The organism is Halovenus rubra (assembly GCF_026586665.1).
GTDB lineage: Archaea > Halobacteriota > Halobacteria > Halobacteriales > Haloarculaceae > Halovenus > Halovenus rubra.
Map to the genome: position 1 here is coordinate 1 of NZ_JAODIY010000008.1, position 56,519 is coordinate 56,519.

Genomic DNA, 56,519 nt, shown 5'->3' on the forward strand with positions numbered 1-56,519 from the left:
ACTCCATTTGGCCTTGCCATATCTAATATACCCAAGTCAGATAACTCTTGTGACGTGAGGTATTCAGCAGGGAGAAACCAAGTGGTTCGTTGCACAGAGCTTACGGGATTCTCTCGCTGAATCAAGATAGCAGGTTGGTCAACGGTATGGACCGACACAGCAAAGTCACCGGCGCATGATAATCGACCCGTATGGTCAAGATAGTCGACTTTCTCCATCGGAAAGATGGATACAGCCACGATGAGTTCGTCGAACGCTGGCGGGGCGAACACGGCGAGCTCGCTCAAGAACTGCCGGGGCTGCAGTATTACAGCACGTCAGTCCCGACGGACCCAGAAAAGGCCGCGTACGACGGCGTGCTCGAACTCGGTTTCGAAGATATGGAAGCGCTGGGTGCAGCGTTTGAGTCCGAAGTTGGGCAGGAGGTCCAAGCCGATGCAGCGGAGTTCATCGATGTCGATGCCGGACCTCGCATGATTGTCGAAGAACACGTTCACGTGGATAAAGAATGACCTCAACAGCAGCCTCACTCGTCGCGACCCTCGAAGAGCTAGATGTCGAGTACGTCTTTGGCTACCCCGGTGGCCGAGTTATCGAGTTGCTAGAATACCTGCCGGAGTCTGATGTTGACGTAATTCGACCACGTGACGAGCGAGAAGCCAGTGTGATGGCTGAGATGTATGGCCGTCTGACCGGCAAGCCCGGTGTACTGACCGGTCAGGGACCGTGGATTGGGAGCCTCGGTATGATGGGGCAGATGGAGGCACGGCTCGCTTCCTCACCACTGGTTGCACTGACAGAGGCTTCAGAACGCGGCGAGTACTCGACGCTTGCCCCGTACCAACAGGCACGAGGCGACTACGGTGGGTTCAGTCTGCCGAGTATTCTCGACGGTGTCTCCAAAGAGTGGTGGTTCCCTCGGACGCCGACCGAAACACTCCGTTCGACGCAGCTGGCGTTTAAACACGCTGTGTCGGGCCGACCCGGCCCCACAGCAGTCATCCTTGATGGCGACGCAATCAACGAAGAGATGCCCGAAGAATCCGTCCCGACAACGTGGGACTCTGTCGAGCAGACACGGACGTGGGACTCGGCACCGACGACGCCGGATGTCGAAGCGGCCGTCGATGCACTGGAGACGGCGGAGCGACCGGTCATCATCGCCGGCAACGGCGTTCACGCAGCCCAAGCGTACGACGAGCTGGCTGCCGTCGCCGATGCTTACGACTGTGCTGTTGCCACCTCGTATCTCGGGAAATCAACATACCCCGAGACTGACGAGCGTGCACTCGGTGTCATTGGCTCATTCGCTCATGAGGGCGCAAACCAGACTGTCAGCGAAGCTGACACACTTCTGGTGGTCGGCTGTCGCATGAATCCGATGGACGTGAACTGGCAGGCCCCGGAGTTTATCCGGCCTGACGAGCAGACAATCGTCCATGCCGATATCGACACGCGCAACGCCGGCTGGGTCTACCCTGCCGATGTCGGCCTTATCGGTGATGCAAAGGAAAGTCTGTCAGCGCTTGCTGGGGCTGGCAGCAGCGAGAACAGCTGGGCACTCGACCGGGCAGCGACGGCCCGGGAATGGTTTGAGTCGCCCAAATGTGATTCGGATTCTACACCGGTCAAACCACAGCGTGCGATCAAGGAGATTGAGGCAGTTGTTGACGAGGATACTATCGTAACAGCAGACTCCGGAAACAACCGGTTCTGGCTGCTATACTACCTCCAGACGCCTGCCGTCAGAACTTACTTCGGAAGTGGCGGCGTCGGCGGGATGGGTTGGTCTGTTCCCGCCGGCGTTTCGGCTGCATTGACGACAGAGAAAGATGTTATCTCCGTCGCCGGGGACGGTGGCTTTGCCATGACGATGAACAGCGTCGAGACAGCCGTTGAGTACGGGGTTGCACCGACGTTCGTCATTCTGAACGACACCAGCCTCGGGATGGTTCGCCAGATGCAAGACGACGACCACTCGATTGCAGGCGTCGAGTTCCACGACACCGACTTTATGAAAGTCGCCGAGGCCTTCGGCGCAGTCGGGACCCGCACGACAACGGCAGACGAGTTCGCTACTGCGCTTGAGAACGGGAAATCCGCAGACAAGCCCCACGTCGTTGAGGTCCGTATCGACCGCGAGGAGGACATGGCCGAGACGCTGTCATCCTCGTTCTACGACTCGGTTGGTGGCCTTCACGAGTAACCACCCTTTGTTTTTCTACGCGAACGCGACCATACCTTTCACTATCCCCGCGTTCTCACGGAGAGATATGGTAGTCGAATCGGTGTCGCGCGTCGGGGTTGTGGTCATGGTTCTCGTCGCCATCGGGTATCTTCTCTCGCTTGTGGGCCACCGGACGCTCTGGAACGTCCTCACGGACCGGTTCGCCTATGGGGTTCCGTGGGGAAGTCTGCTCGTCATTGGTGGTGTCTTCGCGTTCTATCTGTTTGCCCAGAGTGGTCTCCATCACTGGAACGACCCGGTAACGCTCGCGTTTCGGAACTGGGCATACCCCTACGCAGTTGGAATGCTCACCTCCGGATTCGCTCACGCATCGCCTTCACACTTGCTTGGTAACATGCTTGCGACGGTCGTTCTCGCACCACTGGCGGAGTTTATCTGGGGACACTATCCACACGATAACAGACAGACGGGGATGACGGAATTAGTACAGCAAGCAGAGATAACAGCCCCAGCAACGCCAGCGCCAACTGAGTTCGACACGGGACTCAGCGACAGCATTCCGTCGGATGGCACACGCAGTGAAACCGCCACAGACACCCCGGTGTCGGATGCCTCTAAACAGGAGGCCACACCAGCCAACCAGCAGTCGACGCGGCTCCGCGACCACCCTGCTGTGCGTGCGCTTGTCATTTTCCCGGGAGCGATAATCGCGGTCAGTCTGCTTACCTCGCTGTATGCCTTTGGCTGGTCACTTGGCTTCTCAGGGACAGTTTTTGCCTTCCTTGGGTTCGTCCTGCTGCGATATCCGATAGCAACGGCGGTTGGGATGCTTGTGATAAGCCTCCTGAGCACACTGTTGGATGCGCTTTTTACGCCAGTACTCAGAGTGACAGCAGCGAATGGTCTATCGGAGCCGCCAGCGTGGGCCGGGGTCAACGTGCAGGCGCATATGCTTGGCTTTCTTAGTGGCGTCTTGCTTGCATTGGCGCTGCTCTGGGCACGAGATGAGATTCCAGACCCACGGCGGTTATTCGTCGCGACAGTGCTTGTAACAACTGTCCGGGGACTATGGCAACTGTCGACGGCCAATGACGGTGTGTTCGTTCGGTATCAGGGTATCGGTGTTATCTTCATTCTCTTGTTAGCAGTGTTGATTTCTTACATTGCAGTGTGTGATGATACCGCCCTCACAGGGTACACGCCGATAGTGATTCGGGGTATCGGTGCTCTCTGGGTGCTTGGAGCGCTTGGCGTCGGTATCGGAGCCATCCTCATCAATGGGACAGCAACGATGACCGTGCTTGCGGTTGCAGCACTAACGGCTCTTGTGGTGCTTCCAGGTACGGTACTCGTCGTCCCAGACAGTGTGTTCAACTGGTCGATTACCCCCCGTCGACTGCTGTTTGCCTCGCTGTTGCTCATCACAGTCGTGATTGCTCTCCCCAGTGTGGGGGGGAATTCACTTGGGATGGATAGCGATGCCGTTCCTGAAGGTGCGCTCAGTATCGATGGATATCATGTTAGTTACGCAGAAAATATACAACACGGACGGACTAATTCGACCGATAGCGGGCTTGTCGTCTCAAACGACCAGCGGTACGTCTGGAGTGTCGCTGTCGATTCGGACACACTCGCACACGACAAGACAACTACCGTTCCAGTCGGCGGTATCGGCTGGCGTGAAACAGTCACGGCAGAGCGAACCGGGTGGAACGTCGTCGGAAACGATTCAGTGTACATCGTTGATCTCAACGCCGGTGAGAAAAGTATTCAATCTTTTACATCTAACTCATCGCAGGCGACAGTTAAGCTGGACGGGAGTCGGTTCACAGTTGTCCCTGCCGACAACAGCTTCCGGCTCAACATCACCCGGGGAAGCAAACACGTTGGCTCGACGCTACTCCCGGACACAAGCGAAAGTGTGACCCTCGATAAGTTCACTATCTCAGCACTGGAACAAGGCGGGACAACAACGCTGTTCGTCTCGACTGATAACTCACAGGTGATTCTTGCTCAAAAGGAGTGAACAGCAAAACAAGTACCCGAGAACGAACAGTGATACTATATTGATATCATGATTTAATCGAACATTTTACGTTGGATACCGTATAACACACAGTATCAATGGTCGACCGCTACCGTCTGGGACTGTTGGTGTTGGTTGTGGCCCTCGGGGTCGCCCTCATCGCCAACGCTGGAACGACGACTGGTGAGCCGGATCCGGAGGTGTTGGTAGAGAAGGCGGTCGACTCAATGGAAAATCAATCAATCGATGCTATTCACACGCAGCGAATCACTCGTCCGGGTGGCGAGATTACGCAAACTGTACACGTCCAGCAACACAGGTCGGCTGGGCAGTATATCGAAGTTGTCGGCGAGAGTGGAGAAATACAACAGCAACTTGCGTTCAACGACTCCGTTATACTACAGCGCAATAGTAACGGAGAGTTAGTCCAGTATGCGGGACCCGGTGAGTATCTATTCGACGAGTTCAGCACTCTCGGAGCAGCACCCGAAGAGGTACTTGAGAACTATGACGGGGATTTTGAGGGGACAGCAACAGTCAGCGGTCGTGAGTCATACGTCGTTTCACTTAGCCCACCAAAAGAGACGACAGCAGCAGTCACACTAGGGATTCATGCAGGCAATGTCAACTACGAACTGCCCCTCCACGAAGCAAAAAAGACGGAGTGGTATCTCTCAGAGGAGACATGGTGGATCGATAAAGAGACATTCTATCCGATTAAGCAAACGGTCACGTGGACCGATAAAGACGAGAAGACAATCGCAACAGCAACCCGTGAGTACGAAAAGCTTGAGGTTGGATTTGGAACACGTGACCTACCGTTTACCGCAAGGTTGCCAAGCGAGACGGAGTTGGATTCGTCGGCCAAAGACACAGTCACAGGCCGGAATGCAGACAGCAATAAGACAAACACACCACCAGAGACAGAGTCGGACAACACGACCAAGTCAGCAGACACAGAACCGGACGACACGACCGGGTCGGCAAACAGCAAAGAGACAGATTCTTCTCAGAGAGCAGTCTACGAACCGACTGTATTTGAAACACGCGCTGGGGTAAACGTCTCTGTCCCGTTTCAGCTACCGACGCTCACCATGCCGTCGATCTATACCTTCAACCGCGGCATCGTGCAGTCCCACGCCAGAAACCACAGCGTCATGCTGCTGTACTCGAAAAACGGCACCGACGAGACACTCGCCGTCGAAATCGTCAACAGCGAGCGTTCGCTGTTTCAGTATAGCCTCGTTATTCACTCCGAGAGTGTGTCTGGGTTCGATGGAGAAGTTGTCATTACCAATAGCGGCACCGAAGTTGTTCGAGAGTGCAATGGACGCACGTACCGGGTCCGGGGACCACCGGACGCTGAGACACTTATCCAAGTAACAGAGTCAATGCAGTGTTGAGTTCCCACTCGAAGCAAACATGGGAAGACAGTGTTTAGTGTGCTGGCTGTCAACATGCATGTCGACTCGCGATAATGGTCCGCCTACACGAAGATGTCGACGGCTGTAGCTGCCTCCGCTGCCAGAATATCGATGTCGATGTTCTCCAACGGTCGCTCACAGATATTGCCTACTGGAGTGGGAAGCTTCCGTTCAGACATCCCACCATCTGGCTCGTTCTCGGTGTTGTTGGTCTTATTCAGCTTGCTGTCCTTGTAACACCGACAACAGTATCGCTGCTGCTTATCGGTGTAAGTATTCTTGGAGCGTTTATCGGCCGAGGATATATTGGCGTTGTCGGCCTAGCGGAGGTCGGACACAGCAAGCAGCCTCCCAGGTGCGCTGTTCGTACTGTTTTCCGTCGACTTCCCTTATTTTTGGGAGCAGTCATCACGGTCGTGTTGTTAGTGGTCCTATCAATAGCCGTCACAGTACGTGTCCTCTCGCCAAGTGGTCAGTGGGTTGCGACAGTCGCTGGAGTCGACCCAGATATCGCCGGCGTTGGAGTTGTTATGTTGCTCTCTGGCTCTATTGTCTATATTCTCCTCAAATCCGTGTTCGTTCCAGAGGCCTGTTTCATTGGTGGTTACGGGCCACTGTCGGCTGTTAGGGTGAGCTGGCAAATTACGAGTTTCCACCGTCGTAAAGTAGTTGGCATCTTGCTTGGTTTCATCGGACTGGCCGTTCTGGGAGCCGTTCTCGATACCCAAGTGGCGGGTACGGGTGCGCCCGTGGCACTCTCGTTTGAGTTGGCTGATACGACAGTCGTGTTGCGGTCGTTTGGTCTTTCGCTGTCCGGGTTGTTCCGATTCGTGTTCGACCTACTCGTAACTGGGTTCTATTCGGGGATGTTCGTCCATCAGTACGTCGAGAGCACTGTCAGCGCTCGATAAGTGGGCGAATGAACTGAGAAAGTGAACTCCAAGCCGCAAGCGCAACTGCAGGAATCCCAACTGTACCCGCAAGTGCGGTGAACGCACGACGAATCTTCCCCGGATTGTCTTCCGTTCCGAGAATCAATACTTTCGGCTCGCTCGTGACCGCATAGATTTCCATCTCGCGGCCCTTCTCGGAATAACACGTGTCGATAACCTCGATAAGCTCTGCCTCTTGGAGGTTCTCCAAGTGGTAGCTGGCATTTTGTACGGAGAGGTCGAGTCGGTCTGCGATCTCGGAAGCAGTCAGTGCCTCGTCGTTTAGCATCCGGAAAATGGTTAACGCCGTCTCGCCGGACAGCGTCGAAATCATCTCTGCGGTCCGGTCGTCGTCGACGTACAGGACGGAGGGATCACGTTCTCGCTCCACGGAAGAATCCGTTCGCGAGGGAAGTAGTCGTGCCATAGTTCGAAACGGGCCGCTACCAATGTACTGTGTCCGGCACACATAAAATACTACGGATAGCTCAAAACCGGTTTTGGGTTACCGGTGAGGTCGTTATAATACTGTTTGAGTTACCGCGTCTGTGGTGATTGCTATTTACAGCACTGTCCCGTGTTTCTTGTCCGGCAAGTCTTTGTCGACAGTCTCGTAGAACTCGAATCGTGCTTTGAGTTCTTTCCGAAGGGTGCTCGGCGGGACAATCTCATCGATAACCACTTCGCTGGCCATCCGGTGAACGTCAATATCCTCGCGGTACTCCTCACGGAGTTCTTGCTCACGTTGTTTGCGCTCTTCGGGGTCGTCGATTTCGGCGAGTTTTCGGGCATAAACGGCGTTGATTGCGGCCTCTGGCCCCATGATGGCTATTTCGCCGGACGGAAGCGCGATTGTCGACTCCGGTTCGTAAGCTGGCCCAGACATCGCGTAAATACCTGCACCGTACGCTTTCCGGGCCACGACACACTGTTTTGGGACGGTTGCCGAAGAGGTCGCGTAAATCATTTTCTTGCCTTTTTCGAGAATGGCATCTTTTTCGACCTGTGAGCCGGCCATAAAGCCCGGTGTATCACAGAGATACAACAGTGGGACGTTGAATGCATCGCATTTCCAGATGAACTCGGCTGCCTTCTGTGCAGCGTCAGGGAAGATAGCACCGGCGCGCTGTGCAGGCTGATTGGCGACGATACCGACGGGACGGCCGTCGATGCGTGCAAACCCGGTAAGCATCTCCGGGCCAAACTCAGGCTGGAGTTCAAACCACGACCCAGCGTCGACCACGCTGTTAATAAGATCTGTCATGTCGTAGCCGCGGTTTGGGTCCTGTGGAATGATGCTATCGATGTCTTTTGGCGACGTTGCCGGAGGGCGGCCGTCAGTCTGTGGCGGTTGTTTGTCGCTGTTATCAGGGAGGTAGCCGACAAGTTGTGCAACCAACTCGCGGGCGTGTTCCTCGTCATCGGCGACCAAGTCGGCGCTCCCAGAGTCCTGTGAGTGAACGTCGGGACCGCCTAGGTCATCCATCGAAATTTCTTCGCCTGTCACCATCTCTACCATCCGTGGACTGGCAATTGCCATTGCAGACATGTCCCGGACCATGATGGTGAAATCCGCGAAAACTGGCGTGTATGCGGCGCCAGCAATACATGGCCCGTAGAGAACACATATCTGTGGAACGCGACCGGAGAGCATCGAATGATTATAGTAGTACTTGCCGATACCCTCCCGGTTGGCAAAGAAGCCAGTCTGCTGGTCGATACGACCGCCCGAAGAGTCCATCAGGTAGAGCACTGGGCGAGCAGTCTTCAGAGCGCGCTGTTGCATCCGGAGGAACTTCTCGACACCCTTGCCAGCCATACTGCCGCGCTTGACTGTGTAATCGTTGGCCATGAAGTGGATGTCACGGCCCTCGAACTCAGCCCCACCAGTGATGAGGCCGTCGGCCGGAAGTTTGTCGTCAGCATCGAACTCAGCGAACCGACCATCCTCAAAAAGAAAGCCGTCCTCGAACCATAGGTCGATTCGGTCTCTAACAAACTCTTTGCCTTGGTCAGGGAGCTGTTCTTTGTACTTTTTGGGGCCGCCCTCATTGATTTCGGCAATCTCTTTCCAGAGCTCCTCTTCGCGCTCGGTCGGGCCCATCTCCGGTTCGGGCCCCGGAACGTGTCCGGGCCCATAGTACGGAACCTCAACGAGTTCCTCACCACCGGTAGTCACCACCGTGACGTTATCATAATACTGCGAGGCGAGTGCCTCACCGATAATCTCGGCCTGTTCTTCGGTCGTGCCCTCGGAGACGTGTACTTTCATGTTATCACTCCAAAACGATTAGGGAGTCACCCATATCAACGGCGTCACCCGCCTCAACCTCAACGCCTTCGACAGTTCCTCCCTGTGGCGCGGCTACATCGTTTTCCATCTTCATCGCCTCTAACACGCAGATGATATCACCCTTTGCAACCTCGTCACCTTCGGCTACCTCGATCGAAAGGATTGTCCCCTGCATGTCGGCCGTGATAACACCGTCGGTGACTGATGCGGCTTCGGTGTCGTCTTCGTCACTTCCGGAACTGCTTGTGGCACTACTCTCACTTGCCGTGTCGTTGTCCGCCTCGGTGTCGCTCTCTGTCACGTCTCCACCGGCACTCTGGGGCAAGTCTTCGAGGACAACATCGTGGCGTTGCCCGTCAACCTCGACTGTGAGTTCGTGAGTATCGGTACCGTTGTCGGTTTCAGCTGAAGGTTCAGTTCCCCAACGGTCGACTGCCTCGGCAATGGCTTCCTCGGCAAGTTCCTCATCGAGATACTTCGTGGTGTGGCTCCCAGTTACGAATGCCTCGTCGGTGAGCATCAACCGGTGGAACGGGATTATTGTGTGGACCCCCTCGATATCGTAATGTTCGAGCGCCCGCTTCGAACGCTTGATACACTGCTTGCGGTCGTCGGCGCTTACGATGAGTTTTGCAATCATCGAGTCGTAGTCGCCGCCAATTTCGTCACCCTGGTTGACGGCATGGTCGAGACGGATACCAATACTCCCTGGCGGGTCGTACGTTTCCAGTGTTCCGGGCGTCGGCGCAAAGTCGTCGGCTGGGTTTTCGGCGTTGATGCGGAACTCGATTGCGTGCCCCTCAATCTCGACATTATCCTGCGAGAAGTCGAGTTGTTCGCCCGCAGCAACTCGAATTTGCCAGCGGACAACGTCGATACCCGTCACCTCCTCGGAGGCAGTGTGTTCGACCTGAATTCGCGTGTTGACCTCCATGAAGTAGAACTCACCATCCTCGACGAGAAACTCGACGGTGCCAGCGTTGGTGTAGTCGGCCTCGCGAACCCCACGCCGGGCAGCATCGCCAATCTCTTGACGGAGTTCCTCGTCAAGCACCGGACTGGGAGCCTCTTCGATAACTTTCTGGTGGCGGCGCTGAAGTGAACAGTCTCGCTCGCCAAGGTGGCGGACGTTTCCGTGTTCGTCGGCAAGAATCTGGACCTCGATATGTTTGGGTGCCGCGAGATACTTTTCGACGTAGACTGAATCGTTGTCGAAGTATGCCTTTCCTTCACGCTGTGCAGTTTCTAGAGCGTCGTCGACATCTGCGGAATCATGGACAATCTGCATTCCGCGGCCACCGCCGCCACCCTCTGCTTTGATTGCGACCGGGTAGCCAAACTCTTCGCCGACTTCACGGACCTCTTTGGCCGACTCGACAGGTTCCGTTGTTCCGGGAACGACAGGGACATCAGCCGCCTGCATCGCCTGCCGGGCACGTGTTTTCTCACCAAGTTGTGCCATCGCATCACTTGGTGGGCCAACCCATGTTAACTCCTCAGTCTCCTCGATTCGGCTGGCAAATTCGGCGTTCTCCGCTAAAAAACCGTAGCCGGGGTGGATAGCGTCTGCTCCGGCCTCTAGGGCCGTCTCGACAATCGTTTCTTGGTCGAGATAAGAGTCACTTGCCGGCGCAGGGCCGACATTGTAGGCTTCATCAGCGTACTCGACGTGTCCGTTGTTGCGGTCCGCTTCGCTGTAAATTGCGACCGTGTCGATACCGAGCTCCTCACAGGCAGCCATGACGCGAACAGCGATTTCGCCTCTGTTCGCGACCAGAAGTTTATCGAACATAGTTGTGAGCTGTGAATTGGGTAATTAGTAGGACTTAGGGAAACCAATCTCCTGTCCAATGTGATTGTATGCCATCTGCTGAGTGACCGGCGCAAGCCGAGTGAGGTTGACCTCACGCCACCAGCGTTCGACGTCGTACTCCTTGGCGTAGCCCCAGCCACCGAAAGCCTGCATCGACTGTTTTACGGCCTCGATACCGGCCTCGACAGCGACTGATTTGGCGACGTTCGTTTCGTACCCGCACTCTTCTCCCTGGTCGTAGAGCCAAGCAGCCTTCTGGCGCATCAGTGACGCAGTTTCCATCTGTGCGTAGGCTTTGGTAATCGGGAACGAGACTGCTTGGTGGGTCCCGATTGGCGAGCCGAACACTTCCCGTTCGTTCGTGTAGTCGATAGCTGTGTTGGCAGCCAGTTTGCCGATACCGGTCGCAGCCGCAGCGAATCCGATGCGTTCCGGATTGAGCGTGTCGACCAGTGCCCACCAGCCGTCACCCTCCTCGCCGAGCAGGTTCTCTTCGGGGACACGTAGGTCTTCCATGAAGACTTCACACGACTTCGAGTAGTTGATGCCGTGTTTGGGAATCGGTGAGACCTCGATGTTAGGGTCGTCCATATCCAGAACGAACAGACTGATTCCGTCAGTCGGCTTCTCAACCTCCTCACGTGGCGTCGTTCGCGTAACCAGAATCATGTTGTCCGCACGATCGGAAAACGTAATCCACGCCTTATCTCCGTTGAGGATGTACTCGTCGCCGTCTTTTCTGGCTTGCGTGGCAATATTGAGCGTATTTGTCCCGGCTGCTGGCTCTGTGATGCCGATTGAGAAGTTGCGCTTACCATCCGCAATATCTGGGAGATATCGTTCTTTCTGTTCTTCAGTGCCGTGTTTTTGTATACCGACGGCGGCCATGCCTGCGGTCAACACAAGATACCAGGTGCCAGCCATACCACACCCTTGGGCACAGAGCGTTTCCATGGCGATACCCATCTCTTGCATCCCCATATCTGCACCACCGTACTCCTCGGGAATCAGTAGTCCGTGGAAATCAGCATCGGCAAGTTCGTCCCAGAAATCCTCGCCAAACTCGCCTTTCTCTTCTTTTTCTCGCCAGTACGCCGGCCCGTATTCCTCTGCAATTTCTGTCGCAGTGGACCGAATAAGCGAGTGTGTCGGGTCATCACTGAAATTCATGAGTCAGTATGTATGTATGATGGGGTAAGTATCTTAGTAGTTGCCATGTCACACACCAGAAGACGGTTCCTATCGAGCTATTCTCTAAGAGAGCGCAACCGACCACCAGAAGGAAACTCAAGGTTGAGTTCAATGTCGAGCAACGCTTCGACAGCCGTTGCAACAGCAGGCGCAAACGCTTCGTCGGGACTCGCACAGGCGGGTGCCGCTGCTGGTGTCGTGACAGCACTCTCCGGTATCGGGACGCCGTCGGAGAGATTGTCAGTCGCTCGGTTCCGCAAGACAGCGTCCGGTTTCTTGCCGATATCTGCTAGTCAGCCACGCATCATCGCAAGCGAGTCCCTGCCACGCGAGGTGTCAGCTGTAACGAGACCGACTTTTTCTGCTGTGTTGACCGCAGCGATAGCATGGTTTCCGTTAAGTGGTGGTGTATCCACCAAAACCACATCGTATGAAAGTGACGAAGCAGCGAGTTGGCGTTCCAAGTGACGTGCTGCACCTATCGTCTGAGCTCTGGCCAGACGTTCGAGCGGGGCACGGACAGGTGCGACTGCGAGCCGTCCGGGAGTATCAACTGGGAGATCGTATAGCACATCGCCAAGCGATGCCTCCTCGGTCAGCAACGCCGTCACGTCGGCAGTAATATCACTCTCGATGTAGGAACGAAGACCCTGAGTCCCAAAGGCTACGTCGACGACAGCAACGTCGTGTCCTGCTCGGGCAAGCGTCGCCCCGCACTCGACGGTCACCCGTGTCGTTCCGACCCCACCAGCAGCGCCAACGACCGTCGCGATTCGTGTCATATCTTGTGGTGGTTGTGGTTTCGTATAAAAATATGGGCCTTCCCGACGTTTGCAACAGTCGTTCTGGGGTCGCGTTACCTCTCAGTTGGCGAGAGGTCGTCTGCTTGTCTGTCTTCGGATTCGACGACAAACTCGTCAGTTATCTCCTGGAGTGTCGCTGCCCGGTCGGAGAGGCCTTGTATCTGACTGTTAACCTCGGAAACGGCACTTGTCTGTTCCTCAACCGCCGCAGCAACGTCGGTTGCATTTGCGGTCGTTGCCTCGCTGACATCGCCGATATCTTGTACGAGTGCCTCGATTTCTTCAGCTGCATCGGCTTGGTTGTCGACGGCACCGCTTATTGACTGGATTGTCCGGTCAACCTCCTCAACAGCTGTTGCAATCTCTTCAAATACGTCGACAGTTTGCTCGACAGTCTCGGTCCCAGTTTCAACACTTTCGCGCATCCCCTGGATATCCGTCACGACGTCTTCGGTCGAGTCCTGTGCATGGGTGACGAGTTGCTCTATCTCATCGGTCGCGGCCTGAGTTTCTTCGGAGAGACTCTTGATTTCGTTGGCTACAACGGCGAATCCTTCGCCGGCTTCGCCAGCACGGGCTGCCTCGATAGACGCGTTCAACGCAAGCATGTTCGTCTGCTCGGCAATCTCCTCGATGAGTTCCACGATGTCGCCGATTGCACCGACTTCGTCGTCGAGGTTCTCGACTTCCCGAACCATTTCTTCTGTGCGTTGCTCGATTGTCGCCATCTCACTGGTTGTGTTATCAGCGTACTCCTGTCCATCGGCACTGAGTTTGGCTGCGCGTTGTGACTGTGTTGTCGCTTCGTCTGTCGAGGCCGCGACCTCCTCAATAGACGCAGATTGGTCGATAACTCGCTGGGATGCGCGCTGGATATCTTCGTCTTGTCGGTCAGCGTCCTCGGCGGTCTCCTGCATCGACCGACTCACGTCGTCGCTGGTCTGTTTGATTTCTCCGGCGCTTGCCGATATCTGGTCGCTTGACTCGCTGACATCAGCGGCAAACTCCCGAATATGGACAATCGTCTCTTCGAGGTCGCCCGCCATCTCGTTGAACGAGGTTGCAATGCGAGCCAACGCCGCGTTGTCCGTCTCGGTATCCATTCTGACAGTTAGGTTGCCATCAGCGAACTCTGCAAGTACGTCGGAGTACTCCTCGGCCTGTTTTTCAAGCTGCTTACTGACGGCTTCGGCCTCGCGCCGTGCTTGTTCGGCCTCATTTTGTGCCTGTTCGGCGTCTTCCCGCGCAGTTTCGGTCTCTTCGATCGCGGCCTGTGCCTCCTCGATACGCTCGCTCAATGCATCTCGCATCGCTCCAACAGAGCGATAGAGGACACCAATCTCGTCGTCCCGGCCCGAGGAGACATCGACATCGAAGTCTCCCTCACTAATCTGCTGTGTGCGTCCAGAAAGGTCGTCGATAGCGGTCGTAACAGACCGCATTGAGACAAGTGCGGTCCCAATAAGCAACACGAAGGTGAGACCAAAGGCGAGCAGGATGTCATTCGAAATATCCTCGCCAAGCGCGAGGGCCTTGTCCTCCGGAACAGAATGAACGACAACTGTTCCAAGTGTCTGTTCGGGAATGTACTCCTGTTGAGAGAATCCACCAGTAGCAGAATGAGAGAGGGTACGAGTACCGCGTATCTTCCCGCCTCCGTGAGTCATCTGCGTTATGGATGTGTCAGGCTCGAAGTCGGCAACAGCCTCCTGGGAGCCATCTGAACTCGGGCCGAGAATTCGCTGTCCATCGACCGTTCGAAGCACCGTTGTACTCCCGTTGAACGTCTGGGATGGGACAAGCGTCGTATTCGTCGGGACACCGGCAATGACGAACTTATTACGGAGTCCTTCGTATCCCAGGAACGTTATCTTTTCATCCTTGTTAGGGAGCATGATCGGTTCAGAGATGAAGATGCCAGATCTAACAGCCTCCTTTGAGAGACCGTGTTCATAGAGGTTTATACCGTAGTTACGTCTGACTGAACTACCGATTATCTCGCCGCTTTCTTTATCAACAACGTACGTGCTATCAACTTCTTCACTGAGGTCGCGTGTCAACTCATCGAGCCACGAGTTGAGTTCCTGTCGGTCGCTTGTGAGAAGGCCACCGTCGGAGCTTTTCGTACTCATTGTCGACCAATGTTCCTGCAGCCAGTCATCGTAGAGCTCCGCATACAGGGTCGTGTCTGACTCTACCTGTGAATCGACCTGTTTGGTCAATCCGTCGTCAATCTGACCGTAGAGTACAAACACGGACAGACCACTTACCAGTGTGCCAAGCAACAGGATAGTGAGGAGTTTGCCAGTGAGGTTTTTTCTGATAAATGCTGGCGTGATAGTCGAGATGCCGTTCCGAACGTTTCGAAGGATTTTCCGGCTAGGTAATATGTCAGTTATGTCCTTATCCGACATAAGAGACGGCCTCCAAGACACAGTTATGTTTGTAACGGGGTACCATACAGACAGGTCAAGTATAACTCTGATAAGTGTTCCTTCCGGATATCACTCAGAAAAACAGCAGTGTCAATGAATTAGAAATTCGGACAACAAAAAGTTAGACTCAAACTAGTAAGTGCCACAGGACAGCAGTCGCTAGACTCAAACTAGTAAGTGCCACAGGACAGCAGTCGCTATATTGTGTCCGCATTCAGGCGGACGTAGGCATTATGCGAACGCGTTGAGCATCAGGACGAACGTCCCGAGCAGTGCGCTAAAGGCAACGACACTTTTCGGATCGAAAACCGGGCCCTGGTCTTTCTCGGAGTCGAAATACCGGACAAGGCCGGCACTCGACATGAGGCCAGAGCCACTTTCTTGTGAACTCATATCTCATATTCTCCTGCCAGTCCTCCTAAACGTTTCGACAGCGAACGACGTGACCGAACGAACCTTTAAACAGCACGACGACCCAAACAATCGTCAATGGACGTTGCGGACATCCCGAACGTTCCGAATTGGCTTCCGGAGCATCTCGGGGCAGAGGGTATCGAGTCGTTGTATCCACCACAGGCAGCAGCCGTCGACTGCGGCGTGACGAACGGTGACAACCTTGTCGCCGCAATCCCAACAGCCAGTGGCAAGACCCTTGTCGCCACGCTAGCGATGCTGTCGAGCATTGCTGGCCCCAACGGAGACGGGGGGAAAGCCCTCTATATCGTACCGTTGCGGGCGTTGGCAAGCGAGAAAGAAAAAGAGTTCGCCGAGTTCGAAACTCACGGCCTTGATGTCGGTGTTTCGACGGGCAACTACGAGTCAGATGGTGGCTGGCTTGCCGGGAAAGATATTATCGTCGCAACCAGCGAGAAGGTGGACTCGCTGGTTCGCAACGATGCGCCATGGCTCGAAGACCTCTCGTGTGTTGTCGCCGACGAGGTTCACCTTGTCGACGATAACCAGCGCGGCCCGACACTCGAAGTGACACTTGCCAAGCTCCAGTCACTCAACCCAACACTACAGACCGTAGCACTCTCGGCAACTATCGGGAACGCCGACGAACTCGCCGACTGGCTCGATGCGGACCTCGTCGACTCGACGTGGCGGCCAATCGACCTCAAAAAGGGAGCGCACTTTGGCGATGCACTCCATCTTGAAGATGGATCACAGTCTCGCGTTGCAGTCAGCGCCGACGAGAACCAGCCTGCGGCTATCGTCCGGGATACGCTCGAAGACGAAGGGTCAACGCTCGTGTTCGTTAACTCCCGTCGCAACGCCGAATCAGCGGCCAGACGACTCACGGACACTGCCGAACCGTTTCTCTCGCCCGAAGAGCAGACTGAGCTCGCCGATATCGCCACAGAGATACGAGAGGTAAGCGATACAGACACGAGCGCGGACCTCGCCGACGCGGTCGAACAGGGTGCAGCCTTCCACCACGCGGGTCTTGCCCGGGACCACCGTACCCTCGTCGAAGAGGCATTTCGTGACCGACTCGTGAAAGTGGTCTGTGCGACACCGACGCTCGCGGCCGGTGTCAACACCCCCTCTCGGCGGGTTGTTGTCCGGGACTGGCGGCGGTACGACGGGACTGCCGGTGGAATGCAACCCCTTTCAGTACTTGAGGTCCATCAGATGATGGGCCGGGCAGGACGTCCCGGCAGGGACCCCTACGGCGAGGCGGTACTGGTCGCAAAGAGTCACGACGAGCTTGACGAGTTGTTCGAACGATACGTCTGGGCTGAGCCGGAACCGGTTCGCTCGAAGCTCGCCGCCGAGCCCGCACTGCGCACTCACATTCTCGCTACCGTCGCGTCCGGATTCGCTAGCTCTCGGAGCGGTCTGCTTACGTTTCTCGAAAGCACACTCTATGCCGAACAGACTGCTGACAGTGGCCAACTCGAAACGGTGGTTGACGACGTTATCCAGTATCTTACCGTGAACGACTTTCTCGACAGTGAGGGCTCTGCCCACGACAGCGAGGGTTCTACCCTCGACGGCGAGGAAGAAACGCTTACAGCGACGAATCTTGGCCATACGGTCTCCCGGTTGTATCTCGACCCGATGAGCGCCGCCGAGATTCTACACGGGCTCGAAGAAACAAAAGAGCCGAGCGCACTCGGGCTATATCACCTCGTAAGCCGAACGCCCGATATGTACGAGCTATACCTGCGCTCGGGCGATGAGGAGGAGTATACAATGGAAGCCTACGAGCGCGAAGATGAGTTACTGGGGACAGCACCGTCGGAGTTCGCGGAAGGGTTCGAGGATTGGCTGTCGTCGCTGAAGACGGCACGCTTGCTCGAAGATTGGTCGAGCGAAAAAGAGGAAGAAACAATTACCGAGCGATACGGTGTCGGCCCGGGAGATATCCGCTCAAAAGTCGACACTGCACAGTGGTTACTCGGGGCCGCCGAGTCACTGGCCACCGAGCGTGACCTCGGTCTGGGGCCGGATATCCGTGAGGCACGGACTCGTGTTGAACACGGCGTCAGGGCAGAGCTGGTCGACCTTGCAGGCGTTCGCGGGGTCGGTCGCAAGCGTGCCCGTCGGCTGTTCGGTGCCGGCATCGAGACGCGTGCTAGTCTCCGGGAGGCCGACAAATCAACGGTACTGGCTGCCCTCCGTGGACGAGAAAAAACCGCCGAGAACATCCTCGAAAACGTCGGCCACCGTGAACCCTCGATGGAGAATATCGAGCCGGCTACTGATGTGACAGTCGACGCTGATGACGACAGCGAGGAAACAGCTGAGGCGACAGCACAGAATCAGTCGAATCTGGGTGATTTCTGATGCAGGTAATCGAAGGGATTGTCCAGCTTAGTGATGTCGAACAGTTTGTCGAACGGCTCGATGAGGTGGCAGACGACCATGACTCGACGGTCCAAGCGTTCGATGCTCGCTACGTCGTCGACCGTACGCATCTCAAACGTGCCGTCGAGACTGCACGCCGCGAGCGCGAGCGTGGAAACGAAATTGCTCGTGACCCCGGTGTCGAGATACTGTTGTATGCGGCTGGGCGGCGGCAGATACAGGATGCACTGGAGATGGGTGTCTCAGAAGGCAAAAACAGAGTCGTCATCGTTGTCGTTGGCGGAGATGAACAGGCAGCTGTGTCAGCTCTTGAAGAGATAGTCGAACCGGCCAAGACGCTGGGCACGTACGACCCCGAGATTGTCCAGTCGTTTTTCGACGTGAGTGAAAAAGAGCAAGCCGCGACAGACGGGACTCTCGCAGCTAGCGTCCGTGAGCGTGTTGGGCTGCTCGTCGTTGACCGATAGGATATGACAGAGACAGCACCAGAGACAGCGTTGACAGACGCTGTCAGTATCGGAAACGTCGACCTGCCAAACCGGCTCTACCGTGCACCACTGCTAGAGTGTGCCGGCAACGGCCCCGATGCTGTCAAGACATTAATCGACGAACTTGAACCGACAGCGGCGTCGGGGGTCGGACTCATTTTTCAGGGCGCAAGTATCGTGACGGAGTCAGGAGGCTGTGCCGCACCCAATATGACACGGTTTCACGACCCCGAGTTTGTCACGAAGCTGTCTCGGTTGACCGAGCGGATTCACGATCACGGGTCAAAGATATTTGTTCAACTCGCAGAAGGCGGCCTCCGGAGCATGAGTATGTGGCACGCGGAGTACCGGGACCGTCACCCGGAGGCAGTCCAGAAAGCCGTCTCACGCCCGCCATGGCAGTTGCGCCTTGCCGACCGAGCTGGGATCATTAATCTGCAGACAGAGGTGTTGTCGACCCCAGAGGTCAGGGAGCTAGCGGAGGCGTTCGGCCGGGCAGCGGGCTACGCTGTCGATGCGGGATACGACGGAGTTCACCTTTCGGGGGCAAATATGGGAATTATCCAGCAGTTCCTCTCCCCATACTACAACGGCCGTGACGACGAGTTCAGTGATGGCGTTCAGTTTCTGCTGGCAGTCCGCGAGGCAGTACGAAAACACGCCGGCGACGTTCCACTGGTTACGAAAGTCCCAGTCGAAACGGCATCGCCACCGTTTGTCCGTCGGCATCTGACCCGTGAGGACAGTCTGGGTATTGCACGCCGGCTGGCCACAGCCGGGTACGATGCCCTCGTTCCGGTCGACGTGTCTGTCTACTGGGATATGAGCGTTGTCCGGGGTGCATATCCACAGCGCGCATGGAAAGCATCAGAGCTACAGACAGAGTACGCGACTGTCTTCGGCGGGCGCTGGCGTGCTCGGGCGGTGAGTTTCCTCAACCGTCTTGAATCCATGTGGTATGACCGTGATCCCGGCTGGAACGCCGATTTGTGCCGGGCAGTCCGCGAGGCGGTAGATATTCCGGTGCTCTGTGAAGGCGGAATACGCAAACGGAGTCATTGTGACCGACTGCTCGGCGACAGCTGTGACCTCGTTGGAATGGCCCGTCCGTTTTACGCTGAGCCACGGTTGGGAGCACGTTTGCTGGATGGCAAAAAGCGCGCGCTCTGTGAGAGCTGTAACAACTGCGCTATCCCGCAGGCGACCGGAGAGCCGGGTCGGTGTCGAACTCCATCAGTCGTCCGCGAGCGAGCGCGCCTCGAAAAAGAGGGCGTTTACGACCGAGACGAGTGACTGGCCCTCAGAATGGCTAGACCGTACTGAAAAGAGGGGAGAGCAGGCGAAAGACAGGGCAACACGGCAACGCAGTTCGTAATCGAGCGATTCACTCGGTATCAGGTGCTTCGTCGATGAGGATAACAGCTTCACCGTCAATGACAACATCGCTATTCTCGTTGTGAACCTGTGTCGTCAGGCGGAACTGACTGTTGCCGAGTTCCTCAACGATTTTACAGGAAGCAGTCAGTGTCGAGCCGATGCGGACAGGGTTGTGGAATTCGAGATCTTGTGAAAGGTAAACAACAAGCCCCGGAATGCGTGCGAGTGCAGCACTGATGAGACCGCCAACAAGTGTGCCATGAGCGATGCGGCCCTGGAACCGCGTCTCCTCGGCGTACTCATCGTCGAGATGTAGCGGGTTCGTGTCGCCGCTCGCAGCGGCAAACTCCTGTACGTCGTCATCGGCGATTGTTTTCGTGAACTCAAACATGTCCCCGACTTCGATATCTTCCGGTGAGGAGGCTGTCGTATCGGCGTCCCACTCCGGAAGATCCTCGTCAGGTTCGATACGGTCTGTCGTCTCTACTGCTTCCGTACCGTCCGTTTCAAGCCCAAACGCTGCAAGTGCCGCCCGGTTAGCCGCGACGACGCTCTCGAACATATGTACGGATGTATCTGTCCAGGTATCGAGAAATGCATTCTGCTGAGATTCTGAACTCATTACACCACGTGCTAGGGGACATCCCTTTATAAACTTCGAGGCTAGTTATCGAACAGAATAATTATCTATTGAGAATGTCTGATTCTGTGACAGTATCATATACCCCAAATAGCGTTTAAAACGGGCCAAAGAAGCAGTACGCACGTCACCGGCTACACAGAGGAGACCCAATCTGTTGGCTCGCCATTGTACAGCAAGACACCCGCAGCCGCCGGCTCCCAATGTTTATACGTCGAGCGAGGCAATTTTCGACCGATGACAGACGACAGTGACGTGCCGACTGGTCCACAGGATTTCTTCAAGATGTTCACCGAGACAAGCGAGCAGGCTGTCGAAACCCAGCAGGATCTGTTCAGACAGATGCTCGGTGCTGGGATGTCCGGTGGGATGGACATGAATCAACTCGGTGCGATGAGCCAGACAGCCACGTTCAAAACCCGCGTCCAGAGTGGCGGTCGTATTTCTATTCCGGACGCCGAGCGAGAAGCACTGGATATCGAAGAAGGGGACATTGTTCAGGCAGTTGTCGTCCCGGTCAAGCGTGACCGCGACGAGTGAGAACGGCTGTTCTGCCCACAGTTACGCCCAAACTGTAATAGAAGAGTGTCACACTACCACAGCCTGAGTGTCATAACTGCTGAGCCACAGCACCTCGCGTGTTGCCTTCTCCTGACGAACAAAAACAATCTGAGGAGCTGGTTGGATGTAAATGGTTACAAATGGTATATAATGAAAATCGCTGGAGTCTTGTGTTATGTCCACGTATAGAAGAGTACGATGAGCGAACAGCAATCCCAGGATTGGGGACAGATGATGGAACAGATGAACGAGGCTATCGCTGAGTCCATCGAGCGGAATGTCGAGGCTCAGACGGCCATGATGGAGTCGTGGACCGGTGCTTTCGACGAGACGGGCCTCTCGGAAGACGAGATGGACGACGGTATCGACGGCTATCGTCAGGCCTACCAGGTATGGATGGACACCGCCGAAGAGATGGTTGAACGAACCGAAGATGCCTTCGAAGGCGAGGATGTCAAGCCACAGGAGTTCCGTGACCTCTGGCTGCAGTCAGCAAACGAATCGTTCAAGGAGATTATGTCGACAAGCGCCTTTGCCTCAGCGAACGGCGAACTCGTCGAGATACTGATGGAGGCCCAACAGGAGATGGACGAAGTCACGCAGGATAACCTCGCCCAGTTTGGGATGGCGACGCGAGACGACGTAGTCGAAGTCGGCGAGCGACTGGTCGAACTTGAACGCCGCCAGCACGCAGTCGAACAAAAGCTCGACCGCATCCTCGAAGAACTCGAGTAACACATGCCTTTCAACCCATTCACCGCCGCGCTTGACGCCCAGTCCGCCACGGTCGAAGCGATGGCTGATGCCACGACAAAATCGCAGATTGCTCCGGAGCGGGCTGTCGAGATGGAGACAATCGAAGTAGGCCAGACGCCCAGCGACGTTGTTTACGAAGAGAACAAGCTCGAACTACTCCACTACGAGTCACAGACCGAAGAGCAAAACGAAGTTCCGATTCTCGTTGTCTACGCGCTCATCAACAAACCGTACATTCTTGATTTGCAGCCCGAACGCAGCGTTATCCGCCAACTGCTCAATGCCGGCCACGATGTCTATATGATTGACTGGAACGAGCCCTCCCGGCTCGATCAGCATATCGGGCTTGATGACTATGTCAACCGCTACATCGACAACTGTGTTGATGTCGTCCGTGACCGCTCTGAGCAGGACGCAATCAACATCCTTGGCTACTGCATGGGCGGCACGATGACCACGATGTACACCGCACTCAACGAGGAGAAAATAAACGCGCTTGGCCTGATGGCTGCAGGGCTGTGCTTCGAAAAGACAGGTGGTATTCTTGAAGAATGGGGCAGTGAGGAGTATTATGACCCAGAGTCTGTCGTCGATACCTACGGCAACGTTCCCGCAGAGTTCCTTGACACTGGATTTGCGCTGATGGACCCTGTCGATAACTACGTCAGCAAATACATCACGCTCTACGAGAACATGGACAGTGATGCCTTCGTGGGTAATTTCTCGCGCATGGAGAAATGGCTCGACGAAGGAATTGACCTCGCCGGAAAAGCTTACGTGGAGTTCATCGAAAAAATCTACCAGAACAACGAACTCTACCGCAACGAGCTTGAGGTCGGTGGCGAGACAGTTGATATCGAAGATATCACCGTCCCGATTCTCCAAATTCTCGGCGAATACGACCACCTCATTCCAACGAGCGCCTCCAAACCGTTCAATGAGGCCGTCGGCAGCGATGATATCGAAACAATCGAATACCCCACCGGTCACATTGGTCTCTCCGTGTCGTCATCCTCTCACGAAGAAGTCTGGCCAGAGGTCTGTGACTGGTATCACCGCGTTTCCAACACCGACGAGACAACAGAGGATGTGGCAACGACCGACTCGACAGAAACGAATATTAAATCGGTCGATGGTATCGGCCCGACCTACGCCGAGCGGCTCCAAGACGCGAATATTGAAACTGCAGAAGACCTTGCCACCCACGATGCTAGCGAACTCGCTGCTATCGCGGAAACCACCGAGAACCGAGCGGCGGAATGGCTCGACCAGTTGTAACTCAGGTCTCTCGTTTTTGTGTTTCCCACTCCTCACGGAGGAGTCCGTACTCAATCATGTCGCGGTGTTCGCCGTCAACGAACATGAACTTGCGTCGCCGCCCTTCTTCAACGAAGCCAAGCGACGTAAGTAGACCGCGTGACGCCTCGTTGAAATCATAGGCGACAGCCCCCACTGCGGGCGTATTGTACTCCCGAAAGACATAGTCAACGAGCAGTGAAACCGCCTCTTTCCCGTAACCCTCCCCGTGAACCGCCGGAATAAGCCAGTAGCCGATTTCCGGACGCTTGTACTCCATATCACTTGCCCCGACCCAGCCAATACGTCGCACGTCGTCTTCCGCCGGGGCTGCCGGCCCGACATCGGCACGGTCTCGACAGACCAAAAACTGGTCCGAACCGTCGTCTTCAGCTCCCGCAATCTGTTCTTGGCTCCGTACCGGGTTGCCCGTCGGATACCGGATAGCAGGGTTTGTAAACGTGCGCTGAATGAACGGAGTATCCTCTTGCTCGACTGTCCTGAACGTGAGCCGCTCACCTTCAAGAATACGTGCACCTGGCATAGATACAGCAAGCCCAAGAGAGACAATACATGTTGTGGCTGAATATGACCAACATCAGTACTGGAATCTCAGAACAACAAAAGATTCAGGATGTGACCCCCCACAAATAGGGTACGATGGACACGTGTCGCGAGTGTGATGCCCAGATACCCGACGGTGCGAACTTCTGTCAACAGTGTGGAGCACCGCAAAACGAGGCCGCCGCACAAGCGCTCCACCAGTACACCGAGCGCCACGCACAGGAACTCATCGAGACAAACGAGGTTGCGGGTAACAGCAGTGGCAAGTTGTCCGAGCGTCTGGGCTACGCGCTGGGCTGGATACTCGTCGTTGCTGGACTCGCAGTGGCTCCCAATCCTGCGAGTGGCTTTTTTGTCTTTGGCGGCGTTGTCGCGTTGCCACCAATCCGTCGCCTTCTTGGGAGACAACTCGGCTACACTCCAAGGATGTCACAGATGTTGCTCATCTCGCTAACCAGCAGTGTGATTGGCGTCGGGTTGTTCGTGCTGGCGTAGAGGTACCAGCAGGTTGACTACTGTCTGACGAGTGTTTTTCAGGATAGACTGATTGCAGTCATGCATGGCAACAAGCAAGCAACAAGGCATCCTGTCAGGGCGGGACTGGAGTCGGAGCGCGCTCGTTCGGGCAGTCCTCTTTGTCATCGCCTCGACCATCGCACTGACCGCAAGTTTTCTTGGCGTCGTCGGCCTGCTTACCGGCGAGGTAACTGGGCTTAATAGCCGACTACCACTGTACGTGTTGGTGATGGCGCTTGCATTCGTCACCGCTATCTTAATTCAGCGAGAGAATCCCGTCCTTTCGGCGAAAGACGAGTGTTCCGACCGTCTGTCGGAACCGAGGACTGAGCAGGGCGGGATTCTCTCGCTGAATTAAGATAGTCTTCGGCCATCTCATCATACGCGTCGCGGACGGCGCGGCGTTCGTTCACAGTGGCTGTTTTGGGAGCCAAAATTAAATCTGCTGTCATCCACCGTTTAGTCAGGCGACCACGGCGTCGACAACGACATGGGAAACACCTTCGCTGTATCCCTTTATCTCTCGCAGAGCGTAATCTTCGACCTGCCGGTCAGTTCGCTTGGCGGCCGTGTGGAGACGGTCGACGGGGCGGTCTGGAATCGCTGCCTCAGGCGTGGCCGCGTGCATGTGAACTGTCCCGCCAGACTCCAGTGCGGTCAGCCCACTATCGAGGTACTCGTAGGCGTCGTAGTACCCCATAACGACCCGTTCAAACACGAACTGGCTGTTGGCTTTTTCGACCCCACGAGCGACGACATCCCGACAGTCTGCCCGGTATGTCTCAACAGCCGCCTGAACACCGTTATTGACGACGTTCTCGACGAGGTACTGAAACGAGGTCGGGTTGTGCTCAACGGCAGTCACTTGTGCACCACCCCGGGCCATCGGGAGGGTAAAATACCCGATGCCAGCGAACATATCAAGCACGCGCTCGCCGTCAGTGACAACTTCGCCCATGTGTGCGCGTTCGGCTTTGTTTCCCGGCGAGAACATGACCTCTGCAAGGTCGAGGGCGTAGGTTGTCCCGTGTTCACGGTGAACTGTTTCGGTATCGCCAACCCCGGCAACGACGTCGACAGACGGTTCCCGGTGTTGCCCAGAAATTCCCTCTCGTGCAAGGACCGTATCCGCATGCCCGTGCATCGCCAGCAGGGCTTTACCTACCTCACCGGGACGTGGTACGTCAGCGAGGTCGACCAAAATGACACTGCCGATGACAGCCCACGACCCCGGTGCGTCATCGATTTCACTCTCGTTCCAGCCCCGCTTGCGCAGGTGATCAGCCAGTGTCTGGAGCCGCTGTTCCCCGCGTTGTTCGACGACTTCGAGTACAGCCGTCTGTTGGGGTGGTTCAGTGATTGGAATCGAAACGGTACCGTCTTCGAATGCTGCGATATGGCGACTGTCGTCGTAGACACCTTCAGACTTGAGCGAGGCGAGTGCTATCTGTGTCTCGGTCTCTTCGACGACGGCCGCGAGTGACTGCTCACTCATTCCCGTCGCGGTGTCGGAGTGCAACGGCTATATATCCTCTCTTCGGGGCACCAGTCACTCGTCGGAAGTGTCTTCGCCTGTAACGACAACTGGCCTGTCCGTGTTGAGGATGACTTTCTGCGTGACGCTGCCAAAGAGCGCCTTGCCTGCCGGAGAGCGCTTCCGACCGCCCAGAACAATGGAGTCAACGTCGTACTCCTTGGCGTTGCGAATGATATTGTCGACAGCCTCCAAGCTATCTTCGAGAATCGTGACTTCGACCCCGGCATCTTCGAGGTGTTCACGCGCTCGCCTGACCGAGCTGACCCGCGTTACGGACCGCGGAACGTCTCCCTCCGAATCATCAGTGAAGACAAACAGAATAATTGCTTCGACTTCTTCAGCCGATTTCGGAAGTGAGCTTACGTAGTCCGCCTGTGCCAGTGCCCGTGATTCGCTGTCGTCAACCGGTAGCAGTACGCGATGCATACCACCTCTTGGGAACAATTGCCAATAAAACCAGTGCGTCTTCCTACTGGATGGGCATCAATGAGGCGCTGCTATCGATACTCCGACAAACCAACCAGCTGTGTCCGTATCGCCGGTGTACTAACGCCACACATTCTCTATCGAGGAGAATGTTTTTCTTTTCTGTCCTCCCAAATCCGATATGAACATCCGCCGTGGGGACCCATCGGACAGCGAACGAATCCGGCGGGTGTCAGCCCGGTCCTGTCGTCTAGCGTACGAGGAGATTCTCGACGACAAGACGCTCATCGAAACGATAGAAGACCCCGAGATGACCGAGACCATTCGGGAGTGGCTCGACGAAACGCACGACGACGACCGCGTCATCTATCTTGTGGCCTGTGGCGATGGGGAGATATGGGGCTTCGCACAAGTGTTGACCGGCGAGCGAGCACCCGGGCGGGTCGACGACGAGGAGGCGTACCTGAAATCGCTGTACGTCCATCCCGACCGCTGGGGGAGTGGCGTGGGAAGCGAGTTGCTGTCGACAGCCATCGACCGACTCTCCGACAGGATAACCAGGCTCTCGCTGGATGTCCTCGTCGACAACGATATCGGTCGGAGATTCTACGAGAAACACGGCTTCAAGCAGGTCGGTACTGGCGGGTACGAGGTCAGCGGTGTCCGTTACGACACCGTCATCTACGAGAAGTCACTCGTCGGTCGCCCGTGAGGTGACCATCGACAGTGGTTCTGCCGCCTCTATCTCCGGAACGAAGAACAGCCCGTCGAACTCCCAGGTGAAATCGACGCGGTAGTCTGATTCGAGTCCAGTCTTTATCTCGGGGTCGTACGTCGGCCCAAATGCGCGTGTCTGTGCGTCTTCGAGCCACTCGGTGAGGTCGTCTCCCTCTGTAACAGCGCTCAGGTCGAGATACTGTGGCTCGGAGAACAGCTCGAACAGCGCGCCAACCAGCGTGTCCGTCGCTGGCGCACGAAGCTCTTTGGCTGGAAACTCGACCGAGGCGTCCCGCGTGTCGACGGTTCGGACGGTCCCACGCCCGAACTCAATCCCAAACGCACAGTACTCGTCTCCGAAGCGCTGGTCGAGATGGTAGCCAAGCGGCCCGCAATCCGGCGGGTCCTCGGGGTGTGCATTCCCCTTCTGGAGGTGGCCGTTTGCCGCCCAGATTGCGAGACGGTCGCTCTCTTCGAACTCCCGTATCCACGCGACGTTCTCAGCCATGTACTCGTCGCGCCGCCAGCCGTACTCGTGGCCATATCCAGCTTCGAGGACGACCGCCGCTAACTCGGTCGCCTGTTCGAGCAACTGGACGTGCTGTGACGCCATCCGGTAAGCACGCTTGTCGGTCGCCTCGACGTACTCGTCTTTGCGAGCGTCGAATCTGTCGCCGAGGTCCTCAACCAGTTCTTCTACCGTATCAATCCGGTTCCGGACTTCCTCCTCGGAGGCGTCCTGCTCGCCGTCGCGGTTAGTGGGCTTGATGCCCTTGCGGGCAACGTCGAGTGCACCCCCAATCTCGTCGCCGAATGCCGGGTCGACCTGTTCGAGGAACCCACCGAGTTCGGCTGCCGGGGCCTTCGTCGATTGCACATCGAACCCGTAGAACCGGATGCGGTCCGCCATCGGTCGACCGTCGTTGAACTCTCGCATCCACTCGATGAGCGATTTGACCGCGTCTGTCTGCCATACCCAGAACTCAAGCGCTTCAAGTGCGCTTTCGGCGTCGCCTTCGCCGTGAACGACGTACTCGTTGATTGGGAGTGCCTCTGCCAGGTGGGTCTCAATCCCGAACAGCCTGAAGTCGTGTTCGGTGACGAGTCTGGCGAACAGCCGGTGTTTGAGCGTGTAACAGTCTCTGAGTCCGTGGCCGGCTTCGCCAAGACCGATAATACTCGCCTCGCTAACCTGGTCGTCGATAACAGCCAGGTCCCTCGTGTCGCCAGTGAATTCGGTGGTGTCGATTGAGTCGTCTATACTAACAGGCAATGCGTGTCGTGACATGTGTTGTCCTCGTGTGTATCGTCGGACGGTCGGTTATCGATGCGTCGTACCGGACGGTGGGCCAGGGAAATCCAGCCACGAGGATTATCGAATCTGTTTCATGATCGAAGACAGGTGCGCCGAGAGTCGTCACACCGATGACAGTGCAGTCGATTACCACACTATTAGAGCTTTTCAAAGGAAAACGGCTCGTGCGCGTACGGCGAAAAGAAACCAGTCAAGCCTGCAAGGAGTAGTTACGACTCGCTGCCAATCATGTCGAACTCGGAGCCGACACCGCCGTCAACGGCATCCTCGTAGACAACGTGGGCGGCGGCAACGTCCTGAATCGCCAGCCCGGTCGAATCGAAGATTGTTACGCCGTCCTCAGGCGTCCGAGCGTCGATTTTACCGGCGACCACGTCGCCGATTTCGCCGTGGATGTCGTCGTCGTCAAGAACGCCGTCGTGCCACGGGACGTTGATTTCGCCCGAGTGTGTACACTGCTCGTGGTCGTCGATGACGAGCTTTGCTTCCTGAAGAATCTCGTCAGCAATCTCGTGTTTGCCTTCGGCGTCGGCACCCATTGCGTTGATATGGGTCTCGTCGCCGGCTTCCTCGACAATTGGGTCACGGACGGGTGTTGTCGTCGACACAACATCACAGGCAGCCGCTTCAGCAATAGAGCCCTCCTGTACGTCGAAATCATCGCCATATTTGTCGATGAACGCAGCCCGAATGTCGTCGTCAAGGTCACTGATTACAACCGTCTCGATGTCGCGCACCTGAGAAATAGCGTCGAGTTGCGAGTGAGACTGCACGCCCGCGCCAACCAGGCCAAGCGAGGTGGCGTCCTCGCGAGCGAGGTGGCGGGTTGCAACCGCTGCGGCTGCGCCGGTCCGAAGCCGTGTCAGGTCCGTTGCGTCCATCACAGCCAGCGGGAAGCCGGTGTCTGGGTCGGAGTAAATAAGCGTGCCCATCACCGTCGGCAGCCCCTCTTCGTCGGGGTTATTCGGGTGAACGTTGACCCACTTGACCGCTGAGGCGTCCCAGTCGTCAGTCTCGATGTACGCTGGCATCGACCGGAAGTCGCCGTCGTACTGTGGGAGGTCAACATATGACTTTGCAGGCATCTGTACGTCGCCCCGTGCGTATGCCCCGAATGCCCCTTCAACAGCGTCGATTACTTCCGCAATCTGTGTGCTTTCTGTTACGTCTTCCGCGTCAAGGATTACCGTCTGCATATTTGGTGTATGGCAGGGGGTCCCACTTAGCAGTTGATGTATCGATTCGCCATGTTACTCTCTCTACTAACTCTTCACGCAGGTGTTAGGTCTGTGCCGGATACGGTCGTTGTCGCACCTCTTCATAGAGGACAGTCGACGGAGGAACCGAAAACCACCCAATGTCGGCTATTTCGCCATCTTTGGCCCGAACAGCACCGTCGACGTACTCGCCATCGAAGACGGCGATAACCTCGAAAATAGACGCCGGATGGCTGGCCGTGATGTTCTCGATTTTGTGTAGTTCACGGAGGCCAGTGAGCGTACAGTCAATGCCAGTCTCTTCACGTACTTCTCGTTTGGCAGCGGTCGCATACTCCTCTCCGACTTCGACTTTTCCGCCGGGGTCGGCCCAACCGTCCTCACCTTCGTTCCGGACGAGGAGGACTTCACCATCGTCGTTGGTTATCCAGACACCGGCACCATCTAACCGACCCTGTTCGAACTGCGTTAGGAGGCGGTCGAACGCCACTTCCGAGCGTTCCCATCTCTTTTTGACAACCTCGAAAGAACCGTATTGCTGTTCGAGATCCGCCAAGATGTTGTCGACTCTGGTTTTGCTCCGTGCAGTGATAGAATGTGTATCGTCCATTGCTTGGCTAGGCAACCGCGCGCTCGACAGCATCAACAGCCGTCTCGATGTCTCCGTCATCGATATCCCAGTGTGTACAGAACCGGACGACGTGATCGTCGAAGGGAACGCCACGCACGCCCTCATCCTCACAGGCATCAAGGAACGCCGCTGCTGGTGTGTCAGTTTCGATAAGGACGATATTCGTCTCGGGTTCGTGGGCAGTGAGACCGGCAATGTTGTCCAGCGCCGCAGCGAGTCGTTCGGCTCGCTCATTGTCCTCAGCGAGACGGTTTCGGTTTTCCAGTGCACACAGTCCCGGCGCAGCGATGAGACCAGCCTGCCGCATCCCACCGCCAAAGAGTTTCCGCACACGAGTTGCTGCCTCAATGAACTCCGCTGAGCCTGCAAGTATCGAGCCGACCGGTGCACCCAATCCCTTCGAGAGACAACACATCACCGAATCAACTGGCTCGACGATGTCGGCAACGGGCGTTTCGAGCGCTGCTGCGGCGTTGAATAGTCGCGCACCGTCGAGGTGGACCGGCACATCGAGGTCGTGGGCTGTGTCGGCAGCTGCTGTGATTGCCGCCGGCGAGATTGCCGTCCCGCCCTTGCTGTTGTGGGTGTTTTCGAGCGTGAGCAGCCCTGTTCCCGGCCGGTGGAGATCCGTCTCGACGTACCCCTGTCGGACCTGTTCAGGGGTGATGACACCGCGGTCGTCACCTGCAATGATTCGTGGCTGGACCTCAGCGTGCTGTGCGAGGCCGGCAACCTCCCACTTGTAGATATGGCTCTCCTCTTCACAGAGGAGTTCTTGGCCGCGCTCGGTGTGAGTCCGGGCCGCAATCTGGTTGCCCATCGTTCCGGAGGGAACAAAGAGTGCAGCTTCCATCCCGAGTACCTCGGCGGCTTGGGTTTCGAGGTCGTTAACTGTCGGGTCCTCACCGTACACGTCATCGCCCACGTCTGCGTCCCGTGCCGCGTCACGCATCTCATCGCTTGGCAGTGTGACTGTGTCGCTTCGGAGATCTATCATGCCTACAACTATCATCCCATGCTTCTAAATAACGTGGTCTTGCTCTTGACACAGAGACACTGTCCCTGAACAACCAAGTCATCAGGCTGTTTTGGGTCTGGTATGGTCTCTGATATCGATGACACGGCACGGCTCGTCGAAACCACCGTCGGTAACTCGGACATTCGAGAGTTCGTGACAATCCATGACTCTGAGATAGGTGACGGCTGCAAGATTTACGAGCGCACCTCAATCAAGAAATCAACCGTCAGCGACAACGTCGATATCAACGCAGGCAGCTACGTCGAGAACGCAACAATCGAGAGCAACGTCCAGATTGGGCCAAATAGTACCGTTGCGGGCGTGACCCACGAGCTAACTGAAGACGGGATGACGTTCCGCAACGACGTATTCGAGCCAATTGTGCTTCGCGAGGGTGTCTTTCTGGGTGCGGGAACCGTCGTCGGTCCCGGCGTCGAGGTTGGGAAAGACGCGATTATCGCGGCAGGTGGGACTGTCACAGATACTGTCGCTGCCAGAACAGTCGTGCTCGGTTCCCCACCAGACCAGCAGCGTCTGCGACTCGATGAGTGGCGGCGTTGACCGTTCGAGCAAGCAGGGCCACTCACATAGCACGGTCCAGTAGCGCTCTTTATTCGGCGACCGTAAGTTCGTTCTCGTCAATTGGGTCTTCAATATCGCCCATAATCGTCTCAAGCAGATCGGTTATAGTTACCATTCCGACAACAGCACCGTCTTCGATGACGAGCGCGATTTCTTGGTGTTCGGTCTGGAACTGGTCGATAGCATCGCTCACGTCAGTATCTGGAGAGAGTGTCATCGTCGGTGCCGCCACCTCAGTGAAATTAAGCGATTCGGCCGCCAATTCGTCGCGACGGCGGAGAAGAACCGGTGTGTACACGATACCCTCGAAATCAGTCAACGACTCACCGACAAGCGGGTACCGCGTGTGTGGCGAGTCCTCTAACTTCTGGATATTCGCTTCTGGAGAATCGGCAGTCGAAAGCGAGACAATGTCTTCTGGCGGGACCATGACATCTCCAACGGACTGCTCACCGATTGTGAGCGCGTTCATAATCTCGTCGCGGCGTTCCTCGGGAAGGTCGCCTTCTTCGAGGACTGATCCAAGTCGGTTCCGGAGGTCTGCCCGCGTTTCGATGACTTCCTGTTCGGCTTCTGTCCACGACTGCGTCATCTCGACGCCGAACAAGCCGAGCGTTCCCTTCGCAACCGAGTCACCGACCCAAATAGCCGGTGCAAGAATCTTTGCAAACCAGTACAGTGGCCGCGAGCCGTAGCGACAGACCTGTTTGGATCGTTCGACGCCAAGATACGTCGGTGTCTGCTCACCGTGTGTGAGATGGACCAGATTGATAATCAAGAACCCAAGAAGAGAACCGGCTCCGACAGACGCGAGCGTCGTATTCTCAAACAACGGCTCAAAGAGTGCTGCAAGTCCCGGTTCGGCGATAATTCCCAGCGCAATACTCGTGGCAGAAATCCAGACTTGACACGTCGTCAGATAGAACTCCAAATCATTCGTCATTTCCCAAGCGAGTTCGAGCCCTGGCGTGTCGAACTCCGATTTAGGATACTGTCTAGCGCGTGTCAAGCCAAACTCAATTGCGACAAAAAACGCGTTTATCGCGATAAGAGTGATCCCACCGAGGAGCCGTAAGCCAATCTCAAGCGGTTCCATAGATGCCCGCTACCGACGGCCGACTGAAAAAAGTACAGGACTGGTTTAGACGCTTGGAACACGACACCGACGACAAAATTCTCTGTAAAGTGTAATTCAGCATGCCCCTAGAGCCGGTATAGAACTAGAAGAAGCATAATCAACAGGTTGCTGTTTTTTATAGTAGTAGAATTTCACAGCTAGTTTAGATGTCACCAGTACGAAGATAGCTTCAGAAATGAAAGAGGTGATATATTAAATGAATGAAATATAGAATGGTTGTTTATTATGCTGGTGTGTGCAGTAGTACCTATGACCGAGGAGACTCAACTAGAGGCACGGCTCGAAGAGCAAGACACGTTCGAACCGCCAGAATCGTTCGTCGAGCAGGCAAACGTCTCTGAGGAGGAAATTTACGAAGAGTTCGATGAGCCGGAGGCATGGGAGCGCGCAGCCGAGTTACTGGAGTGGGAATCCGGCTGGGACGAGGTACTAGATGATAGCGACGAGCCGTTCTACGAGTGGTTCTGTGGTGGAGAGGTAAATGCCTCGTTCAACTGCGTTGACCGCCATCTTGCGGACCGTGGTGACGAGACAGCAATCGACTGGGTCGGTGAGCTTGGCGAGACACGGACCTACACATACGAGGAACTGCACCGCGAGGTCAACGAGTTCGCCGCGGCACTCCGGGCACAGGGCGTCGAGGAAGACGATATTGTGACGCTGTATCTGCCAATGGTCCCCGAGCTCCCAGTCGCAATGCTGGCATGTGCTCGTATCGGTGCGCCACACTCCGTCGTCTTCGCCGGCTTCTCGGCGGACGCGCTCGCCGAGCGGATGAACGCTGCCGACTCGGAGACGCTGGTTACCTGTGACGGCTACTACCGTCGCGGTGACGCACTCGACCACCTCTCGAAAGCCCGTGATGGACTGGCAGCTACTGAGAATGATGTAACCACCATCGTTGTCGACCGACTCGGTGACGAGGCCGACACCACAGTTGCCGACGACGAACACGTATACAGTGACCTCCTCAACGCTCACGAGGAGACAACAGTGGAACCGGTCACACGCGACGCCGAAGATATGCTCTTTTTGATGTACACCTCGGGGACAACAGGCAAACCCAAAGGGGTAAAACACACGACCGGCGGCTACCTCTCGTATGCTGCCTGGACGAGTCACGCAGTGCTCGATATCAAACCCGAGGATACGTACTGGTGTTCGGCCGATATCGGCTGGATTACCGGACACTCCTATATTGTCTATGGCCCGCTCGCGCTCGGCACGACGACGGTTATGTACGAAGGAACACCGGATTACCCTGAGAAGGACCGACTGTGGGACATCGTCGAGGAGTACGACGTGACACAGCTGTACACTGCGCCAACAGCCATTCGGGCATTCATGAAGTGGGGACCGGAGTACCCTGACCGCCATGACCTTTCTTCGCTTCGATTGCTCGGGACAGTAGGCGAACCAATTAACCCCCGTGCCTGGAAGTGGTATTACACACATATCGGGAGCGAAGAGTGTCCCGTTGTGGACACGTGGTGGCAGACTGAGACGGGCGGGATGATGATAACAACGCTGCCGGCAGTTGGGACGATGAAACCCGGCTCAGCAGGACGACCCCTGCCGGGAGTCAGCGCCGACATCGTCGATGCTGCCGGTGAGCCAGTCGAGGCCGGTCGTGCGGGCTATCTCGTCGTCAACAAACCCTGGCCCGGAATGCTCCGGACACTGTACAACAACGACGAGCGTTTCATCAACGAGTACTGGGACGAGTACTCCGTCCGTGAGCGCGACCAGTGGGTCTACTCACCCGAAGACGGCGCAAAAATCGACGACGACGGGTATATCACGATTCTTGGCCGTGTCGATGACGTGCTCAACGTCTCCGGGCACCGGCTTGGGACGATGGAAATCGAGTCAGCAATCGTTGGCGTCGAAGGGGTTGCCGAGGCCGCCATTGTCGGCGGCGACCACGAAATGAAAGGCGAGGCTGTTTATGCCTACGTCATCACCGAAGAGGGACAGACCGAAAACGAGTCATTCCGAGCAGAGATTGTCGAAGCTGTCGAGAGCGCCATCGGCCCGATTGCCCGCCCCGAAGCGGTTGTATTTACGCCAGAGTTACCCAAAACCCGCTCGGGCAAGATTATGCGCCGCCTGCTGGAAGATATTGCAAACGGCGACAGCATCGGGAATACGAGTACACTTCGCAACCCCGATGTCGTCGACGACATCCAGCACAAAGTACAGCACGACTAAGCGCAAGCGACTCAGTATCGACGACCGAACACGATAGTGCGAAGAAACAAATCAGTCGACTTCATCATTGCCATTAGACACGATGTACGACCGTATTCTCATCCCGACCGACGGTAGCAACGTTGCACAAGCAGCAGTCGACCACGCGCTCAGTATCGCAAAGCAGTATGACGCCGAGGTTCACGCGCTGTTCGTCGCTGACACAGATGCAATTGCGTACGGGCTGGGCGCTGAAGAAGTTGACCGCGTTCGTGCCGGAGAGTTCGACGGCATGGACGATCTTGATGAGGATGCCACGGCAGCAACAGGCCACGTCGCAGCGCTGAGCGAAGAACATGGGCTTGTGGTTCACGAGCACCACGCCGGCGGGAAACCGCATCGAGTAATTAGCAACCACGCCGAAGATGAGAATATCGACCTTGTCGTCATGGGAAGCCACGGCCGCGCTGGTGTTAGGCGTGCCCTCCTTGGGAGCGTAACCGAACGGACGCTTCGCTCAACGGACGTACCAGTTCTTGTTGTCGATTATCGTGGTGTAGAAGACGACGAAGAAGCTGAGCACAGCGAGAGCGACAACGTCGAAAGCTAACCGGATACGGGGACTTACTCGGCCCGGTCGATGTCGAGTTCGTCTTCGATATCACGTACCCACTCGGATTCTGAGAGCTCTTCCATTTGCTCACGGAAGTGGCGCTCACAGACGCCGACACGGATACCTTCCCGCTCGACGACGATATCTGCACTCGACTCACAGTAGTGACATTCCATACAGGTACCTATACGGGTTCCGCATAATTGAACCCTGCGGCTTTGCCGCTACTTACGAGATATTCTCCAGAACCCCGGACCGGGACATTTTACTCGTTGCTGTTCCGTCGTCAGTGTATGATACTCTCAGATGGGGATATCCTCAGTCGGCTCGAATCAGGGGAGCTAGTTATCGAACCGCTCGACGACATCGATCTGCAGGTACAGCCTGCAAGTGTCGACCTCCGGCTTGGAAGAGAGTTTCTGGAGTTCGAACACACGAACATCCCCTGTATCCATCCCCAGAGTGAGTCGGAAATCGCGGAGTACGTTACCGAAACGGTCGTCGACGAGGACAGCGATTTCATTCTTCATCCCGGTGATTTCGTGCTTGGGACGACAAAAGAACGCGTCGAGATACCAGCGGACCTTATTGCTCACGTCGAGGGTCGTTCCTCGCTTGGCCGTCTTGCTATTGTTGTCCACGCCACCGCCGGACTCTGTGACCCTGGGTACAAAGGACAGATTACGCTCGAACTATCCAACTTGGGCGCGGCCCCAGTCGCACTCGAACCAGGCATGCGCATCTCACAGCTGACGTTTACAGAACTGAGTTCAACAGCGGAGCGACCCTACGGTGAGGAACGTGGGTCGAAGTATCAGGACCAATCCGGCCCACAGGCCTCGCGTATCGGCGGCGACCGCGAGTTTGGCGGCGACCAGTAAGTGCTGGCAACCTCAATCGGGGTCACCGTCTCATTGTCGGGGCCAGTTTCTGGACGGAACGGAGCGATAGCGCTGTACCGAAAACAGCTATCAGTTGGCTGGACGGAAAGTATTCTCATGCATGATATTTTGGACCATACATATATGTTGGACAGAGCGAACTGAATACCATGGGGCAAGCGAGTCTACCGCCATCAGTGACCTACGAAGAGCGGGGAAATGTCGGTGTCTGGAACATCACGTCTGCAGCGTCGTATCTGTCAGACACAGAAAAGCGAGAACAAGGTGAGATTCATTTTCGAGAACAGGCGTCACGTTCAGAGATGAACGGAACGGTAGTCAAATTCGAGAACGCAGAGAAACTCGGCTCAGAGATTCGCGGTTCACTTGACCACATCAACGAGGAATGGTCGCGATTAGCAGAAGAAGTAGACATCGAACGGCTGGCTTACGTCGCTGATGGCATGATGGCAACAACGGTAAAAATGAATATCGAAGCGGATGTTTCGACTGAGTCTTTTGACTCGATCGAGGATGCTGTCTCATGGTGTGAGAGTGAGTAAGACAGGGGCGATTAGCAGGAAATCTTACGGAGTAAGGCGGCAGAACGAAACGATTCACGTAAATTGGGACCATCGAACGGCCGAGAACGGGCCGTAATAGGTCTGACGCGTTTTTTGTGTTTGTTTCGAGTTGGTTAGCTAGACCAACGTAGGCCATCCGTGTGCACAAGAACCAATTAATAAGGGGGTTGCCACGGAACAAGTACCAAATGAAATTCATCGAGGAACTCGTCGTTGAAGAGTTTCTGCCGACCTTCCGATCAATGTTGGCCGAGGACCTCAGACAACGAGGACGCACGCAAAACGAAGTCGCAGACTTGCTCGGGATCAGCCAGAGCGCCGTCTCGAAGTACGTACACGGCGAAGTCGACCGGAACGAGACACTTCTTAACGAGCCACAGGTTGAAGAACTCGTCGAGCGGTTGGCGGCGGGACTTACCACAGGCGACCTGACACCAGTAGATGCACTTGTTGAGGCAGAGGTATGTATCCGGCAGCTCGAACGGGGCGGGAGGCTGGCCGAACTCCATGCGGAAGCGGTTCCCGGCCTCGCTGACGAGGGGCACTTCGATATCCACGACCCCGATAGCCGGCTTCGAGAAGCCGGGCAAGTCCGGGCATCAGTTCGCCATGGCTTGCGCGTCATCCGAAATACCGAGGGGTTCGCCCGTCTGATTCCGGCTGTCGGGTCGAACCTCGTTGAGTCGCTTTCCTCAGCCCAGACTATCGAAGACGTGGCGGCCGTGCCAGGGCGTATACTCGATGTACACGGTGAGATTACGATTCCGGGTGAGCCTGAGTTCGGTGTCAGCCAACACGTTGCAAGCGTCCTTCTCGCGACCCTACAACACGGGAGCGGCCTGCGAGCGGCAGTGAACGTTACGTACGACGAATCGCTTCTCGATGAGCTTGCCGACGCTGGTGCTGTCACCGCCGAGTTCGACGCCGAGGCAGACCGAGACGAAGCAATCGGGGCTGCACTCGAAACGACACCTGAGGCGGACGTGCTTTACCAGACAGGCGGGTACGGTATCGAGCCAATTATCTACGTTCTCGGGACGGATGCGCCGGCCGTCGCGACGCGGCTCCGAGAGGTTACCGGCCACCAGTGAAACATGGCGGAGCCGGAACTGAGTGCTAGCTTCTATGGCACCGCTGCAGGTCTGTACGACCTCGTGGCGACAGCGCCGGGTGTCATGTCTTGGCGGCGGCGTACCGTCGAAACACTTGGTGTATCAGCCGGTGATACGGTCGTCGAGATGGGCTGTGGAACCGGTGCAAACATGCCATTCTTGCGCGAGCAGGTCGGCAGCGACGGACGCGTTGTTGGTGTTGACCTCGTTCCAGCGATGCTCCAAGAGGCACAGAACAGAATCGAGCGTGCAGGCTGGAAAAACGTCCACGTTGTCGAAGGCGACGCGACGCAGCCACCGGTCGACACAGCAGACGCGCTCGTTTCGACGTTCGTTGTCGGGATGCTCGATGACCCGGCCGGAGCTACCAGAGAGTGGCTTGACTGTGTCTCACCGGGCGGTCGCGTGACGTTGCTGAACGCGGGACGGAGCCCGCGAGCAGTTACAGCGCCGCTCAATCTGGGACTCCGACTGTTCGTCAGAGTTGCCGCCCCCGGCCGTCGGCTCAGCCTTACGTCCCCAACCAGAGAACTCGAACGTCGATGGGCGGAGGCTCGGGACGCACTGTTCGAAGCCGGTATTGACCAGCATGAGGAACGACTCGGCCTCGGACTGGTTCCGTTGATGAGTGTACGCGTCCCCGAATAAGCCAACTCTTTTGCTCCGAGAGATTGCTGGACAACGACAACGAACAGCTCAAACAGTGAGCGACACGTCTGACATGTCCAAAAACGCGGTTTCATAGCCAGAGTGACGTGCAACTTGTGGCGGTGAGTCGACAACAATTGTCAGGTCATCACCAGACATGATACTGTCAACAGTCGCGCCGTAGTGATAACCACGGTCCGGACCAACGGCCGTCGATAGCGGCCCATCGAAGACGGTGGTTCCGTCGCGTTCGATGGTCGCCGAGAGCGACATGAGAGGCAAGAAGTACTGGTTGTATGGGGTCCGTGGAGAGACGGTCAGATACGTTCCGTCGGCGTTTTCGCTAGCTGTGAAGACAACCACGGCGTCGGCATTCGTCCCCGTTCCGAGAAGTTGCCCCGGCAGTTCGTCTTTCGGTGGAGCGACTGCGACTGGCTGCATCGACATCTCCATTGGGGGGAGTGCATCCGGTTCGCCACGACTTTCGAGCGGTTGTGCACCACGTGGTTCAATGGGGATTTCGTTGCGCGTGCTCCGTGTGAAATCGAGTGAAAATTGTGCCGTAATAGGGTCTTTCGAGCGGTCCTCAAGTGCACCAAGCCGTTGTACAGTTGGTTTCCCGGAATCGATAACGAAAGAGTACTCTTCTTGGCTCGGCAGAAGAAAGTTATCGCCGAAATGGATACCCATCTGCTGTGAGAGCATTGGCCACATCGCTCGTTGTGTGAGTTTTTCGTCATCACGTTTGACAGTAACCTGCAGCCCGGAATCGACTGGCAGCACCGTTCCTGTTTCGGTATCCCAGACGGAAGCCATCAAGTGAATTGAGTTGTAACTGTCTTCGACTGCCACCCGCTTTGTCTGATTGCCAGTTACTGTCCAGAATCGCTTTGCGTACGTATATGAGAGTCCGATGGTTCTGTCGCCCTTCTGTGCAGTGCCAATCATCGCCATACCCTTGCGATGTGCCTGATGATAGACAGCATTGGAACGACTCCACGGAGGAGACGGCGAATCAAACTGTGAGTCAGAGTCTGCATCCGAATCTCCAGAGGAACCTCCAACGAGACACCCAGACAGCGCGCCAGCGGCTGCGACGCCGCTGGCTCGTAACAGGTCTCTCCGATTCATATACTTGAGATACACAACGCTTCACATTAACAACTCTGGTATAGCCCTCGAATGACAGCAGAGTGCCGACCGCATCTCAAATCGCCGGGAGCGCGCGCATGTCGCGCGGTGGCACCAGAAAGTTCCCCCGTCTGCGGACGAAAATGTACTGCAAAATCCCGTTACCGTGATTTTGCCCGACGCCGTTGCCAGCAAGCGCCCCGCCGGCCATCGCTTTTCGGGTTCGCACGAAGTCGGCTATTGTCTGCTGGTGTGAAAGGAAGTGAACGCCCGGTCTGTCGCCGTCAACCGTATTGAAGTCTCGACGAAGCAACAGTGGTTCGCCATCTTCGCGTGCCCGTGCTGCTTTCTGTGCGTGGCCAATGACACCCTCGTTTCGGGCATCTGTCGAGGTCTGCTGGGCAATGTCACCTGCGACACCCGTTGATGTCCCAAGTTTCTCGCCAATGTTGCCAACCAGTTCGTCGCTTGCGTGCTCGGGGCTAAACAGCTTTGCGACCCGTTGGAAGTGATTATCTTGTTCGAACCACGTCTTTAGCTGAACAGTTAACGATTCGACGTGTGTCGTGGTGCCACCCTCGTACGGGCCTGAAGCAACCGTGACACGATCTTCGGACGCCTGACTCTCCGCAAACCCAGATTTGAATCCCATAAAGAAGGGGGCGTCTTCTGGCAGTTCATCGGGAACACCACCAACTGCTTTGCCTTTCGATTTGGGCAGACCGGGACCGACGAAGCCGGTACGTCGTGGCTCACCACGTTGAAAAATTCCGTCGAGCGTCGCTTCCATTTCGACATCGTTTGGGGCCGAAACTGCACCGAGCAGTGCTTCTTCAGCTTCGAGGACAACATCTGGTCTGTTACTGGCGAGGTGAACCATCGCATCGAAAGAATCGAACGCGGGATCCTCGTCACTCGTCAGCGCTGTCGGTGCAGGAATCGGTGACTCCGCTCCCACCGTCTCGAAGTACGATGGCGTGTAGCCGACAGTAAATAACAATCCTTCAGAGTCGTATGCGTACGCAGATTCGAGCGACCGAAATGCCGATTCGACAGTCGCGCTGTCGTCTTCGTTGGGGTCGGTGACAAGATTCAGCGGGACCAAGACTCGGTGTGCCGGCGGACGGAGGTTTCCGTGCTCGTCTTCGCCGAGAACAGCATTCCACGCGTGTTGTCGGGCCGGTCGCTTGGCAGGGTCACCCTGTGGAACCGCCTGCGTCTCGGTCGACTCCTGTTCGTCGAGACAGGCCGAAAGCGCTGCCATTCCACCCGTCGCAACGAGCATTTGGAAGTACTCGCGTCGGGAGAGTTCTCGGGCCTTGTCGGTCATCCTGTCTCGTGAGACGGCTTCCATCTATTTTCGGCTTCTGGTGTGTGTATCGAATGCCCGCTGGTCGTATCGGGGGGGTAGTTCCCCACCGGCCGCAGTTCGATTGGGAGCAATTTTGAGTGCCGAGATAGAAGTAATTCGTATGGGAATTGCGGTTACGGGCCATGAGGACGCGACGGTCACACTTGCAGTGGCACTGTCGGCGCTCAGGGAATGCACTGACCCCAAAGCAGTTATCGACGACGCACAGGAGTGGAGCCGTCACCTCGTCATCGTCGACCGGAGCCCGATGGCTGTAAAGGAGTTTGCTGAGGACCACAACATCGACTGGGAGTTCGAATACGATGGTGACAAATGGGAGACGATGGAGCGCCTTCGAACGACGACAGAAACTTCGAGACACGTCTTTGTTGGCGTGACCGATGGCGACCGCTCGGTTGCGATGCATCTCGACTGGGAGTACCAACCCCTCGAAGAGGCCGCTGCCGATGCGGACTGGGAACTGAAGCGAAACGCCTCTGTGGGCGGGCTCGGGGAGCGCCTCGCCGAACTCTGGCCGTTTTGAGCCGTCAAGAACTGCTTTCCTCCCAGTGAAAACGCGTTTCTCGGCTTCAGCCCTAGTAACGGACTGCTCTGTCGCTGCTGGCAGTTCCGCACTGTAATATATATGTGTGCCGGTCCGTGTGAACACCCATGCGCGCAGCAATCCTCCGTGAGTACGGGGAGCCACTCGATATCACGACAGTCCCGAAACCAGAGCCGGACACAGATGGTGTAGTCGTCGAAGTCAAAGCCTGTGGGCTCTGCAGGAGCGACTGGCACGCTTGGCAAGGGCACGGAGAGTGGAACAACGACCGTGTGCCAACGGGGCAGATTCTCGGACACGAACCCGCAGGAACGGTCGTTGCTGTCGGCGACGACGTTGAACGAGTCTCGCAAGGCGACAATGTGGTTGTCCCCTTTTCGCTTGGCGACGGTACCTGTCAGCACTGTCAGTCAGGTCACGGCAACGTCTGTGCTGATGGACTTGCGCTGGGGTTCGAACCTGACGCCCCTGGCGCATTCGCCGAACAGGTTCCAGTTCCGGCCGTCGACTACAACGCTGTCGACCTACCCGATGGACTCAGCCCACGGGATGGGGCCGTTCTGGGGTGTCGATACATGACCGCGTACCACGGTCTCGCCGACCGTGTCGCCCTTACTGGCGGCGACTGGCTCGCAGTTCACGGCTGTGGTGGTGTTGGTCTCTCAGCCGTGCAACTTGGCGACGCCATGGGTGCACAAGTACTCGCCGTCGACCCGAACGAGAGCGCTCGGGAGCGGGCGACCGACCTCGGTGCGACCGCAACGGTCGACCCCTCGAAGCGAGACCCAGTGACAGCAATTCGCGAGCGAACCGGCGGGGCGGACGTCTCGGTCGATGCACTCGGTGTCGCAGAAACGTGTCGGAACTCAGTCCGCTGTCTCCGGAAGCGTGGCACGCATCTCCAACTCGGGTTGACGACAGACAAGGAACGTGGTGTGGTGTCCCTGCCAACGGACTGGATGACCCGCTGGGAGATTACGTTCGTCGGGTCTCGTGGGATGCCTCCGACACGCTACGGCACATTGTTCGAGTTCATTACGACAAGCGATGTCGACCCCGGTGCGCTTGTCGGTCGTGAGGTGACACTCGAATCGGTATCCGAACGGCTGGCCGCGATGGGCACCTACGACACCGATGGGGTCGAAGTCGTGACCGCGTTTTGACCAACCACGTTAGAGCAGATACTGGTCGGTGTCGGCACTCATATCGGTAAACTCGTCAGCAGCGTCAGCGAGCGTATCGGCCGTCGATTCCTCGAAGCAGTATACCTCCACGCGGACCCCTTCGTGCTGAAGGTGACGGATTAGACGGGTGAAATCACCATCGCCGGTACAGAGCGCGATGGTGTCAACGTGGTTTGCGAGCGTAATTGCATCAAGGCTGATACCAACATCCCAGTCTGCCTTTTTCGACCCGTCAGCAAAAGTTCGTATTTCCTTGATTCGTGTCTCAAAGCCAATATCGACAAGAGCATCGAAAAATGACTCTTCTTCGTCAGCGTCGGCGCGGATGACATACGCAATAGCGCGGGTCAAGCGCCGGTCGTCGACTGCTGACTCAAGTAGTGCAGTATAATCGATATTCCGAGTGTAGATACTCTGTGCGGAATGATAGAGGTTCTGCGAATCCGCAAGAACCGCCACCCGCTGTGCAGGGTGAATCTCTGCCATACACAGGTATTAACGGGCCAGCGTGAAAGTAATTGGCTAACTTCTCTTGGCTCAGAAACGAGATTACAGCGAACGGAGCCGTTCAATGCGTTTCTCAGTTGGCGGGTGGCTGGCAAAGAGCGTCCCGAGAAGGCCGCGCTCGCCGCCGAAAATACACAGTGCACTGACGTTCTCTTTGGCCTGCATTTCGTTACCCTTGGCACCGGCACTGATTTTCTCAAGCGCGCGGGCCATTGCATCGGGATTGCGGGTGTACTCTGCGGCTTCCTCGTCGGCAACGTACTCACGGTACCGTGAGATAGCCATCAGGAAGACCGTTACAATCATCTGGGCGACCATGCTGGCGACCCAACCGACCATGATGCTCGCGATGTCACGCTCACCGCGGAACGCGACGACGAGGTAGACAATCCAGCCGACCATGGCCGCGAGTGACTGACCCATTACCATCATAACCGTATCGCGGTTCTTGATGTGGGCAAGTTCGTGAGCGATGACGCCTTCGAGTTCGTCTTGTTCGAGGATATCAATAATCTCACTCGAGACGACCACGATACCGTCCGCCTTGCGACCGACAGCGAAGGCATTTGGCACGCCCATTTCGGCGACCATTAGTTTGGGTTTCTCTATCCCCATCTCGTCACAGAGTCGTTCTGTCGAGCGATGGATTTCGTCAAACCGATACCCTGCCTCTCTCCGTTCGGGCATCTCTTCGGCCCCAACACCACGGACCGCAGACCACCGACCGAACTTATAGAGGATGAACGGATAGCCGACCATCCCCAGACTCAACAGAATAAGTACTGTTGGCCCTGTACCAAACGACGTCAGGACGAATCCGGCGACAGCCAAGTAGAGACCAAAGAGAAAGGTCCCGACGACTGCCATCCGAACTTTTAGTTGTGTGTGTCCAACCATCAGGGTAATATAGGATGTCATCACTCAAAAAGTAACCGTTCGAACACCCACGAAACGTAACCAGTTGCCGACAGCAGGCGGCCGGTTACCAGTAGTAGCGGGACGTGATATTTGCATTAAATATGTGCGAACAGGCAAGATTGTTCCGTCGAGAGATAAGCCACAACAGATAAGTTCAGCGAGTTTCTGTACAGTAAATATGAGCCGCACCCTGTCGTCCCGAGATAGCAAAACAGGGAGCCTTGCGGCCGTCGACTCGAAAGCTAAACGCCCGCAGTGAGTCGGTTCGCGGCAGGTCTGGCGCACCTGTCACGGGTCATTTTCTTTTGCTTCGAGACGACCAGTCTTCGAACTATCCAGACACACACCATAGAGACAGATGACACAATCCACTGCGGACCCATTTGCCGGCGTATACCCGGCGATGTGCACGCCGTTTCACGACGACAGGAGTATCGATTTCGAAACACTGCGGACCGACGCTCGGCGACTCGAATCGGCCGGCGTCGACGGCCTCGTCCCGATGGGGTCGACAGGCGAGTCCGCCACCGTCAGCCACGACGAGCATATCGAGGTCATCGAGACAGTCGTCGATGCTGTCGACGTGCCCGTCATCGCCGGCACAGGCTCGAACAACACCGAGGAAGCCCTTTCACTCTCTCAGCGGGCAGCTAGCGCTGGTGTAGATGCGCTCTTGCTCATCGCTCCGTACTACAACAGACCCCAACAACGCGGCCTCCAAGAGCACTACAGAACAATAGCCGATGCAGTCGACTTGCCACAGATTATCTACAACGTCCCCTCCCGGACTGGTCGCAACATCGACGCCGATATTGTCGTCGACCTGGCCAGCCACGAGCACATTCAGGGGTACAAGGCCGCCGGCGGAGACCTCGGACAGATAGGTGAGATTATTGAGCGGACCCACAACGAGCAGTTCGCTGTGCTCTCAGGAAACGACAGCGAGACGCTTCCCATTCTCTCGGTTGGTGGCACCGGCTGTATCAGTGTGGCCGCAAACATCGAGCCCCGGCGGATGTCCGCACTTGTTGGGGCCGCGTTGGCGGGCGATTTTGCCCGCGCACGGCAACAACATCAAGAACTTGGCCCACTTTTCCGGACGCTTTTCGTCGAGACAAATCCCGTCCCAGTCAAGACAGCAATGGAGCTACGGGGAGACGGTCACGGAAGGCTTCGTCCACCGCTTGCCCCGCTCAGTGAGGAGCACAGAGCTCAGGTCGAATCGGTCCTTTCAGCGTATGACCAACCCACACAGGAGGCGGTGAGCGACTGATGACACAGACACAACTCGCCGTCAACGGCGCAGTCGGGCGGATGGGACAAACCATCAGAGACACAGCAACAACCCGCGATGACGTTTCGGTGGCTCTTGGGGTTAGTCCAACCACCGACACAGAGAGTGACCATCCAATTGTTGCTCCCACAGACCGTCAGGATGCACTCAAGACACGCGACATCGACGTAGTCGTGGATTTCTCGACAGCCGATGCAGTCGAACCGCTCGCCAGAGACTGTACCGCAACCGACGTTGCCCTCGTAAGCGGAACAACCGGGCTAGACGAGGAGACACGCGAGGTCCTTCAGGCGGCAAGTGAGGAGGTACCGGTCCTGCATGCGACGAACTTCTCCCGGGGCGTGGTTGCACTGCAACGCGCACTTGATAGCGCCCTCGCCGCGCTGCCAAGCTACGATATCGAACTACTCGAAACCCACCACTCAGGCAAGCAGGATGCACCAAGCGGGACCGCGACGACGCTACTGGAGACAGTCGCTGACCACCGTGACGTGGCGTCGGTCCACGGTCGAAACGGGGAGCAACAACGCGAGGACGGTGAAGTCGGTGTCTTTTCTCGTCGAGCGGGAACCGTCCGCGGCGAACACGAGATACTGCTGGCCGATAACGACGAAGCCCTCACACTTACCCACCGCGCGGAGTCCCGGGGTGTCTTTGCTGTGGGTGCTCTCGACGCAAGCCACTGGCTTGCCGGTCGGCTGGCTGGCAGGTATAGCGTTGTGGACGTATTTGCTGACACGACAAACGGAGACGAAACATGACAACACTACAATCAGATATCGACGACCGCTGGGAGCAGTACCGTGATGATGACCACGAAATAGATGTCACCCATGAGGACCAAGCCATGCTTGAAACATTCCTCGACGCGCTCCAGACGGGCGAGGTCCGGGCCGCCAAGCGGGTCGACGGCGAGTGGCAGGCAAACGAGTGGGTAAAGCGGGGTATCCTGCTCAACTTCGCGCTGCGGTCTATCTCGCAGTGGGAGTACGGGAATGTCACCTACAATGATGTGTTACCGCTTGCCGACACAGCCGCGTTAGCGGACCGAGGGACGCGAAATACACCAGATGGGACGGTTCTTCGGCGCGGAGCACATATCGGAAGTGACGTTATACTGATGAGTCCGGCGTTCGTCAATATCGGTGCGTTCGTCGGCAACGAAACGCTTGTCGACTCCTGTGATACTGTCGGCTCCTGTGCACAGATTGGGGAAGGTGTGAAACTCGGCGCGAACACACTGGTCGGCGGTGTGCTCGAACCAGTCGAAGAGTCACCAGTTATCATCGAAGACGGTGTCACACTCGGCGCAGGCTGTCGCGTGACGTCAGGATTTGTTGTTGGTGAGAACTCGGTTGTCGGCGAGAACACGCTGTTGACGCCCCGCATCCCGGTGTACGACCTCGTCGAAGAGGAGATTCAGTACGGTCACCTCCCCCCCGAACGCCGAGCGTTCAGTCGGTACGTCGAATCCAGTATTGGTGAACACGAACTCTTCGATGGCGGTGCATACAAGCCGGCAGTCGTCGCGACCCATCTCGAAGACGAAACTGTCGACGCAGTCGAACGGGAGGGTGCCCTCCGCGACCAACAATGACCGGGTCGTCGCCGGCAGTTCGCCGTCTCTCTGACTGGGACCACGACAAGCTGCTAACCCTGGCCGACGAGTACGGCACGCCGTTGTACGTGCTCGACGAGAACCGCGTCCGTGCAAACTACCGTCGGTTTACGAAGGCGTTCCCCGACGCCCACGTCATGTACGCCGCAAAAACCCACACTGGCCGGGCAGTACTCTCGACGCTCCTCGACGCCGGCGCAGATATCGAGTGTGCTGCACGCGGGGAACTGCAACGAGCAATCGACGCCGGCGCAGACCCGAACACAGTGCAGTACACCGCAGTCAACCCGCCAGATATTGACCTGTCGTATGCCGCCGACCTCGGGACCGATAATCCGGGACTGACGATTACCGCCGGCGCTCAGGACACCTTTGATCGGCTCGCTGAACGTGGATACAACGGTCGTGTCGCAATCCGTGTCAACCCGGGTATCGGAACGGGCCATCACGAAAAAGTTGCTACCGGCAAGGATGCAAAGTTCGGGATTCCAGCCGACCGTGTTCCCGAAGTCGCTGCTGCAGTTGCCGAGCAGTTCGACCTCGTTGGTGTCCACGCTCACGTCGGCAGTGGCGTCCTTCACGACGACCTCGACGACCATTGCCGCGCAATCGAGAGTATCGCTGCTATCGCACGGGATGTGGAGGCAGAAACTGGCCCGCTAGAGTTTGTCGACATCGGCGGTGGTTTTGGCGTCCCATACCGTGAGGAAACTGAACCGTTAGAGATGGACACTGTGAGTGAGCGTGTCCGGGCCGCAGTAGGAGACATCGATGCGACATTGAAGCTCGAACCCGGGCGGTATATCGTCGCAGACGCCGAACTCATCTTGACGCGGGTAAACACCCGAAAGGAGACTGAGTCGGCAACGGTGATCGGGGTTGATGCATCACTGGCGACGCTGATTCGGCCTGCAATGTTCGACGCGTACCATCCGATTCGGAACGTCAGCGCCCCCGATCGCGGAGATGAGTCGGTGTCAGTCGGTGGCCCGTGCTGTACGAGCGCGGATGTGTTCTGTACGGATAGGCCGGTCTCACAGCCCGAACGTACTGATGTGCTCGCTGTCGGAAACGCCGGCGCGTATGGCTATGAGCTAGCAAATCAGTTCCACTCTCAGCCACGTCCGGCCGAAGTAGCTATCGATGGGGATGACCACCGCGTTGTCCGCCGTCGGGAGACATTAGCGGACGTGACGAAACTGGAACAGTGAACGAGAGCGCGATGATACCGACAATGAGGTTGTTCAGGACAATAACTACCCCGAGAACGACAACCCCGACCAGCCAGAGCCGCCAGCCAGGCGTGCGCTGAACGAGATTACGGTACTCCAGAAGAATAACACCGACATAGAGCACAACTGCCCCCTTCACAACGGCAATTAGGACGGGGTTGTGCGAGAGTAACAACGCCATCCAAGGGTTCGTCTCACCGGCGGCTGTCCCAACCGCAGCGTACGCGAAATACGTCGAGAGTACGTCACCGAGTCCCCACAACAAAACGAGCACGTAGACCATGCTGATGTATTCCTTTGATGCGTCGGTGGTAAACACGTCAAGGGCAGACGACTCCTCGATGAGATCCATGTTGGCTTGCATAATAGTGTCTTCGAGCAGTCATAAGTCTATCCCGCCTCACTCAGGAATAGCACACTGACCGGTGTACTCAACCTCCGAGACTGATTCAATGTGGGCGTCGTCACGGCAGACAGGACACTCTGAAGACGGAGCAATCGGGACTGATTCCGTATCGAGCGAGCGGCCGTCGTAGGCAAGTAGCCGGCCATCGAGCGTTTCCCCCTCGTCAAGTAGTAGTTTTACAACCTCGGTGGCCTGCATCGCGCCGACTGTCCCTGGAAGGATACCAAACACGCCAGCAGTCGCACAGTCGGGGACAGCCCCCTCCGGCGGCGCTTCCGGGAACAAACAGCGATAACAGGGTTGCCCGCCAGTAAACGTCGTCACCTGTCCCTCGAAGCGGTACACCGCGCCGTGGCTGAGTGGTACGTTAGCGAGAACACAAGCGTCGTTGAGCAGAAATCGTGTTGGAAAGTTATCCGAGGCGTCGACGACTACGTCGTGGTCGGTAATCAGTTCTGTCACATTCTCACGTGAGGCACGTGTTTCTCGCCGCTCTACGTCGATATCAGGGTTCAATGAGTCGATGAACTCGGCGGCACTGTCGACTTTCGGCCGGCCTACGTCGTCAGTTCCGTGGATAACCTGTCGCTGGAGGTTGCTTAGCTCTACTGTGTCGTTATCGACGATAGTGAGGTGGCCGACACCCGCCGCTGCGAGATATTGGAGCACCGGTGAACCGAGGCCACCTGCACCGACAACCAGCACGGACGCATCGAGAAGCGCAGCCTGCCCGTCCGGGCCCACATCGTCCATGATAATGTGACGGGAGTACCGGTCGAGTTGCTCGGGAGTGAGGTCGAGATTCATACCCGAGTGTTATTGTTACCGGTCTAAAGAAACGTGGATTCGGACAGAGACAGGACAAAGCGGCAGCTGACTTCTCATGAGTCGTCGCTGACGAGGGTGAGAGTCGTTTTCCTCGCAAATGGTCCCGATACACATACGTAAGCGGCCGTCGAATGCGGTGTATGAACGAGCGTGTGGCTGCATTCGGCGAGCGAGCAGCAACCGAGTACGGACTGGATATCGAGGCCGAAGAGTTTCCCGAGGGGACAAAAACTGCACAGGACGCGGCCACTGCCATCGACTGCGAGGTCGCCCAGATTGCGAGTTCAATCGTCTTCATGGTCGACACTGTCGTCGTGGTGGTCACAAGCGGTGCGAACACGGTTGATACACGAAAGCTATCGGCGCTACGAGGCGTCCACGACGCGCGGATGGCCGAACCTGAAGAGGTCCGGAAGGCAACGGGGTACGCTATCGGCGGCGTCCCGCCGTTTTGCCACGACGAGGAGCTTCCTGTCTATCTTGACGAAGAACTTACCGACTTCGAAACGGTATGGGCTGCCGCGGGTACGCCCGAAGCTGTCTTTCCCATCACACCCGAAGAAATTATCGAGGATGCAGGGGCCAAGGTTGTCGATGTGACAGAGTGAGTACGTTAAGACTCAACAGCCATCCCTTCACGAACCTCGAACGATTCGTCGCCGTCGAATCGCGACGGGTCAAACGCCTCGATACCGTCGCCGCCGAGCACCTCGTCGGCCAGCCGGCGGCCGATTGCTGGCGACCGCATAAACCCCTGCCCCTGGAAACCGGTTGCGACGTAGACTCCATCACGAACTTCCCCAACCAGCGGGTCTCTGTCCGGTGTGGCCGTACAGAGGCCGGCCCACGCGCGGTCCACCTCAAGCCCACAGTCAGGAATCCTGTGAGTCACGCGTGCGGCGAGGTTTTCGGAGAACTCAGCGTTGGCATCTCGCTGGTAGTTGTCGGGGTTGGCCTCACACTCTTCGGTGCCGTCACCAGCAAGGAGTCCCTCGGCATGGGGCCGGAGGTAACAGTCTGCACTCGTATCGTAGACAATCGGTTCCCAACCAGCCGGCTTCCCGCCGACAGATACCTCGCCAACGAGAGCCTGAACACGGTATGGCTTCATCGGAATCGACACGTCAACAGCCGCAAGCAGTTCCTTCGAGTGGGCGCCGGCCGCAACGATAACAGTGTCGACCACTCGACGGGAATCCCCTGAACCAGCGAGCCTGACCGCTGGCGGTTCGGTTTCGATACTGACAGGCGTCTCCTCCTCGATACTGACACCAGCGTCGCGTGCGCGGTCTGCCAGCCAGGCCGTGTACTTCCCAGCATCAGTGTATCCACCGCCAGCAGTCACACCCCCAACAGCTACGTCGTCGGTTCTAAGCGCTGGGAACCGCTCAGTGAGTGTTGCCGCATCGAGTTCCTCAGCCTCGACGCCAAGCTCTTGCATCCGCTGGATACCCTCTCTGACAAGGTCGACTTTTGTATTGTCTCCGGTCTGGGCCAGCCAGACATACGGACATTCCGTAAATGGGGCACCATCCGCTTCGAAGGCCCGAAATCGGTCGATTGCTTCCTGGCCGAGCGTGGCGTTTGGCTCGGCAGCGAACGCGTTGTAGCAGACACCAGCGGCCCGTCCGCTTGACCCGCCGGCAACCGTGTCAGCTTCGTACACTGTTACGTCTGTTCGCTCGCTGGCGAGGTCGAGTGCCGTAGTGAGTCCGACCGCGCCAGCCCCAACGACGGCAACAGTACAGTCGGTGCCGCGATTGCCTGACTGATCTAACAGTGACGAATCAATATCGGTCATACCAGTCACTCTGTCTGGCACAATAAAAAACGTCGCCAGAGTCTAGTCGAACTCCTGCCAGTTTGTCAGCATGACAGCTCCTGTGAGGAAAACAACAGCAAGGACGGCGAGGAAACCGAACGTAAACGCCACCCCGCTCGTCGAATCGAGTATCATCAGCTCGCGGAGCCCCCGGTGGAAGTGAGTCACGGGACTGAATTCGGCGACAGTCTGCAAGGTTGGCGGCATCAAGTCAAGCTCCCAGAAGATACCAGAGATAAACATCAACGGAAGTGCAATAGCCCCACCAAGGCTGATTGCTGACCCGGGGTCCTGAATAACACTCCCCACAATCATGCCAAGCGAGGTGAACGCGACTGTTCCCAAGAGGAGCAACGCGAGCGCAAGCGGTCCTGGAGTCGCAGTGACGCCAAAGGCCAGCCACGCAACAGCAATCAGTACAAGCGTGATTGCGACCGCAAGAATAGACTGTTGAAGCACGTTCGCAAGGACCCACTCGTGTTTTCGAAGCGGTGTGACTGCCAGTCGTTTGAGTGTTCCGTCGCGTTTGAGTTGTGCGACAGCCGACGGAACTGTCATCACACCGTTTATCAGCACCATCGCCACGATGAACGCTGGAAGAAAATAATCTGTCGCGCCGAGACCCTCTTGTCCCCGCTGTTCGGTCTGAATCGCTACTGTCGGGTTCTCAATCCCGAGAGCACGGTCGTTGAATGTCGCAACAACACTATCGACGATACTCTCGACGGCACCAGCCCCCTCATCGTCAGGAACAGTCAACAGCACCACCTCGGCCCCGTCGCGTTGTGTCCCGTTAGCCGCGCCTAAGGCGGCCTGAATATCTTGTTGCTGGGACGCGGAGATGTTTCCCTGAAAGCGCTCAGTCGTATCCTGAATAACAGCCATTCTGACCCTCGCGCTCTCGTCTCGAACGCGCTCGCTAAACCCCTTCGGGATAATAAGTACCCGCTTCCGGTTGGTCGCATCTTCGATGTTCTCGACTTGGGTGAGGTTCTGTGTGGCATCAAGCTGGTCAACTGCGAGCGGTGACGCCTCCTCGATAGCGCCGACAAGTTCAGCTGAGAGGGCAGTTGGCTCGCCGTCGGCGGTCAGGTCGTTGTTCTGGACGCCAACGTCGAACTCGGTGGGGCCGCCAGCGAAGACGAAACTAAAGATAATGAGCAAGATTAGTGGGAACAGGACTGCGAAAAACACTGCTTCTCGATTCCGCACCCAATCACGTAACAGCGTTACCGTCAGCCGAACGACTCGCCTCATTGAAGCTCACCGCCCGGAGAGAGCGTCGAATCTGCTAATGTCAAAAAGACATCCTCCATATCCGGACTCACAAGGTCAATCGAGTGGCCAGTCCCAATGTCGTGTAGCTCGCTGTAGGTGTCCTGTGCTGCCTGTCTTTCGCCGAAGACGCCGATTAGCTTGTCTGCATCGGTCTTGTGGACGCTGTCTGCTGTCTCTCGCAGCGTTGCTTCGAGAGCGTCGGCTTCGGTGCCTGTCGTACTCTCATCGAGGTGTACAACAACTTTTAGTTCACCGGCGTAGGTGTTGATGAGCGCGGGTACGGTGTCGATAGCTTTGACATGGCCGTCAACAAGCAGTGCGACGCGGTCGGCGAGATATTCGACTTCTTCCATGTAGTGTGTCGTCAAGACGACCGTCGTTCCCATGGCAGGGAGCTGTTCAATCTGTTCCCACGTGGCCCGTCTGGCGGCCGGGTCCAGCCCGGTCGTTGGTTCATCAAGAAAGAGGACATCTGGGTCGCCGACCAGTGCCATTGCGATACCGGTCCGGCGCTGGTACCCCCCAGACAACGAGTGAAACGGGTCATCAGCCCACTCCCTAAGAGCGAGTTCGTCGAGTACATCGTCAACGGCAAGCGGTTCGGTGTGAAGGTTCGCAATGAGTGCAACATTTTCCCGGACGGTCAACCGCTCGAAGGTGTGAAACGATTGTGGGACGACGCCGATACGGTCCTTGATTTTGTGTAGGTCGGTCTGAATGTCTAATCCAAGGACTGTCGCCTCGCCACTCGTCGGCGTTCTGAGACCCTGTATAATCTCGATTGCGGTTGTCTTTCCGGCCCCATTCGGTCCGAGCAACCCGAATATCTCGCCGTCTTCGATTTCGAGAGAGATATCGTCGACTGCGACTGTCGACCCGTATTCCTTGCGGAGGTCTGTCGTCGTGATAACCGGCTGCGAGCGCTCGGAAGCCATCTGATATCCGCAATGACTCCACGCAGGTCAAAAAGTATTCTCCTAGTATATCATGGCTACCTGAATATTTCGCGGAGAGATACGGCTCGGTCCTGCCATGGGAGGACACGACTGGGCCGACCACTCTCACCAGATAATCGTGGTGGTTGTTGCCATAGCTGTTTGTTGGTCACGGTGATACAGAAATGCCTCCACGGATATGTTTCTCGGCCAGTCGTTTCGAAAACCGATATCCCTTTGCTGGAAAGTCCGGAAACGTCACATAATGGCTCTTTCTTTCGACGTACTGGTATTGCCAGCGTTCGACGACCTTGAGGGGATTCCGGGCGAGTTAACGCCGTGGTACAATGCCTATGACTTCGACGAGACGGTACAGGTAGACGGCGTACCGACACCAGTCGCCTACGCCGAGCAGGGAGTCGGTGTCGTCCCGACTGGCGTTGGTAAATCGGCGGCAGCAACAACAGTGACAGCCCTACTCGCAAGCGAGGCAGTTGATCTCACTGGAACGACGTTTCTTACTGTCGGAATCGCAGGTGGGCCACCCAACCTGCCAATCGGCTCCGTCGTCATCGGTAACAGTATCATTGACTGGGACGACAAATGCCGGTTCGATACTCACGACGATGTCACACTCACAACGAATCCGTATACGGAAGGTCAGGGTGTATACACTCTCGACAGTTCACTCGTCGACAGGGCACTCTCACTGGCCGAGACAGCCGACCTCGCGACAGATAGCGATGTACCCGATCCAAAACAGTGGGGCGAACAGGGAGCCGACGAGCCAGTCGTTGTCAGCGGAGCAAACCTCTGTGGCGACGAACTCTGGCATGGTCGGGACCTCGCGGCCAAAGCAGAGTGGCTCGTCGACAACCACGACGTAGGCCCGTACCGCGTAACAGAGATGGAGGACGCGGGAACGGCGGCTGCACTGTCCCGGTTCGATGCACTCGATCGCTATCTAACCATTCGAGCCATCTCAAACTTCGATAGACCTCAGTCAGACACCGCCGGAGAAGAGAGTCTCTTTGGCGATGCGTTCGATGCCGGCTACGGGCTCGCGGTCGAGAATGCTGTGACCGTTGCCAAACACATCGTCGATGACCAGTTAACACAGTGAGGACAGTGTCCCGGTGAGACAGGAAATATCACTAGGTCTGTGTGTTGCGTGTGTCCCTGCGACCGAACCGTGGTGCTAAACAGTCTAATCCTCGGTTACTTGCCCGAGGAATCCATGGTATCCGTATGGATACTGCTGTCGTCTGGTTCCGCGACGACCTCCGGCTCTCGGATAACCCCACACTTGCCAATGCCGTCAACACGGCAACAGAGGTCATTCCGGTGTACGTTTTCGACCCACGCGACAGGCGAGAAACCCGCTACGGCGTCGAAAAGCTCGCGCCACACCGAGCCCGGTTCCGTCGTGAAAGCGTCCTGAACCTACAGGAGTCACTCCAGGACTGTGGTGGGGAGTTACTAGTTCGTGAGGGAAAACCCGAAACCGTCATTCCCGACGTAGCGCGCCGGTTTGAGGCCGACGCCGTCTATGCACAGACGAAACCGGCGACTGAAGAGGTGTCCGTCGAGTACGGTGTCCGAGATGCGCTTCCGGCAGCAGTATCGTTTCACCGACGTTGGACTCATACACTGTATCATATCAACGACCTACCGACGCGGTACGACCGCATCGACGACACGTTCACACCGTGGCGGAAAGCAGTCGAAAGCCATGCCGACGTACGAGACCCGCTACCCGCCCCAAAGGCAGTTCCAACGCCAGCAGTAGACGGGATTGACGTGCCGACACCGTCCGACGAGGACATCGAGCAGCCAGACCACGACAGCCGTGCTGTGTTGCGTTTCGAGGGCGGAGAGACCGCCGGGAAACGTCGGGTACGCGAGTATTTTTGGGACAACGACCGGCTCCGAGAGTACAAAGAGACACGCAACGGATTACTAGGAGCAGATTACTCCTCGAAGTTCTCAGCGTGGCTCGCTACAGGCTGTCTCTCACCGCGATGGCTGCACGCCGAAGTTCAGCGGTACGAAAACGAGCGTGTCTCCAACGAAGATACCTACTGGCTTGTCTTCGAGTTGCTGTGGCGAGATTTCTTCCAGTTTCAGTTTCTCAAACACGGAGCCGACTTTTTTGCCCCGACTGGCATCCGAGATGTACACAAGGAGTGGAAACATGACCGCAAGGCATTCCGGCAGTGGGCTGACGGCGAGACGGGTATCCCATTCGTCGACGCGAACATGCGCGAATTAAACCGAACTGGATACATGTCGAACAGAGGACGGCAAAACGTTGCCTCGTTCCTGACCGACGCACTCGAAGTTGACTGGCGATGGGGCGCTGCTTACTTCGAGAAACAACTTGTCGACTACGACGTGGCGTCGAACTGGGGAAACTGGGCGTACCAGGCTGGCGTCGGCAACGACTCCCGTGATAACCACTTCAACGTGCTCTCACAGGGAGAATACTACGACGATGACGCGGCATACGTGACAACATGGTTGCCAGAGCTGAGTGAACTGCCAGCCGAGTACGCCCACCGTCCTTGGCGGATGAGCGCCGAGGAGCAGGCGACTCATAGCGTCGAACTCGGTAGTGATTACCCACGCCCGATGCTTGATATCGAGACGCGATACGACGAACTCGGCTAACGGCCGCTTGCTTCGCTTTTCTGTTTTCAGAGATTGTTATTTTCGGCCCGGACC

58 protein-coding genes (1 of these 58 running past the window's edge) are annotated in these 56,519 nt (G+C 56.7%); 30 read left to right on the forward strand and 28 right to left on the reverse strand.

Annotation, left to right across the window (positions count from 1 at the left end; all coding sequences use genetic code 11):
- Positions 1-191: 191 nt before the first annotated feature.
- From N5098_RS06180 to N5098_RS06200, 5 genes are all read left to right on the forward strand, one after another.
- Positions 192-512: an EthD family reductase gene (locus tag N5098_RS06180; RefSeq protein ID WP_267636853.1), complete on the forward strand. Its 321-nt coding sequence runs from the start codon at positions 192-194 to the stop codon at positions 510-512.
- Positions 509-2,206, forward strand: coding sequence for a thiamine pyrophosphate-binding protein (locus N5098_RS06185; protein WP_267636854.1), 1,698 nt, complete (start codon positions 509-511; stop codon positions 2,204-2,206). The genes N5098_RS06180 and N5098_RS06185 overlap by 4 nt, the downstream gene beginning before the upstream one ends.
- A 67-nt stretch (positions 2,207-2,273) precedes the next feature.
- Complete coding sequence (locus N5098_RS06190) at positions 2,274-4,214, forward strand: rhomboid family intramembrane serine protease (RefSeq protein ID WP_267636855.1); 1,941 nt, start codon at positions 2,274-2,276, stop codon at positions 4,212-4,214.
- Positions 4,215-4,312: 98 nt separating this feature from the next.
- Positions 4,313-5,617: a hypothetical protein gene (locus N5098_RS06195; RefSeq protein ID WP_267636856.1), complete on the forward strand. Its 1,305-nt coding sequence runs from the start codon at positions 4,313-4,315 to the stop codon at positions 5,615-5,617.
- 74 nt (positions 5,618-5,691) lie between these two features.
- Positions 5,692-6,549: a hypothetical protein gene (locus N5098_RS06200; protein WP_267636857.1), complete on the forward strand. Its 858-nt coding sequence runs from the start codon at positions 5,692-5,694 to the stop codon at positions 6,547-6,549.
- Here N5098_RS06200 and N5098_RS06205 read toward each other — a convergent pair.
- The 8 genes from N5098_RS06205 to N5098_RS06240 all read right to left on the reverse strand — a co-directional run bounded on the left by N5098_RS06205 (position 6,536) and on the right by N5098_RS06240 (position 15,498).
- Positions 6,536-6,997, reverse strand: coding sequence for an ArsR/SmtB family transcription factor (locus N5098_RS06205; RefSeq protein WP_267636858.1), 462 nt, complete (start codon positions 6,995-6,997; stop codon positions 6,536-6,538). The genes N5098_RS06200 and N5098_RS06205 overlap by 14 nt on opposite strands.
- 135 nt (positions 6,998-7,132) lie before the next feature.
- Positions 7,133-8,842: an acyl-CoA carboxylase subunit beta gene (locus N5098_RS06210; RefSeq protein WP_267636859.1), complete on the reverse strand. Its 1,710-nt coding sequence runs from the start codon at positions 8,840-8,842 to the stop codon at positions 7,133-7,135.
- Between the two features lie 4 nt (positions 8,843-8,846).
- On the reverse strand, positions 8,847-10,655 hold the full coding sequence (locus N5098_RS06215) for an acetyl-CoA carboxylase biotin carboxylase subunit (protein ID WP_267636860.1): 1,809 nt from the start codon (positions 10,653-10,655) through the stop codon (positions 8,847-8,849).
- A gap of 24 nt (positions 10,656-10,679) precedes the next feature.
- Entirely contained in the window at positions 10,680-11,846 is a 1,167-nt protein-coding gene (locus N5098_RS06220) for an acyl-CoA dehydrogenase family protein (RefSeq protein WP_267636861.1), read from the reverse strand.
- Positions 11,847-11,923: 77 nt separating this feature from the next.
- Positions 11,924-12,127 (reverse strand): hypothetical protein, encoded by a 204-nt coding sequence (locus tag N5098_RS06225; RefSeq protein WP_267636862.1) that lies wholly within the window; start codon positions 12,125-12,127, stop codon positions 11,924-11,926.
- 33 nt (positions 12,128-12,160) lie between these two features.
- On the reverse strand, positions 12,161-12,649 hold the full coding sequence (locus tag N5098_RS06230) for a ParA family protein (protein WP_267636863.1): 489 nt from the start codon (positions 12,647-12,649) through the stop codon (positions 12,161-12,163).
- A 74-nt stretch (positions 12,650-12,723) separates the two neighbouring features.
- Entirely contained in the window at positions 12,724-15,084 is a 2,361-nt protein-coding gene (locus tag N5098_RS06235; RefSeq protein ID WP_267636864.1) for a methyl-accepting chemotaxis protein, read from the reverse strand.
- Between the two features lie 252 nt (positions 15,085-15,336).
- The gene (locus N5098_RS06240; protein ID WP_267636865.1) at positions 15,337-15,498 is read right to left on the reverse strand and encodes a preprotein translocase subunit Sec61beta; all 162 of its coding nucleotides are present in this window, start codon (positions 15,496-15,498) and stop codon (positions 15,337-15,339) included.
- Between the two features lie 96 nt (positions 15,499-15,594).
- Between N5098_RS06240 and N5098_RS06245 the strand changes: the two genes are divergently transcribed.
- Genes N5098_RS06245 through N5098_RS06255 form a run of 3 tightly spaced genes read left to right on the forward strand, consistent with a single transcriptional unit; the run spans position 15,595 to position 19,700 of the window.
- Complete coding sequence (locus N5098_RS06245; RefSeq protein ID WP_267636866.1) at positions 15,595-17,898, forward strand: ATP-dependent DNA helicase; 2,304 nt, start codon at positions 15,595-15,597, stop codon at positions 17,896-17,898.
- Positions 17,898-18,386, forward strand: coding sequence for a KEOPS complex subunit Cgi121 (gene cgi121 / locus N5098_RS06250; protein WP_267636867.1), 489 nt, complete (start codon positions 17,898-17,900; stop codon positions 18,384-18,386). Before N5098_RS06245 ends, cgi121 begins: the two co-directional genes overlap by 1 nt.
- A 3-nt stretch (positions 18,387-18,389) precedes the next feature.
- Positions 18,390-19,700, forward strand: a complete 1,311-nt coding sequence (locus N5098_RS06255) for an oxidoreductase (protein ID WP_267636868.1) — start codon at positions 18,390-18,392, stop codon at positions 19,698-19,700.
- A gap of 91 nt (positions 19,701-19,791) precedes the next feature.
- Here N5098_RS06255 and N5098_RS06260 read toward each other — a convergent pair whose 3' ends face one another.
- Positions 19,792-20,346 carry a MaoC family dehydratase gene (locus tag N5098_RS06260; protein WP_267637022.1) on the reverse strand — a complete coding sequence of 185 codons (555 nt, stop codon included), beginning with the start codon at positions 20,344-20,346 and terminating at the stop codon, positions 19,792-19,794.
- Positions 20,347-20,661: 315 nt separating this feature from the next.
- On the opposite strand from N5098_RS06260, the gene N5098_RS06265 reads away from it, so the two are divergent.
- The 3 genes from N5098_RS06265 to phaC all read left to right on the forward strand — a co-directional run bounded on the left by N5098_RS06265 (position 20,662) and on the right by phaC (position 23,019).
- The gene (locus N5098_RS06265) at positions 20,662-20,964 is read left to right on the forward strand and encodes an AbrB/MazE/SpoVT family DNA-binding domain-containing protein (protein ID WP_267636869.1); all 303 of its coding nucleotides are present in this window, start codon (positions 20,662-20,664) and stop codon (positions 20,962-20,964) included.
- A 219-nt stretch (positions 20,965-21,183) separates the two neighbouring features.
- On the forward strand, positions 21,184-21,720 hold the full coding sequence (locus tag N5098_RS06270) for a poly(R)-hydroxyalkanoic acid synthase subunit PhaE (RefSeq protein WP_267636870.1): 537 nt from the start codon (positions 21,184-21,186) through the stop codon (positions 21,718-21,720).
- A 3-nt stretch (positions 21,721-21,723) separates the two neighbouring features.
- Positions 21,724-23,019: a class III poly(R)-hydroxyalkanoic acid synthase subunit PhaC gene (gene phaC / locus N5098_RS06275; protein ID WP_267636871.1), complete on the forward strand. Its 1,296-nt coding sequence runs from the start codon at positions 21,724-21,726 to the stop codon at positions 23,017-23,019.
- A 1-nt stretch (position 23,020) separates the two neighbouring features.
- Here the strand turns inward: phaC and N5098_RS06280 are convergent, their stop codons facing one another.
- Positions 23,021-23,581 (reverse strand): GNAT family N-acetyltransferase, encoded by a 561-nt coding sequence (locus N5098_RS06280; protein WP_267636872.1) that lies wholly within the window; start codon positions 23,579-23,581, stop codon positions 23,021-23,023.
- A gap of 116 nt (positions 23,582-23,697) precedes the next feature.
- On the opposite strand from N5098_RS06280, the gene N5098_RS06285 reads away from it, so the two are divergent.
- Positions 23,698-24,096 (forward strand): zinc-ribbon domain-containing protein, encoded by a 399-nt coding sequence (locus tag N5098_RS06285; protein WP_267636873.1) that lies wholly within the window; start codon positions 23,698-23,700, stop codon positions 24,094-24,096.
- Positions 24,097-24,160: 64 nt separating this feature from the next.
- Complete coding sequence (locus tag N5098_RS06290) at positions 24,161-24,475, forward strand: hypothetical protein (protein WP_267636874.1); 315 nt, start codon at positions 24,161-24,163, stop codon at positions 24,473-24,475.
- A 105-nt stretch (positions 24,476-24,580) separates the two neighbouring features.
- Here N5098_RS06290 and N5098_RS06295 read toward each other — a convergent pair whose 3' ends face one another.
- Complete coding sequence (locus N5098_RS06295; protein ID WP_267636875.1) at positions 24,581-25,612, reverse strand: class I SAM-dependent methyltransferase; 1,032 nt, start codon at positions 25,610-25,612, stop codon at positions 24,581-24,583.
- Between the two features lie 54 nt (positions 25,613-25,666).
- Entirely contained in the window at positions 25,667-26,080 is a 414-nt protein-coding gene (locus N5098_RS06300) for a universal stress protein (protein WP_267636876.1), read from the reverse strand.
- A gap of 181 nt (positions 26,081-26,261) precedes the next feature.
- Between N5098_RS06300 and N5098_RS06305 the strand changes: the two genes are divergently transcribed.
- The gene (locus N5098_RS06305; RefSeq protein WP_267636877.1) at positions 26,262-26,792 is read left to right on the forward strand and encodes a GNAT family N-acetyltransferase; all 531 of its coding nucleotides are present in this window, start codon (positions 26,262-26,264) and stop codon (positions 26,790-26,792) included.
- On the opposite strand, the gene N5098_RS06310 is transcribed toward N5098_RS06305, so the two are convergent.
- The 4 genes from N5098_RS06310 to N5098_RS06325 form a co-directional block, all read right to left on the reverse strand.
- The gene (locus N5098_RS06310) at positions 26,772-28,085 is read right to left on the reverse strand and encodes an erythromycin esterase family protein (RefSeq protein WP_267636878.1); all 1,314 of its coding nucleotides are present in this window, start codon (positions 28,083-28,085) and stop codon (positions 26,772-26,774) included. The two genes, N5098_RS06305 and N5098_RS06310, sit on opposite strands and share 21 nt — an antisense overlap.
- Positions 28,086-28,321: 236 nt before the next feature.
- The gene (locus tag N5098_RS06315) at positions 28,322-29,308 is read right to left on the reverse strand and encodes an ornithine cyclodeaminase family protein (RefSeq protein ID WP_267636879.1); all 987 of its coding nucleotides are present in this window, start codon (positions 29,306-29,308) and stop codon (positions 28,322-28,324) included.
- An 85-nt stretch (positions 29,309-29,393) separates the two neighbouring features.
- Positions 29,394-29,939 (reverse strand): NUDIX hydrolase, encoded by a 546-nt coding sequence (locus tag N5098_RS06320; RefSeq protein WP_267636880.1) that lies wholly within the window; start codon positions 29,937-29,939, stop codon positions 29,394-29,396.
- Positions 29,940-29,946: 7 nt separating this feature from the next.
- A complete protein-coding gene (locus tag N5098_RS06325) occupies positions 29,947-30,957 on the reverse strand; it encodes a threonine aldolase family protein (protein ID WP_267636881.1) in 1,011 nt (336 codons plus the stop codon).
- 102 nt (positions 30,958-31,059) lie between these two features.
- On the opposite strand from N5098_RS06325, the gene N5098_RS06330 reads away from it, so the two are divergent.
- Positions 31,060-31,539, forward strand: a complete 480-nt coding sequence (locus tag N5098_RS06330; protein WP_267636882.1) for an acyltransferase — start codon at positions 31,060-31,062, stop codon at positions 31,537-31,539.
- 49 nt (positions 31,540-31,588) lie between these two features.
- Here N5098_RS06330 and N5098_RS06335 read toward each other — a convergent pair whose 3' ends face one another.
- Positions 31,589-32,656, reverse strand: coding sequence for a hemolysin family protein (locus N5098_RS06335; protein WP_267636883.1), 1,068 nt, complete (start codon positions 32,654-32,656; stop codon positions 31,589-31,591).
- Between the two features lie 291 nt (positions 32,657-32,947).
- Here N5098_RS06335 and acs point away from each other — a divergent pair, with 291 nt between their 5' ends.
- Positions 32,948-34,909, forward strand: coding sequence for an acetate--CoA ligase (gene acs / locus N5098_RS06340; protein ID WP_267636884.1), 1,962 nt, complete (start codon positions 32,948-32,950; stop codon positions 34,907-34,909).
- Positions 34,910-34,991: 82 nt separating this feature from the next.
- Positions 34,992-35,498, forward strand: coding sequence for a universal stress protein (locus tag N5098_RS06345; protein WP_267636885.1), 507 nt, complete (start codon positions 34,992-34,994; stop codon positions 35,496-35,498).
- A 14-nt stretch (positions 35,499-35,512) separates the two neighbouring features.
- On the opposite strand, the gene N5098_RS06350 is transcribed toward N5098_RS06345, so the two are convergent.
- Positions 35,513-35,677, reverse strand: a complete 165-nt coding sequence (locus tag N5098_RS06350) for a DUF6757 family protein (protein ID WP_267636886.1) — start codon at positions 35,675-35,677, stop codon at positions 35,513-35,515.
- Positions 35,678-35,794: 117 nt separating this feature from the next.
- On the opposite strand from N5098_RS06350, the gene dcd reads away from it, so the two are divergent.
- The 4 genes from dcd to N5098_RS06370 all read left to right on the forward strand — a co-directional run bounded on the left by dcd (position 35,795) and on the right by N5098_RS06370 (position 38,726).
- Complete coding sequence (dcd, locus tag N5098_RS06355; RefSeq protein ID WP_267636887.1) at positions 35,795-36,382, forward strand: dCTP deaminase; 588 nt, start codon at positions 35,795-35,797, stop codon at positions 36,380-36,382.
- A gap of 170 nt (positions 36,383-36,552) precedes the next feature.
- Entirely contained in the window at positions 36,553-36,945 is a 393-nt protein-coding gene (locus tag N5098_RS06360; protein WP_267636888.1) for a hypothetical protein, read from the forward strand.
- Between the two features lie 209 nt (positions 36,946-37,154).
- Entirely contained in the window at positions 37,155-38,057 is a 903-nt protein-coding gene (locus N5098_RS06365) for a thiamine-phosphate synthase family protein (protein WP_267636889.1), read from the forward strand.
- 3 nt (positions 38,058-38,060) lie between these two features.
- Positions 38,061-38,726, forward strand: coding sequence for a class I SAM-dependent methyltransferase (locus N5098_RS06370; RefSeq protein WP_267636890.1), 666 nt, complete (start codon positions 38,061-38,063; stop codon positions 38,724-38,726).
- Between the two features lie 48 nt (positions 38,727-38,774).
- On the opposite strand, the gene N5098_RS06375 is transcribed toward N5098_RS06370, so the two are convergent.
- Together N5098_RS06375 and N5098_RS06380 are read right to left on the reverse strand one after the other, a co-directional pair.
- Complete coding sequence (locus N5098_RS06375) at positions 38,775-39,857, reverse strand: twin-arginine translocation signal domain-containing protein (RefSeq protein WP_267636891.1); 1,083 nt, start codon at positions 39,855-39,857, stop codon at positions 38,775-38,777.
- A 76-nt stretch (positions 39,858-39,933) separates the two neighbouring features.
- Complete coding sequence (locus N5098_RS06380) at positions 39,934-41,187, reverse strand: DUF7405 family protein (protein WP_267637023.1); 1,254 nt, start codon at positions 41,185-41,187, stop codon at positions 39,934-39,936.
- A gap of 142 nt (positions 41,188-41,329) precedes the next feature.
- Here N5098_RS06380 and N5098_RS06385 point away from each other — a divergent pair, with 142 nt between their 5' ends.
- The gene (locus tag N5098_RS06385; protein WP_267636892.1) at positions 41,330-41,752 is read left to right on the forward strand and encodes a DUF7124 domain-containing protein; all 423 of its coding nucleotides are present in this window, start codon (positions 41,330-41,332) and stop codon (positions 41,750-41,752) included.
- A 128-nt stretch (positions 41,753-41,880) separates the two neighbouring features.
- Positions 41,881-42,936 carry a zinc-dependent alcohol dehydrogenase family protein gene (locus N5098_RS06390; RefSeq protein ID WP_267636893.1) on the forward strand — a complete coding sequence of 352 codons (1,056 nt, stop codon included), beginning with the start codon at positions 41,881-41,883 and terminating at the stop codon, positions 42,934-42,936.
- 9 nt (positions 42,937-42,945) lie between these two features.
- Here the strand turns inward: N5098_RS06390 and N5098_RS06395 are convergent, their stop codons facing one another.
- Together N5098_RS06395 and N5098_RS06400 are read right to left on the reverse strand one after the other, a co-directional pair.
- A complete protein-coding gene (locus N5098_RS06395) occupies positions 42,946-43,443 on the reverse strand; it encodes a LabA-like NYN domain-containing protein (RefSeq protein WP_267636894.1) in 498 nt (165 codons plus the stop codon).
- 63 nt (positions 43,444-43,506) lie between these two features.
- The gene (locus N5098_RS06400) at positions 43,507-44,361 is read right to left on the reverse strand and encodes a M48 family metallopeptidase (protein WP_267636895.1); all 855 of its coding nucleotides are present in this window, start codon (positions 44,359-44,361) and stop codon (positions 43,507-43,509) included.
- Positions 44,362-44,740: 379 nt separating this feature from the next.
- Between N5098_RS06400 and dapA the strand changes: the two genes are divergently transcribed.
- Genes dapA through lysA form a run of 4 tightly spaced genes read left to right on the forward strand, consistent with a single transcriptional unit; the run spans position 44,741 to position 48,505 of the window.
- Positions 44,741-45,655 carry a 4-hydroxy-tetrahydrodipicolinate synthase gene (gene dapA / locus N5098_RS06405; protein ID WP_267636896.1) on the forward strand — a complete coding sequence of 305 codons (915 nt, stop codon included), beginning with the start codon at positions 44,741-44,743 and terminating at the stop codon, positions 45,653-45,655.
- Entirely contained in the window at positions 45,655-46,437 is a 783-nt protein-coding gene (dapB, locus tag N5098_RS06410; RefSeq protein ID WP_267636897.1) for a 4-hydroxy-tetrahydrodipicolinate reductase, read from the forward strand. Before dapA ends, dapB begins: the two co-directional genes overlap by 1 nt.
- Complete coding sequence (locus N5098_RS06415) at positions 46,434-47,273, forward strand: 2,3,4,5-tetrahydropyridine-2,6-dicarboxylate N-succinyltransferase (protein WP_267636898.1); 840 nt, start codon at positions 46,434-46,436, stop codon at positions 47,271-47,273. Before dapB ends, N5098_RS06415 begins: the two co-directional genes overlap by 4 nt.
- Complete coding sequence (gene lysA / locus N5098_RS06420; RefSeq protein ID WP_267636899.1) at positions 47,270-48,505, forward strand: diaminopimelate decarboxylase; 1,236 nt, start codon at positions 47,270-47,272, stop codon at positions 48,503-48,505. The genes N5098_RS06415 and lysA overlap by 4 nt, the downstream gene beginning before the upstream one ends.
- Here lysA and N5098_RS06425 read toward each other — a convergent pair.
- Positions 48,432-48,890, reverse strand: coding sequence for a DUF5658 family protein (locus N5098_RS06425; protein ID WP_267636900.1), 459 nt, complete (start codon positions 48,888-48,890; stop codon positions 48,432-48,434). The two genes, lysA and N5098_RS06425, sit on opposite strands and share 74 nt — an antisense overlap.
- Before the next feature lie 36 nt (positions 48,891-48,926).
- Positions 48,927-49,739, reverse strand: a complete 813-nt coding sequence (gene ubaA / locus N5098_RS06430; RefSeq protein ID WP_267636901.1) for an SAMP-activating enzyme E1 — start codon at positions 49,737-49,739, stop codon at positions 48,927-48,929.
- 161 nt (positions 49,740-49,900) lie between these two features.
- On the opposite strand from ubaA, the gene N5098_RS06435 reads away from it, so the two are divergent.
- Positions 49,901-50,368, forward strand: a complete 468-nt coding sequence (locus N5098_RS06435; protein WP_267636902.1) for a YbaK/EbsC family protein — start codon at positions 49,901-49,903, stop codon at positions 50,366-50,368.
- Positions 50,369-50,373: 5 nt separating this feature from the next.
- On the opposite strand, the gene N5098_RS06440 is transcribed toward N5098_RS06435, so the two are convergent.
- The 3 genes from N5098_RS06440 to N5098_RS06450 are packed head-to-tail and all read right to left on the reverse strand — an operon-like array spanning position 50,374 to position 53,795.
- The gene (locus N5098_RS06440; protein ID WP_267636903.1) at positions 50,374-51,561 is read right to left on the reverse strand and encodes an NAD(P)/FAD-dependent oxidoreductase; all 1,188 of its coding nucleotides are present in this window, start codon (positions 51,559-51,561) and stop codon (positions 50,374-50,376) included.
- A 42-nt stretch (positions 51,562-51,603) separates the two neighbouring features.
- Positions 51,604-52,839, reverse strand: a complete 1,236-nt coding sequence (locus tag N5098_RS06445; RefSeq protein WP_267636904.1) for an ABC transporter permease — start codon at positions 52,837-52,839, stop codon at positions 51,604-51,606.
- Positions 52,836-53,795 carry an ABC transporter ATP-binding protein gene (locus tag N5098_RS06450; RefSeq protein ID WP_267636905.1) on the reverse strand — a complete coding sequence of 320 codons (960 nt, stop codon included), beginning with the start codon at positions 53,793-53,795 and terminating at the stop codon, positions 52,836-52,838. Before N5098_RS06450 ends, N5098_RS06445 begins: the two co-directional genes overlap by 4 nt.
- Positions 53,796-54,060: 265 nt before the next feature.
- On the opposite strand from N5098_RS06450, the gene N5098_RS06455 reads away from it, so the two are divergent.
- On the forward strand, positions 54,061-54,918 hold the full coding sequence (locus N5098_RS06455; protein ID WP_267636906.1) for a phosphorylase family protein: 858 nt from the start codon (positions 54,061-54,063) through the stop codon (positions 54,916-54,918).
- 125 nt (positions 54,919-55,043) lie between these two features.
- The gene (locus N5098_RS06460) at positions 55,044-56,465 is read left to right on the forward strand and encodes a DASH family cryptochrome (protein ID WP_267636907.1); all 1,422 of its coding nucleotides are present in this window, start codon (positions 55,044-55,046) and stop codon (positions 56,463-56,465) included.
- A 26-nt stretch (positions 56,466-56,491) separates the two neighbouring features.
- Here N5098_RS06460 and N5098_RS06465 read toward each other — a convergent pair whose 3' ends face one another.
- On the reverse strand, positions 56,492-56,519 hold the final stretch of the coding sequence (locus N5098_RS06465) for a cryptochrome/photolyase family protein (RefSeq protein WP_267636908.1). It continues 1,532 nt past the right edge of the window; only the last 28 of its 1,560 coding nucleotides appear in the window; its start codon lies off the right edge, out of view; the stop codon is at positions 56,492-56,494.

Coding starts and splice junctions, on each gene's coding strand:
- N5098_RS06180 (WP_267636853.1), top strand. CDS start 192: ATGGTCAAGATAGTCGACTTTCTCCATCGGAAAGATGGATACAGCCAC.
- N5098_RS06185 (WP_267636854.1), top strand. CDS start 509: ATGACCTCAACAGCAGCCTCACTCGTCGCGACCCTCGAAGAGCTAGAT.
- N5098_RS06190 (WP_267636855.1), top strand. CDS start 2,274: ATGGTAGTCGAATCGGTGTCGCGCGTCGGGGTTGTGGTCATGGTTCTC.
- N5098_RS06195 (WP_267636856.1), top strand. CDS start 4,313: ATGGTCGACCGCTACCGTCTGGGACTGTTGGTGTTGGTTGTGGCCCTC.
- N5098_RS06200 (WP_267636857.1), top strand. CDS start 5,692: ATGGTCCGCCTACACGAAGATGTCGACGGCTGTAGCTGCCTCCGCTGC.
- N5098_RS06205 (WP_267636858.1), bottom strand. CDS start 6,997: ATGGCACGACTACTTCCCTCGCGAACGGATTCTTCCGTGGAGCGAGAA.
- N5098_RS06210 (WP_267636859.1), bottom strand. CDS start 8,842: ATGAAAGTACACGTCTCCGAGGGCACGACCGAAGAACAGGCCGAGATT.
- N5098_RS06215 (WP_267636860.1), bottom strand. CDS start 10,655: ATGTTCGATAAACTTCTGGTCGCGAACAGAGGCGAAATCGCTGTTCGC.
- N5098_RS06220 (WP_267636861.1), bottom strand. CDS start 11,846: ATGAATTTCAGTGATGACCCGACACACTCGCTTATTCGGTCCACTGCG.
- N5098_RS06230 (WP_267636863.1), bottom strand. CDS start 12,649: ATGACACGAATCGCGACGGTCGTTGGCGCTGCTGGTGGGGTCGGAACG.
- N5098_RS06235 (WP_267636864.1), bottom strand. CDS start 15,084: ATGTCGGATAAGGACATAACTGACATATTACCTAGCCGGAAAATCCTT.
- N5098_RS06240 (WP_267636865.1), bottom strand. CDS start 15,498: ATGAGTTCACAAGAAAGTGGCTCTGGCCTCATGTCGAGTGCCGGCCTT.
- N5098_RS06245 (WP_267636866.1), top strand. CDS start 15,595: ATGGACGTTGCGGACATCCCGAACGTTCCGAATTGGCTTCCGGAGCAT.
- cgi121 (WP_267636867.1), top strand. CDS start 17,898: ATGCAGGTAATCGAAGGGATTGTCCAGCTTAGTGATGTCGAACAGTTT.
- N5098_RS06255 (WP_267636868.1), top strand. CDS start 18,390: ATGACAGAGACAGCACCAGAGACAGCGTTGACAGACGCTGTCAGTATC.
- N5098_RS06260 (WP_267637022.1), bottom strand. CDS start 20,346: ATGTTCGAGAGCGTCGTCGCGGCTAACCGGGCGGCACTTGCAGCGTTT.
- N5098_RS06265 (WP_267636869.1), top strand. CDS start 20,662: ATGACAGACGACAGTGACGTGCCGACTGGTCCACAGGATTTCTTCAAG.
- N5098_RS06270 (WP_267636870.1), top strand. CDS start 21,184: ATGAGCGAACAGCAATCCCAGGATTGGGGACAGATGATGGAACAGATG.
- phaC (WP_267636871.1), top strand. CDS start 21,724: ATGCCTTTCAACCCATTCACCGCCGCGCTTGACGCCCAGTCCGCCACG.
- N5098_RS06280 (WP_267636872.1), bottom strand. CDS start 23,581: ATGCCAGGTGCACGTATTCTTGAAGGTGAGCGGCTCACGTTCAGGACA.
- N5098_RS06285 (WP_267636873.1), top strand. CDS start 23,698: ATGGACACGTGTCGCGAGTGTGATGCCCAGATACCCGACGGTGCGAAC.
- N5098_RS06290 (WP_267636874.1), top strand. CDS start 24,161: ATGGCAACAAGCAAGCAACAAGGCATCCTGTCAGGGCGGGACTGGAGT.
- N5098_RS06295 (WP_267636875.1), bottom strand. CDS start 25,612: ATGAGTGAGCAGTCACTCGCGGCCGTCGTCGAAGAGACCGAGACACAG.
- N5098_RS06300 (WP_267636876.1), bottom strand. CDS start 26,080: ATGCATCGCGTACTGCTACCGGTTGACGACAGCGAATCACGGGCACTG.
- N5098_RS06305 (WP_267636877.1), top strand. CDS start 26,262: ATGAACATCCGCCGTGGGGACCCATCGGACAGCGAACGAATCCGGCGG.
- N5098_RS06310 (WP_267636878.1), bottom strand. CDS start 28,085: ATGTCACGACACGCATTGCCTGTTAGTATAGACGACTCAATCGACACC.
- N5098_RS06315 (WP_267636879.1), bottom strand. CDS start 29,308: ATGCAGACGGTAATCCTTGACGCGGAAGACGTAACAGAAAGCACACAG.
- N5098_RS06320 (WP_267636880.1), bottom strand. CDS start 29,939: ATGGACGATACACATTCTATCACTGCACGGAGCAAAACCAGAGTCGAC.
- N5098_RS06325 (WP_267636881.1), bottom strand. CDS start 30,957: ATGATAGATCTCCGAAGCGACACAGTCACACTGCCAAGCGATGAGATG.
- N5098_RS06330 (WP_267636882.1), top strand. CDS start 31,060: ATGGTCTCTGATATCGATGACACGGCACGGCTCGTCGAAACCACCGTC.
- N5098_RS06335 (WP_267636883.1), bottom strand. CDS start 32,656: ATGGAACCGCTTGAGATTGGCTTACGGCTCCTCGGTGGGATCACTCTT.
- acs (WP_267636884.1), top strand. CDS start 32,948: ATGACCGAGGAGACTCAACTAGAGGCACGGCTCGAAGAGCAAGACACG.
- N5098_RS06345 (WP_267636885.1), top strand. CDS start 34,992: ATGTACGACCGTATTCTCATCCCGACCGACGGTAGCAACGTTGCACAA.
- N5098_RS06350 (WP_267636886.1), bottom strand. CDS start 35,677: ATGGAATGTCACTACTGTGAGTCGAGTGCAGATATCGTCGTCGAGCGG.
- dcd (WP_267636887.1), top strand. CDS start 35,795: ATGATACTCTCAGATGGGGATATCCTCAGTCGGCTCGAATCAGGGGAG.
- N5098_RS06360 (WP_267636888.1), top strand. CDS start 36,553: ATGGGGCAAGCGAGTCTACCGCCATCAGTGACCTACGAAGAGCGGGGA.
- N5098_RS06365 (WP_267636889.1), top strand. CDS start 37,155: ATGAAATTCATCGAGGAACTCGTCGTTGAAGAGTTTCTGCCGACCTTC.
- N5098_RS06370 (WP_267636890.1), top strand. CDS start 38,061: ATGGCGGAGCCGGAACTGAGTGCTAGCTTCTATGGCACCGCTGCAGGT.
- N5098_RS06375 (WP_267636891.1), bottom strand. CDS start 39,857: ATGAATCGGAGAGACCTGTTACGAGCCAGCGGCGTCGCAGCCGCTGGC.
- N5098_RS06380 (WP_267637023.1), bottom strand. CDS start 41,187: ATGACCGACAAGGCCCGAGAACTCTCCCGACGCGAGTACTTCCAAATG.
- N5098_RS06385 (WP_267636892.1), top strand. CDS start 41,330: ATGGGAATTGCGGTTACGGGCCATGAGGACGCGACGGTCACACTTGCA.
- N5098_RS06390 (WP_267636893.1), top strand. CDS start 41,881: ATGCGCGCAGCAATCCTCCGTGAGTACGGGGAGCCACTCGATATCACG.
- N5098_RS06395 (WP_267636894.1), bottom strand. CDS start 43,443: ATGGCAGAGATTCACCCTGCACAGCGGGTGGCGGTTCTTGCGGATTCG.
- N5098_RS06400 (WP_267636895.1), bottom strand. CDS start 44,361: ATGGTTGGACACACACAACTAAAAGTTCGGATGGCAGTCGTCGGGACC.
- dapA (WP_267636896.1), top strand. CDS start 44,741: ATGACACAATCCACTGCGGACCCATTTGCCGGCGTATACCCGGCGATG.
- dapB (WP_267636897.1), top strand. CDS start 45,655: ATGACACAGACACAACTCGCCGTCAACGGCGCAGTCGGGCGGATGGGA.
- N5098_RS06415 (WP_267636898.1), top strand. CDS start 46,434: ATGACAACACTACAATCAGATATCGACGACCGCTGGGAGCAGTACCGT.
- lysA (WP_267636899.1), top strand. CDS start 47,270: ATGACCGGGTCGTCGCCGGCAGTTCGCCGTCTCTCTGACTGGGACCAC.
- N5098_RS06425 (WP_267636900.1), bottom strand. CDS start 48,890: ATGCAAGCCAACATGGATCTCATCGAGGAGTCGTCTGCCCTTGACGTG.
- ubaA (WP_267636901.1), bottom strand. CDS start 49,739: ATGAATCTCGACCTCACTCCCGAGCAACTCGACCGGTACTCCCGTCAC.
- N5098_RS06435 (WP_267636902.1), top strand. CDS start 49,901: ATGAACGAGCGTGTGGCTGCATTCGGCGAGCGAGCAGCAACCGAGTAC.
- N5098_RS06440 (WP_267636903.1), bottom strand. CDS start 51,561: ATGACCGATATTGATTCGTCACTGTTAGATCAGTCAGGCAATCGCGGC.
- N5098_RS06445 (WP_267636904.1), bottom strand. CDS start 52,839: ATGAGGCGAGTCGTTCGGCTGACGGTAACGCTGTTACGTGATTGGGTG.
- N5098_RS06450 (WP_267636905.1), bottom strand. CDS start 53,795: ATGGCTTCCGAGCGCTCGCAGCCGGTTATCACGACGACAGACCTCCGC.
- N5098_RS06455 (WP_267636906.1), top strand. CDS start 54,061: ATGGCTCTTTCTTTCGACGTACTGGTATTGCCAGCGTTCGACGACCTT.
- N5098_RS06460 (WP_267636907.1), top strand. CDS start 55,044: ATGGATACTGCTGTCGTCTGGTTCCGCGACGACCTCCGGCTCTCGGAT.